The sequence below is a fragment of the Terribium retamae genome, assembly GCF_022347545.1.
Taxonomy (GTDB): domain Bacteria; phylum Pseudomonadota; class Alphaproteobacteria; order Rhizobiales; family Rhizobiaceae; genus Mesorhizobium; species Mesorhizobium retamae.
Window position 1 is genome coordinate 1 of sequence record NZ_JAKREW010000034.1, and the last position, 56499, is coordinate 56499.

Consider the following 56499-nt stretch of genomic DNA (forward strand, 5'->3'; position numbering starts at 1 on the left):
GCCCCCCCCCCCCCCACCGCCCCCCCCCCCCTCCCCCCCCCCCCGCCCCCCCCCCCCCCCCCGCCGCCCCCGGCCCCCCCCCCCCCCCCCCCCCCCCCCCCGCGCCACCGCAAACAGGACATTGTCGGCACGCAGTTCGTCGATCGACAGGAAATGATTGCTTTCGGCGGGATAGAGCGAAGCACCATACCGTTCGCCATCTTCAAGAAGCGCGACGATTTCCGGCTTGGTAGGATCTTCGAGCGCGATTGCGAATGTCATTCGTTCAAACCTCCGTCACCGTCGTAGCCGCCTACCGCGACAATCCGAGGCGTTTCCAAAACAGCAGCGTTCCGCTCAGGCCTCCATGCGGCTTCAAGGCATAATCGGGGATCTCGCCAGCCAGCGTGAAGTCGAGCCTTTGATACAGGGAACCCGCGCCGCCATCCGTTGCCGTGTCGAGAACCAGAAGCGTGCGATGGTGCTGCACGGCCAGTTGCTCTGCAGCTTGCATCAATTTGGTAGCGATACCCCTGCCGCGATGGCTGCGGCGCGTCATAAGCTTGGCGATCTCGGCGCGGTGGGGTTGATTTTGCGGCAGGCTGAGCAGCAAGGTTACAGTGCCGACGAGGGTCTCGTCCTCAAAGGCTCCCAGGATAATCCTTTCGCCACGCAACGCAGCGGCCAACGATTCCGACCAGAACGCCCTTGCAGCTTCTAACGGAAGCGGATGCATGAAACTGACGGATCCGCCTGCGGCAACCGTCTCGACGAGGATTTCCGCCAGCCTTTCTATTGTTTCAGTGGAACCGGTGAGTGGTCTGATCTCAATTGCGGGCATCTTTGTTTTTCTGATTGGAGTAGAAATTCAGTCGAAATGACTGAAACTGCGGCGCTTGCGCGTGCGTTTGATCTCGTCGATACGGACAGCATCGTCTGCACTGAGATGACGGCCGCGTTCGAGCAGTTCCAGCGTGTACTCCTCATAGGTCAGCCCCACCGCCTCGGCCTTGGCCAATCTGAACAAGGCAATGTCACGCGACTTCGGCTTCCAGGCGGCTTTATGGGCAGCGCGCCAGTGAATGAAGCGATGCGGATCTCCCTTGCCCCAAGCCGGCCCTTCGTAATCGTCGAGCGGCGGGCCACCATTGTGATTTCGCTTCGGCAGGCGCGGCATGATCAAGTCCTGATAAGCACGGTGAGATAGCGGGCGGGTTCTGGTCCCGGCGCATGAAAAACGCAGTCGGCCGGTGCGCCGAGCGCCAGGCAATCACCTGGCTCCAGTTGGTGCACCACCTCCCCTTCGGTGAAATCCAGCCGCCCCTCCATCAGCCAGATTTGTTGGCGAATGAAAGCATAGCTGCTCGCCGGCAAGCTGACGCGCGCGCCAGCAGGGAGTTCGACCTGCACCATTTCCAGCGGCATGTCGGTCTGCGGCGACAGGTGCCGGCGGATATAGCCGGTGCCGGGATCCCGCCATTCCGGCTGGTCGCAGCGACGGGCGACGCTGCCACCCTGCAGTTCGGCGCGAGCGATCAGGCTGGAGAGCGTCAGTTCGAACGCCGTGGCTATGCGTACCAGGATCGGCGCTGTCGGGCTCGTCGAGCCACGTTCGATAGCGCTCAGCATTGCCTTGGACACGCCGGACCGGCCGGCGAGGTCTGCCAGTGACCAGTTCCTCATCGTGCGTTCCGCACGAATGCGGGCCGCTATCCTTGCAGAAAGATCATCCGATATGTCAGACATATGTCCAAGATACCATATGCTCGTTCTTGCGGAAGAGGCTTCTTGCGGATTGTTCAAATTGTCGCGGCGTTTTTAACCGCCTCTATACCATCCACTCACACGCGACCTTAACCGCGATTGCCTAGCATCCGCCTGGATAGAAGGGGTTGTCTTCTTTGATGTTTGTCGAACGCGCAGCTTCCGGTGGCGAGCCGATATCGCAAGAGCGGCGTGATGCCGCCCAAACCGACAAGCGCATCCTCGGCCATGTCGTCCGTTGCGACGGGGCCCGCGCCACGATCAGCGCCTTCGCCGATGGCGAGGAAGGCTTCGTCACCGGCCACTGGTCGGTCGGCAGGATGATCTCGATCAATCTCGGCAGCACGCGTACCGTCGGCCTCGTCTACGCCATCTCCAAGGCCGATCTCGCCTGGAACGACCGCGGACAGAACCCGATCGAGGTCAATATCGAACTGGTTGGAGAAGTACGGGACGGCGCTGAAGCAGGTGCGAAACCTGTATTCGACCGCGGCATTACAACCTACCCGCACATCGGCGCGATCGCTCACCGCATCCGCAGTCGCGATCTCGCAGCCGTTTACGATCTTGCCGGCCGTCGGGCCATCACCGTCGGCGCGCTGTCGCAGGATGACAGCATTTCCGCCAATATCGCCATCGACGACACCTTGTCTCGCCATTTTGCCGTCGTCGGCACCACGGGCGTCGGCAAGTCAACAGCCGTCTCGCTGCTCCTGCGCAAGGCGATCGCCTCCAGATCCGACCTCAGGGTGTTGATCCTCGATCCGCACAACGAATTTGCGGCGTCCTTGCGGGACCAATGCGTGAAGGTCGACGCAACAACTCTCGACCTGCCCTTCTGGATGTTCAAGCTGGAAGAATTCGCTGAAGTGATCTTCCGCGGACGCGAGGCGCCGCCGGAAGAGATCGACCTGCTGCGCGATTTGATCCCTGTTGCCAAGAACCTTTACCGCAACTCGGGCGGCATCAGCTATGTGCGCCGCGGCGTCGACACCATGACTGCCGATACACCGGTGCCCTACCGCATCGCCGATCTTATAAAACAGATCGACGAACGCATGGGTTTGCTCGAAAGCAAGGCCGAGAGGCCGATATTGAAGTCGCTGCGCATCCGCATCGAATCGGCAGCCGCGGACCCTCGCTACCGCTTCATGTTCAACTCGCGCCTGATCGATGACACCATCCACGAGACGATCGGCAACATCTTCCGCGTTCCGCATCACGGTCGCCCGGTGACGTGCTTCGAGATGGCCGGCCTGCCGTCCGAAGTCGTCAACTCGGTCTGCTCGGTTCTCGCCCGCCTGGCCTTCGATCTCGCTCTGTGGAGCGAAGGCAAACTGCGGTTGCTGCTTCTTTGCGAGGAAGCGCACCGCTATATGCCCGCCGATCCGCGCCTGGGCTTCGAACCGACGCGGCATGCCTTGTCGCGCATCGCCAAGGAAGGTCGCAAATATGGCTGCTATCTCGGCGTGGTAACCCAGCGCCCAGGCGAACTCGATCCGACCATCCTGTCGCAATGTTCGACCTTTTTCGCCATGCGCCTCTCGAATGAGCAGGACCAGGCGATCATTCGTTCGGCCATCGCCGATTCCTCCGCGTCGAGCCTCGCATTCCTGTCATCCATGGGGCAACGCGAAGCGATCGCCTTCGGCGAAGGTGTCGCAACCACCATGCGGCTGAAATTCGAGAAGATCGACCGTAGCCTGATCCCCGGCGCAGCCAAGCATGCGATGGAAGCACCCTCGGAGGACAACGCCGATGTGGATCTCGCCGGCATCGTCGAGCGACTGCGCAACGTGCCGAAGCCGCAGCCGGGAATGAATTTCTCGGAGGCCGTCGACACAGCGCGCCAGGCCGGCGATCCAGATTATCGCAAGCCCGCGATCCTGCCGCGGTCACAACCGGATGACGATTTCGACACCCGCTACGGTCTCAAACCCGCAACGTTCGGTTTCCGGCCGCAGAACGACTGAGCCGTCGCAGTTCGCCCCTCGAGACCGATCGATAGTTGGAATCACAGCAGTTTCAGGCGGCGCAAACCCGGTTACGCCCCTGGCGTTTGGCTTCGTAGAGTTGCTTGTCGGCACGACGATAAAACGCCTCGGCCGTTTCCGACGTGTCCCATACGGCCAGTCCGACACTGGTTGTTACCTTAAGCCGCACATTGCCGTTCAAGATCGTCAGGTTGGCGACGCCCTTGCGGATACGCTCGGCGAATTTTCGCAACAACTCCTCATCCATGTTCGGTGCGACGACGGCGAACTCCTCGCCACCAAGCCTCGCCACCACATCGTGATACCGTGTCATGCTCTTCAGACAATCGGCAACCGCACGCAGCACATCGTCACCGACATCGTGACCGTGCGTGTCGTTGATCGACTTGAAATGATCGAGATCGAGGATCATCAATCCAACCGGCTTGCCGATACGACGGAACTCGGCGATGTATTCACGCAAAGCGTCGTCAAAGAAACGCCTGTTCTGCATGCCGGTCAGTCCGTCCGTCAGTGCGGCCTGCTCCAGCGTTACGGAGCGCGCACTGAGCGTTGCCGTCATAGCTCTCAGCTTGCCTTCTTCCCGAACTTGGCCGCGGATCAGGGGATAGATGAAGAGCACCCCAAAGAAGAAGGCCGTAGCCAGAAGCACGCCGACGGCAAACAGCAATGTACCGAGATAACTGATGTTCTGACGAGCTTCAGCAACGTCTTCCATCTGGGCGGCGGTGGATTCCAGCAACCCATAGGCATGCAACGTCACCACGCCCGCGGCAAGGATCACGAAGATGAAGACGAAAAAGGCGTGCTCCGCCTTATGAAATCGCATGCCCGCCAGCCCGTAGTGACATAGGAGCCTTATGGCACGATCAGGATTACGTGGCGGTTAACTTGCACAATCCTTGCGAGTGTAGAGTTAATACTAGAAAGTCTATTCAATTCTCTTTCTGATCGCCGCGAGAGCCACCCCCGCCACGGTTTCATTTGGCAACAATCTCTGCCATTCGGGGCCGAATTGGTTGCGAAACCAGGTGGACTGGCGCTTGGCATACTGCCACGTAGCGATTTTGGCTCGCTCCATCGCTGCTTCGGCATCCATTTCCCCAGCCAGGACCGCCCGCAGCTCACGCACGCCAATCGCTTTCATTGCGGGCAGCGCGGGATCGAGATCCAGCGCAAGGATCTGCTGCACTTCTTCCGACGCGCCTTGTTCGATCATGGCATCGAAGCGTCGATTGATACGCCCTCTGAGTGCTTCGCGATCAGGCTCGATAACGAAGAAGCATGCACTCGCACGGTCGATCAGCGGCGCGCCGCGCTGGCCTTGCCAGGTCAGGATGGAACGGCCGGAAGCGTCCAGGACCTCCAACGCGCGCGCAATGCGCTGGCCGTCGCTCGGCCGCAATTGCATGGCCATCGCCGAATCCCGCAGCATCAGTTCGCGATGCAGTCGCGGCGCCCCGCGCTCGATCAACTCGTGGCGCCAGCGTTCGCGAATGTGCGGCGGAATATCCGGCATCTCCGAGATACCTTCCGCGAGCGCTCTGAAGTAAAGGCCGGTACCGCCTACAAAAATCGGCCGCCGGCCGGCAAAAGCGTTCTTTTCGACCAGCTCGGTGACGTCACGCAGCCATAGTCCAGTCGAATAGGCGGTCGCGGGATGCACGTGACCGTAGAGAAAATGAGGAATGCGAGCCTGGTCCTCAGCCCTGGGCCGTGCGGTCAATACATTCAGGATCGAATAGCCTTGCATGGAATCGGTATTGACGATGACGCCACCGAGGTGCTCGGCGATTTCCAGCGCCAATGCCGACTTGCCGCTGGCAGTCGGGCCGGCTATCAGGATCGCGTCCGTTATGCGGCCCGCTTCCGCCGCCTTTCCCTGGGTCTCCTCCATGTCGCTTGTCGCCACGCTCGTCTCCAGTCCAGCCGGCGCTGTCCTCACACCGGCCCTTGCGAATAAAGCCTCGCAGGCGGTCGGCGCAAGCGCGACGCGCTGGCTGGGCGAAACGATCGCCTGCGATCTTGTTTTGCCAATAGGTATGGAAAGTGCAGACGCAACCGCTGCGTTGCGTGCAGCGCTGGCTTCCGAGCCGATCGATGTCGCCGTCCAGGACGAAGCCGCGCGTCGTAAGAGAATCCTGATCGCCGATATGGATTCCACCATGATCGACCAGGAATGTATCGACGAGTTGGCCGATGAAGTCGGCTTGAAGGAAAAGGTCGCCGCCATAACAGCGCGTTCCATGAACGGGGAGATCGCCTTCGAGCCGGCCTTGCGGGAGCGTGTTGCGCTGCTCAAGGATCTGGACATGGCCGTGGTCGACCGCATCATCGCCAATCGCCTGACACTCGCATCCGGTGGCCGGGCCCTCGTGCAGACGATGCGCAAGGCCGGCGCCCACACTGCGCTCGTCTCCGGCGGTTTCGACGTCTTCACCAATCGCATTGGTGCCATGCTCGGCTTTCACGAGAATCGTGCCAACCGGTTGATCGAAGCAAGTGGGCAATTGACCGGGGAGGTCGTCGAACCGATCCTGGGCCGTGCAGCCAAGGCGGAGGCACTCCAGGAGATTTCTGCGAGGCTTGGCCTCACCCCCGCGGACGCCATCGCTGTCGGCGACGGCGCCAACGACCTCGACATGATCCGGCTTTCTGGCACCGGCGTCGCGCTTCATGCCAAGCCGTCGGTCGCGGCCGAAGCCAAGATCCGTATCGATCATGGCGATCTCACCGCCCTGCTTTATCTGCAGGGTTACCGGCGGGAGGATTTTGTCGAATGAAGCCGATCCGTACGACAAGACTGATCCTGCGCAACTGGGAACATCGCGATCGCGAACTGTTTTTCCGCATCAACAGCGATGAACGCGTGATGGAATTCTTCCCCTTTCGCCGAACCCGCGCCGAGGCGGATGCAAAAATGGGCGAGATGCGCGACAATATCGAGCGTAAGGGCTTCGGCTTCGCGGCAGCCGAGATCGTTGGAACCCGGGAGTGCATAGGCTTCGTCGGCGTAACCGAAACGGACCATCTTCCCTTCCTGCCTGCAGGCACTCTTGAGATCGGCTGGCGCCTGGCGCCGGAATTCTGGGGCCAGGGATATGTTTCTGAAGCGGCCCGTGCCTGGCTGGCGTTCGGCTTCGAAACGCTTGGCCGCGACGAGATCGTTTCCTTCGCGGTTCGCGACAACCGCCGCTCAACGGCGGTGATGGAAAGGATCGGCATGACTGCAGATCCGTCGCGCGATTTCGATCATCCGGCCGTCCCCGAAAGTCATCCGCACCTGCGTCCCCATGTCTTCTACAGGCTTAGCCGCAGGGATTGGGAAGAATCAAAAAGGGCGGCCAATTAGCCGCCCTTTTTGATTCAAGATCAGTGACTTCCGACGGTTTTCGGAATCAATCCATCCGCACGGTCACGAAGCGCAATTCCCCGGTCTTGGAAGCGAGCATCAACAGCGCGTTCTTGCGTCCCTGCTGCTTCAGCGACGCGATACGATCGACAACGTCTTTCGGCGTCGCCACCGACTCCTGTCCGATCTCGGTGATCACCTCGCCTGGCTGGATGCCGCGCTCCGCAGCTGCAGAATCCTTGGCAACCTCTGTAACGACGACACCGGAAACATCGGCGGCGATACCGAACTTGCCACGCGTATCGTCGTTCAATTCGCCGATCGACATACCGAGCACCTTCGCTGCGGCCACCGGCGCAGCCTTGCTGTCCTTGTCGGCTTCGCCCTTGCCCTCGGCATCGGCAAGCTTTTCGCCGTCTTCGAGCCGGCCGAGCGTAACCTTGATCGTCTGCTCCTTGCCCTTGCGGACGATCACCACGTCGACGGCCTTGCCGACGGGGCTCTCGGCGACGACACGCGGCAGGTCGCGCGTTTCCTCGATCTCCTTGCCGTCAAATTTGGTGATGACGTCGCCGGCCTGGATCGTGCCGTTGTCGACCGGGCCGCCCTTGATGACACCCGCCACCAATGCGCCCTTCGGCTCAGACATGCCGAGGCTTTCGGCAATATCCTTGGTCACGGGCTGTATGCGCACGCCGAGCCAACCGCGCCGAGTCTCGCCAAACTGGCGCAACTGGTCGACGACACCGGCAGCAAGCTGTGCGGGGATGGAAAAGCCGATACCGATCGAGCCACCTGACGGTGAGATGATCGCGGTGTTAATGCCGATGACCTCACCGTACATGTTGAACAGCGGTCCGCCCGAATTGCCGCGGTTGATGGCAGCGTCGGTCTGGATGAAGTCGTCATACGGTCCGGAGTTGATGTCGCGGTTGCGCGCCGAGACGATACCCACCGTCACGGTGCCTCCGAGGCCGAACGGATTGCCGATCGCCATCACCCAGTCGCCGATGCGCATCTTGTTGGAATCGCCGAATTTGACTTCGGTCAGCTTGTGGCCTTTGGGGTCCACTTTCAGCACGGCGATGTCGGTCTTGGTGTCGGTGCCAACCAGCTTGGCTTTCAGCGTCACGCCGTCGGAGAAATTCACCTCGATGTCGTCGGCATCGGCAATGACGTGATTGTTGGTGACGACGATGCCTTCCTTGGCATCGACCACAAAACCCGAACCCAGCGATTGCACCTTCTGGGAGCCGCCGCCTTTCTCGCCGCCGCGATCCTTGAAGAAATCATCGAAGAAATCCTGGAAGGGTGAGCCTTCCGGCAGTTGCGGCATCGGCACGGCACCTGGCCCTTCGCTGCCTTTCACCGTCTGGGAGGTCGAGATGTTGACGACGGCGCCGAGCAGCTCTTGAGCAAGATCGGCCACGGAAGCCGGGCCATTCGGCGCAGGTGTCGGTGCTGCCGGGGTTGTCGTGGGCGCCTGCGTTTGGGCGATGGCCGATGGAACGGCAAAAGTACCAAGCATCAGCCCGGCAGTGGCAGCTGCAAGCGCCCTTCGTGCCGCTCGCAGGATGGATTCGGATTTCATCAGGGCCTCCCGGCAAGTCAGCAAGAGTGTTTCAACGACATGTCGCCAGTGTGGAAAGAAATAAGGCACGTTTGCGGCCCTGGCCACCCGGCAACGGATAAATCCCGGACGGAGAGCACTTCGTCAGCCGCGCACCAGCCAGACGATGCCGACGCCAATGGCGATCGCCGCCAGCCCGCCAACCCTCAACATGCTTTCCGGCATGGCAAGAACATCCGCGGCAAGCCGCTTTGCCAATCGCGGAAAGCCGCCATAGACCAACCCCTCAACGACGAGAACAAGGCCCATGGCGGCTAAAAAATCCTGCACGGTCTATTGCGCAGGCTTAGGCATCGCCGGCGCCGCCGCACCGGCCGGATCGCGGAAGTAGCGGAAGAATTCCGAATTCGGCGACAGCAGCATGGTGGTTCCGGTGTTGTCGAGCGCCGTGCCGTAAGCATTCATCGACCGATAGAAATCGAAGAAACCAGGATCGCGATTATAGGCGTTGGCAAAGATGGCACTGCGCTCCGCGTCGCCCTCACCGCGCAGGATCTCCGATTCCTTGTTGGCCTCGGCGACGATTTCGACCACTTCGCGGTCGGCTCGGGCTTTGATGCGCTGCGCGGCTTCATTACCGCGAGCCCTCAGCCGCTCTGCTTCTGCCAGGCGCTCGGCCTTCATGCGGTCGTAGGTCTGCTGCGAGACTTCAGCCGTGAGGTCGGTACGCCGGATACGCACGTCATCGATCACGAGACCGAGCGAGGTGGCATCCGGGCGCAGTTGGTCACGGACTTCACGCATCATGATGCCACGTTCTTCCGAAAGGGCAGCCTCGAAAGCGCGTTGGCCGTAGACCCGGCGCAGTGCCGCATCGAGACGTGTCTTCAGTCGCTGCTCCGCCAGCTCGATCTGACCGGAAACGGCCGAACGGAAAACACGCGGGTTAGAGATGCGGTAGGCTATGAAGGCATCGACTTCATAGAACTTGCCGCCGGAAACCTGGACGCGGATGTTGTCGAGGTCGAAGCGCAGCACACGCTTTTCGACGAGTTGTACGGTATCGGCGTCGAAGAATGGGAACGGTGCTTTGAAGTAGATGCCCGGCTCTGTCTTGACGTCTATGATCTCGCCGAAGCGCAACACGATCGCCTGCTGGCGGGCATTGACGACGAAGACCGACGAATAAAGAAGGAAAAGCAGGACGGCGATAGCGACGATGATCGCGGGAAGACGATTGGCCATTACTGGTTACCTCCCGGGACCTTCGGCTGCAGTGCCGGCAAGGGCAGGTAAGGCAGGACGCCCTGACCATTGCCATTCGGCTCGACGATAACCTTGCTGGAATCCTTCAGCACCCTCTCCATCGTCTCCAAATATATGCGCCGGCGCGTCACGTCGGGCGCCTTGGCGTATTCGTCGTAGATCGAGATGAAGCGTTGCGCTTCACCCTGTGCTTCCTGCACGACCCGGTTCTTGTAGGCAGCAGCGTCTTCGCGAACCTGGGCTGCCTGACCGCGGGCCTGGCCGAGCTTCTGGTTGGAGTACTGGTTTGCCTCTTCGACGAAACGGTCTTCATCCTGCTCGGCGCGCTGCACTTCGTCGAACGCGTCGGCCACTTCGCGCGGCGGGGCGGCATCCTCGATGGACACTGCATTGACGTTCAGACCTGCTTTGTAGCTGTCGAGCGTTGCCTGGATGTTTTCGCGCACCGCAGTCGCAATGCCCTGGCGGTCATCGCGGAAGATGTCTTGTGCCGGACGTCGTCCGACGGCCTCGCGCATCGCGCTTTCAGCCACTTGCCTCAGCATCTCGTCGGGATCGGCTACATCGAACAGGAAAGCGCGCGGATTGGCCACCTGATAGGCCACCGAGAACTGCACGTTGACGATGTTCTGGTCTCCCGACAGCATCAGCCCGGACGTATTGCCGCTGCGAGCGCCGCCGCCGATATTGACCAACTGCTCGGAAATCTTGGCAGTCTCGACCGTTTCGACCGGCCACCAGTGGAAATGCAGGCCGGGCTCTGAAAGCTGTTCCTTCGGCTTGCCGAAGCGCAGTTCCACTGCCACCTCATCCGGCTGAACCGTATAGATGGCTTTGAAAAGCCAGCCGGCGATCAGCACGAGTGCGATCAGAATATAGACCGCAGGGCTGCCGCCACCGCCCGGAATCGCGTTCCGCAAACGGTCCTGGCCGCGGCGGATTATGTCTTCGAGATCGGGCGGCGTGCCCTGAGGACCGCTTGGCCCGCGCGGACCTTGCCCCCATGGACCTTGATTGTTACCGCCGCCACCTCCCCAGGGGCCGCCTCCACCGCCACTTTTGTCGTTCCAGGGCATGAATGTCCTTTCGCTGGGATTCCCTCACGCGCCGGAGCCGGCGCAAAATCCTTGTCGTCCTTCTATAGGGATGCCTCCGCGCGCTTTCAACGCGTCCGCCTTCTAATGCGCTGTTCTTAGCTGCAGTTTGGCCGCGACGCTTTGTCGTGGTTAATGCCTCGGCCCGAAAATCGGATCCGGTTTTCGCAAAGCACCATGCACAGCTTCACGGCGCCCTCGCGCGCTCCAAAGGACATGCACCTTAATCGCGAACCCGCCTTTCATAGACGACATGACGTGTCGGGTGGCTGTCCTTTTCGCCGGCGGGAATGTCTTCGGAACTGACGATGCGCCATGTCTGCGGATCGATCGGTGGGAAAGACGTATCGCCATCGACCGACGCCAGCACATGCGTGACATGCAGTCTGTCGGCCAATGGCAGCGCTTGCGCATAGATCTGCCCCCCGCCAATCACGCAGATCTCGTTCACCCCCGCCATGCACCGCCCCCGGATGCGCGCGAGGGTCAGCCCGTCCTCAAGGGAAGTTACGACTTCTCCCCCTTCAGCATCATAAGCCGGATCGCGGGTAACGATGATGTTCAGCCGGTCGGGCAGCGGACGTTTAGGGAAACTCTCCCAGGTCTTGCGGCCCATCACGATGGGCTTGCCCACCGTATCGGCCTTGAACCGCTTGAGATCGGAGGAAAGCCGCCAGGGCAAACCACCCTCGCGGCCGATCACGCCATTTTCAGCGATTGCGACATGGATCGAGACGAGCATCAGTTGCCGCTTTCGTTTTCGGGCCGATTAAGCAGGAGAATATCGATATCGCGCTCGGGCACGAAATCCTCCGCAGTCATCTCGAAGGTAGTCGGTCCGGTCTTCTTCACGCCGGTGCCGCAAAACGAGACGAGACTCCGTGCGTCGAGCTTGTCCACCGTAAGCTTGAACCTGCCGATGCTTCCGGTCGCCCAGTTGCCGCCGGTGGTGAGTATATAGGCTATGCGGCTCTCATAGAGCTGCGTGCTGCCGGTATTGGCCTTCTGAGCCTTGCGCACCGCCGCCTCTAACGCATCGTCCAGGCAATAGCGACGCTTGTAATTGTCATATTCACCTTGGAACTTGCCATCGTTGAAGAAGGTCAAGCCTGCGGTTGCACCGACACTCGGTTTGTAGCGATGCGAGACATGCACCGGTTTGCCGGCCGGAAAAGCCGCCCGCCACCAGAATGTCGAACGCAGTTGCCAGTAGGGAGAGCGCACGCTCTTCCAGCCCGAGCCGTCATCATATTGGTCCAAGACAATGATGCCGCGAGCCAACCAGTCGTCGGCAACCTGTTGCGGCAGCTTGGCAAGCGCGGCCAAAGCCGTCTTCCCGTAGGGATAGAGCGGCACGCTCTGGGCTTTCAACTCCTCGCTGACATCAACGCCAACGGCAAACGCCTTTTGTTCCAGCTCCGGTTTGACGGCGACGCCATCCACCGTCACCTCGAAACCGAGGAAGTTTTCACTGCCCTCCTCCGGTATGGAAGGCATTTCGTAAGGGCTGGCTTCGATCTCCGGCAATGGGAAGGCGACGATGGTGTTCACATCCTTGTCGGAGGTATTGCGGAAGACATAGTCAACCGTGACCTTGTCGGGCGAAATGAAGAGATCCTCGCTGTCCATCGAAACAGCATCGTTGCGCGACAGGATAAGCCCGCCGGCGCCAAGCTCCGCAGTGGAGTCATTGGCAAGGGCAGGAACTGCGGCAAGCGCCAGGCCAAATGTCAGCGCGATGCGAACCATCGAAGCGATTCCCTTCTGTAGTAGCACCGAGAGCCTACTTGCTGAACAGCCGCCATCAAAGCTTTTCAATCAGCGCCGGTGCCCGTCGCTCCTCACTCTGGACAGGCCTGCGAGGATCGGGCAGGACAGCGCCCATGCGCAAGGTTCTCGTGATCGGCATCGGCGCCGGCAACCCCGAACACATGACGGTCCAGGCCATAAACGGTCTGAACCGCGCCGACGTGCTGTTCATCCCCGACAAAGGCGCCAAAAAGACCGAGCTTGCCGAGCTGCGCCGGGATATCTGCGACCGTTTCGTCACCAACCCGGAATCGCGTCGTGTCGAATTCGACGTTCCGGTGCGGGCCGAGCCGACGTCATCCTATCGCGCGACCGTCGACGACTGGCACGAGGAGATCGCCGGCATCTACGAGCGTCTGGTGCGCGACGAGATCGGAGAGGATGGCTGTGGTGCCTTCCTGATCTGGGGCGATCCCTCGCTCTATGATTCCGCGCTGCGCATTCTCGAGCGCGTCAGCCGGCGCGGTAACATTGCCTTCGAACTGGAAGTCATTCCTGGCATCACCGCGATCCAGGCTCTGGCTGCCGGCCACAAGATGGCGCTGAACCGCATCGGCGATCCGTTCCTGGTGACGACTGGGCGCAGACTGACGGAAGAAGGCCTGCCCGGCAACGCGGGCACCGTGGTGGTGATGCTGGATGGCAAATGCTCCTTCCAGAGTGTCGCCGACAAGGATGCCATCATCCATTGGGGTGCGTATCTCGGCACTGCGGATGAGATCCTGGTCCATGGCCGCCTGGGAGACGTTGAAGACGAAATCGTCACGGTTCGCGAGGCCGCCCGCCAGCGCAAGGGCTGGATCATGGACACTTATCTGTTGAGGAAGCCGGAATAATCTGCCGGCAGACGTCCTCATGCGGCATCGATTTCGGCCTGCAAGGCCTCCATATGCCCCTGCGCCGCGGCGGTGGCAGCGCGCTCGATGGCTCTGTAGCGGCTGACGACGGCAAGTCCTACCGGGGTCAATTGCGCGCCGCCGCCCTTACGGCCACCGGTCTGTGCCGCGACCAGTGGCTTGCCGAAGACACGGTTCATGTCCTCGACCAGGTCCCAGGCATGTTTGTAGGACATTTCCATGCCGCGAGCCGCCGCCGAGATCGAGCCAAAAGCGGCGATCTGTTCCAGGAGTTCTATCTTGCCGGGGCCGATGCGGCCGTCCGGGTCGAGATTGATCCGCAAGCTGAGCGAAGGCATGCTTTCCTCCCGCATCCATGTCCGGATCGCCATTGCTTTTTATCGCAACCGTTATTCCATATGAGAATAGCGCATGACAAGGGGGCGCATCAGGCGTCGAATCGCTCCTTGGGAGCAGTCGCCATATTGGCCTGGTCGAAACTGACGGTCTTGATGACCGCAAACACGTCGCGGCCGACGGCAAGCGACAGCGCGTGCTGCGACTGCCGTGTGATACGCGCCATCACCGTCGCCCCGCTGCAATCGATTCTAACCTCAACGGCGGCCCCTTCTCCCGGCTCGATCGCCGTGATGCGGCCCGCCAGCACGTTGAGCGCGCTCAGGCCGTGCGGACGCTCCGTTGCGATCATGACGTCGCGCGCTCGGACACGCAGTCTCACCGGCTGGCCGGCGACTGCCTGAAGGAAGGGAACGCGGATGTCGCCGGCTGGCGAACCCAGCACAGTCATGCCGAAACGCTCGTCGTGACGCAGCACGCGCGTGTCCAGCACGGCGCCGCCTTCCATGCGTTCTTCGTGGGCGAGCAGATCGAGCCGCTGCATGATCTTGGCTGTCGAGCCAGCAGCTGCAACCTTGCCTTGCGCCATCACCACTACGTCGCTGGCCAACCGCGCCACTTCGGCAATCGAATGGCTGACATAGACGATCGGGATTTTCGTTTCGTCGCGCAGCCGCTCGATATAGGGCAGGATCTCGGCCTTGCGCGCCTCGTCCAACGAGGCCAGCGGCTCGTCCATCAAAAGCAGCCTCGGGCTAGCCAGCAGTGCCCGGCCGATCGCAACACGCTGTTTTTCTCCGCCGGAAAGCTTGGCTGGCCGGCGGTCGAGCAGATGGCCAATGCCCAGCAACTCGACCACTGCGCCGATATCGCCGTAGCGTTCAGCCGCCGGCGTAAACCAGCGGCCATAGCGCAGATTGGCCGCCACGCTTAGATGAGGGAACAGCCGTGCATCCTGGAACACCATGCCGATGCGCCGCTTGTGCCTCGGCACGAAGACGCTGTCTCTGGTATCGACCAGCACACGCCCGTCAACGGCGATGCGTCCTCGCTCCGGCCGGATCAACCCCGCTATCGCGTTGATCAGTGAAGTCTTGCCGGAACCGGAAGGACCGAAAAGCGCCGTCAGGCGGCCCGAACTCTCAAAAGCGGCCTCAAGCGAAAAGCCACCTTGCCGGTGACCGATATCGACCGCGACACTCATTCGATGTCCATTCGCCGACCGACTCGGCGCGCCAATACCTCGGAGGCGATCAGAGCAGTCATCGAGATGACAATGCTGATGAGTGTCAGCCTCAACGCACCTTCGTCACCGCCCGGCACCTGCGTGAATGTGTAGATCGCCGAAGGCAGCGTTTGGGTCTCGTTCGGAATGTTGGAAACGAAGGTGATGGTCGCACCAAACTCACCCATCGCCTTGGCGAAAGAGAGAATGGCGCCAGCAATCATGCCGGGCAGGATCAGCGGCAAGGTGATGGTCGCGAAGACCCAGAAAGGATTGGCGCCCAGCGTACCGGCCGCCGCTTCCAGCCTGCGATCCACCGTTTCGATGGAAAGCCGGATCGCCCGCACCATCAGCGGAAATCCCATCACGCCGCATGCCAGAGCTGCCCCCGTCCACCGGAACGAAAAGACGAGACCGAAATAATCGGCAAAAAAGGCGCCGGCCGGTCCGCGCCGGCCGAAGGCGAGCAGCAGCAGATAGCCCGTTACCACCGGCGGCAGGATCAGAGGCAAGTGCACGATGCCATTGAGCAACGTCTTGCCCCAGAATCTGCCACGCGCCAGAAGCAATGCCACTGCGATGCCGATCGGCAGGCTGACCAGCATCGCGACCGTGGCGACCTTGATGGACAGCCGGACCGCGTTCCATTCGTCAGGGCTGAGGTCCAGCAGCCAGTTCATGCTCCCCTATCATGTCTCATGGGCAATGCTCACTGGGTCGGCGCGAGCAGCGTGAACCCCTGCGCCTTGAAAAGCTCGCTTGCCTTAGCAGAGCGCAGGCACTTCAGGAAAGCCGGCGTATCCTTGTCCTTGGATTCCGCCGTCTGGGCAACCGGATAGACGATGGGAGGATGCGTCTCTTCCGGGAATACACCGATGACCTTGACGCCTTTCTCGGCATTGGCGTCGGTCTGGTAGACGATGCCGGCTGCAGCTTCGCCGGTAGCAACCAGCTTGAGTGCTGCGCGGACGTTCTCGGCCTGCGCCACCTTGCCTTCGACGGAAGACCACGCGCCAAGCGATTCCAGCGCGGCCTTCCCGTATTTGCCGGCTGGAACCGCCTTGAAGTCCCCCATGGCAAGCTTGCTGTCCCCAATCACCTTGGCGAGGTCGAAACCTTTCTCGACCTTGACTTCAGCCTTGGAATCCGCCGGCGCCACCAGCACGATCCGGTTGCCGAGCAGTTTCACCTCGCTGTCAGGCTTGGTCAGCTTCTTGTCGGAAAGATATTTCATCCAGTCGAGGTCGGCCGAGATGAAGACATCAGCCGGCGCCCCCTCCTCGATCTGCTTGGCCAGTGCCGAGCTTGCCGCGTAGGAGATCTTGGCAGCCTCGCCGACATCCGGCTCGCAGGCCTTGTTGACCTCATCGAGTGCGTTCTTGAGGCTGGCAGCAGCAAATACAACGATCTGTCCGTCCGCGCGCGCCGCCGGCGCTGCGAGCGCGGTCGCTATCCCGCCCATGGCAAACGCCGCGATCAAACTCTTGAGGACCATCAAACCTCTCCCTGATTCACCAAGACATCCAGCCATAGGCTCACGATCGATATATTCACACGAATATAACAAAGGGAAGTGTTTTCACGAAAACCGTGGTATGCGTCCGTGATGAAGCCATAAGCCGCGCGCCAAGGCCGCGCCAACGGTCCAGCTGCCGCATAGAGATCTTTGCGCTTTGCCAGGAGGCGCTTGCCGGTATCGAACAGTCCGAGCGTTTGGAGATGCTCTACTGGCTGCATCTGTCGCGCCGCGACTTTGTCCGGCAGAACCCGGCCAACGACGGGTCGGCACTTGGTACTTTCGCATTGCGCGCGCCGGTCAGGCCAAACCTGATCGGCATTTCTATCGCCACGCTGATCGGCATCGAAGGCACAACCGTGCTGGTGCGAGGTTTCGATTGCCTCGACGGCACACCACCGCTTGATCTGAAGCCGGACCGCACGCTGTTCACGCCGATCGCCCCCGCAACAACCGGGCGGCTTTGAAGTGGATTGAAATCAGATTTTAAACGCCGCGATCCGACTGGCGGCCGGGATCACACGGCAATCGGTGCCTTGATCGTCGCATCGGCGATATAGTTTTCGAGGCGGAAATCCTCGAAGCGGAAGGCAAAGAGGTCCTTCACTTCCGGATTGATCCACATCGTCGGCAACGCCTTCGGCTGGCGGCGAAGCTGCTCGCGCGCCTGTTCGAAATGGTTCGAATAGATATGCGCGTCTCCCAGCGTGTGTACGAAGTCGCCGGGCTTCAACCCTGTCACCTGCGCCACCATCATGGTCAGAAGCGCGTAAGAGGCAATATTGAACGGCACGCCGAGGAAGATATCCGCCGAACGCTGATAGAGCTGGCAGGACAGCCGTCCGTCAGAAACATAGAACTGGAACAGGCAATGGCAGGGCGGCAACGCCATCTGTTCCACTTCAGCGGGGTTCCATGCCGAGACGATAAGCCGGCGCGAATAGGGATTGCAGCGAATCTCCCGCAGCAGGTTTTCGATCTGGTCGATCGTGCCGCCATTCGCATCCGGCCAGGAACGCCACTGCTTCCCGTAGACGGGGCCGAGATCGCCATTGGCATCGGCCCATTCGTCCCAGATGCTGACGCCGTTATCGTTGAGATACCGGATGTTGGTGTCGCCGGCCAGGAACCACAACAGTTCGTGGATGATCGATTTCAGATGCAGCTTCTTGGTGGTCAGCACCGGGAAGCCCTGCCCAAGATCGTAGCGCATCTGATAGCCGAATACCGAGCGCGTGCCGGTGCCGGTGCGGTCGCCCCGGTCGGTCCCGTTTTCTAGAACGTGGCTGAGCAGGTCGAGATATTGGCGCATCGCTATCGCCCTGATTCGCGGTATTGGCGTTGAACGCCATCATACCCGCTCAAAGCTTGCCAGGCTATTGCCCAGACAGACCAAACCACAGCATTCCGGCGCGCGAGCGCGCCGGAAGCATTCTCAAATCGTGCGGAAAGCTGGTGAACTCAGAGCGAGCCGAGCTTACCGAGATCCTTGGCGACCAGATAATAGAAGGTCACACGGCTCTTGGTGTTATCTGCGCTCATCGCCTGGCAGGTCTTTTCGATCGCGGCGTCGGCCTTGGCGGCGTCGGTGACGCCGAGCTTCTTGGCTGCCCAGCTGTCGCGTACGCGCTTCAATTCTTCGGGATCGGTGCAGGACACCAGCGAGGAGTCGCGGTTCCTGAGCGCGATGCCCAGGTGTTTCACGATCTTGTCGACGGCATCGGCGTTAGCGCCGGCGTCATACTTCTTCACGTCTGCAAGATAGTCGCTCATCAGGAATTCCCCTCATCGGAGCCATGTCTGTCCGGTGAGACAACGACCGGCCAGAACCGGATTCTCCACACCGGTGCAAACCTTCGGTTGCACTTCGCCGCAAGTCAAGCCTTGCCGGCAAGGTTTGGCATGGCATCGCTCTGGAATGCTTGCCTTTTTACGCAACGGAAGGGCGTTAGAACAGAAAAACGGCCCGGCAATTTGCCGGGCCGTTTCATGTTCCTAATCACATTACGTGCCGAAGCAGCAGACCATCAGAACGGCGAATCCGGGAAATAGAAATTCTTGGCATTCTCCGGCGTGATCAGCGTCGCATCCAGGATGTAGTTGCCGCTCACCGGCACCTGGTCGATCAAGCCCGCCGCCGTCAGCTCCATGGCGGTGCCGACCATGGCCGGCGGGTAGAGCACGTCGACCGGGATCATCTTGTCGCCGTCCATGACCTTCTTGATCATGTCCTTTGAACCGGCGCCGGCCACGACATATTGGATATCTGTGCGTTTAGCCTGCTCGATTGCCTGCAGCACGCCAACCGCCATATCGTCATCCTGGCACCACACCACGTCGATCTTCGGATATTTGGTCAGATAGTCCTGCATGACCTTGAAGGCGTCGTCGCGGTTCCAGTTGCCGAACTGACGATCGAGAACCTTGACCTTCGAACCGGCGATACCCTTGTCGAAGCCATCCTGGCGCTGCTGGTCGATCGGGATCGGCAGACCACGAATGATGACGACCTCTGCTTCCGGCGTCTTTTCGGCAATGTATTTGCCCGCCACCTCGCCGAGCGCCGGATTATTGCCGGCGACATAAAGGTCACGCACCGAATTGTCGTTGTTGGACGGCGCGCGATCCACAAGAGCCACGAACTTGCCCTTGTCCTTGACCTCCTTGATGGCGTTGACCAGCGGATCCGGGTCGGACGGCAGGATCACAAGCGCGTCGATGCCCTGTGTCTCGAGGTCCTGCACGGCGTTCGCCTGACTGGCGGCGTCGGGGGACGTCTTGACGATGACGTTCAGTCCCGGATGCTCCTCCATCAGCTTCTTGGCGACACGCTCGGCATGGAACACAACGCCGGCGGTCCAGCCGTGGTCGGCCGCCGGAATTGAGACGCCGATCGTCTTCTTGTCCTGTGCCTGGGCAACGCTCATCAGCGCCACCATGGCAATCGCTGCCGCTCCGATTAGTCGTTTTCGCATTCTTTCCTCCCTATGCTTACAGGTCTGATCAATCAGTGGCCGGGCGACCCGAGGACCCGGCCCCGTTTCACGATTTCCTCACCAGCGAACGTTGGACGAGCATGGCGATGATGATGATCGCCCCCTGGATGGCCCCAAGCAGGTACTCGCTGACGAAGTTCGAAAGCAGCATGATGTTGCCGACGATCTCGAGGATGAAGGCACCGCAGACAGTACCCCATATGCGCCCCACTCCGCCGCGCAGCGCCGTGCCGCCAACTACCACGGCTGTGATCGCCTGCAGTTCCCACATCAGGCCGGTGGTCGCCGAGGTCGAACCCAGCCGGGGGATGTAGATCAGACATGCCACAGCGACGCACAAGCCCTGGATCACGTAGGTGAGCGTGCGCACCCGGCTGACCGGGATGCCGGAATAGTGCGCCACATCCTCGTTGGAGCCGACCGCGACGACATGGCGGCCATAACGCGTGCGATAGAGCACGAAAGCGCCGATGGCAGCGGTGATGACGATCACATAGATCGGGAACGGCACACCGAAGATTTCCCCGAAATAGACCGGCCTGTAGAGCGATTGCACATCCGGGTTGCGCAGGGTGATGGCGCCGCCTTGCGACAGCCAGGTGGTCAAGCCGCGATAGATACCCATCGTGCCGAGCGTCGCGATGAACGGCTCGATGCGCCCGACAGTGGTGATCAAACCATTGGCCAGGCCGCAGGCGGCACCAATGGCAATGGCGAGCAGTGCCGCCGCCACGATCGTCATCGTCGGATCGCTGACCGCGCCACTGTTCATGAACAGGATGGTGAGGCTCGCCACGAAGGCCACCATGGAACCCACCGACAAATCGAGGCCGCCCGCAGAAATGACGAAGGTTGCACCCACCGCGATGATCGCGATAAAAGCGCTGCGGGTCAGCACATTGAGCAGATTGTCGACGCTGATGAAGTTCGGATTGGCGAAGGCGCCGAGTACGAGCAGCAGTGCCAATGCCACAAAGGGCGCCACTGCCCGCAGGTCCACGTCCTTCCAGGATCGCTTCGCCTTCGCCGTTGCTGCTGCTGTCTCAGTCATTCTTCTCCCGCCCGATGCTTGCCGCGCAAAGATGCGCTGCGGTTTTGCGATACGGCATGCGCGACATCAAAAGACCCTATGAGCAAGGCGCGTATCTGAAAGTTCGCGACGCGCATCAGGCGGCCTCTCCCGTTTGCACGCCGGTTGCCAGCACGACGATCTCGTTTTCATTCATGTGGTCGCCAGCCACCTCGCCGACGATATGGCCAGTCCGCATCACCAGGATGCGGTCACACAGACCGATCAGTTCCGGCATTTCGGACGAGACGACGATGATCGACCGGCCTTCGGCGGCCAGCCCCGCGATGAACTTGTAGATCTGTTCCTTTGTGCCGATGTCGATGCCGCGCGTCGGTTCATCGATGATGATGATCGACGGATCGAGCATCATCATCTTGGCAAGCAAAAGTTTCTGCTGGTTGCCGCCCGACAGTTGCCCGGCCAGCAGGTCCTTCCTGCCCGTGCGGATGTCGAATTCGGCAATCGCCTTGTCGAGTGCCTCGCGCTCACGGGTGCGATCCACCTGCCCCCAGCGTACGAAACGACCGAGTGAGGCAAGTGTCAGATTGACCTTGAGATCCTTGGCAAGCAACAGGCCCTTGCCCTTGCGATCCTCCGAGAGGTAAGCGATGCCGGCCTTCATGCTGTCATGCACGTTGGTGAAGCTCACCGGCTTGCCGGCAAGGCGCACCGTACCGCGCCCCGGTCGCAAGCCGACCATGCCTTCCATCAGTTCGGTGCGACCGGCACCGACGAGCCCGGCAAAGCCCAGTATCTCGCCCTTGCGCAACTGGAACGAAGCGTGCTCGGCATAACCCGGCACCGACATGTCCTCCACCTCAAGCACGACCTCACGCGTGCCAGCAGCAGCCCGGTCTGGATAAAGCTTTGCCACATCGCGCCCAACCATCAGCCTGGCCATGTCGACCGGTTCGACGTCCTTGGCGTCCCGCGTTGTGACCAGGCGCCCGTCGCGCAACACGGTTACCTTGTCGGCGATGAGCTTCACCTCCGGCAGACGGTGGGAAATATAGAGGACGGCAGTCCCCTTGGCGCGGATATCAGTGATGACCTTGAGCAGCGCTTCCGTTTCCACGGGCGTGAGCGAAGCTGTCGGTTCGTCGAAGATGACAAGCCGGTGCGGCACCAGCAGCGAGCGCGCGATCTGCACCAGTTGACGCTGCGCGATCGACAAACGCCCGACAGTCACGGTCGGATCGATGTCGCCGCCGAGTTCACGGATCGCTTTTCGGGCGCCCTCGTTCATTGCTTTGTCGTCGACGACCAGGCCCTTGGCGATTTCTCGTCCCAGATACACGTTCTGGGCAACGGTCAGGTCAGGCGCGAGCAGGATCTCCTGATGCACGAGAACGATGCCGCGATGCTCGGCATCCACCGGCCCCGAAAAGACCACCGGCTGTCCGTCGATCCTGATCTCGCCGTCCGTCGGTTGCAAATGGCCGGACAAGATCTTCATCAGTGTCGACTTGCCTGCGCCGTTCTCGCCGATGATGGCATGCACCTGGCCAGCCTCAACGGTCAGATCGATGCCTTTCAACACCTGTACCGGGCCAAACGACTTCGAGAGCCCCGCAACCTTCAGCAACGGAGCGGCATTCTCGGCTGGTGCGGCTGACGGTGCCTGGCTCATCCCACCTTCGTCCAAACGTTGCCGCTTTTTGATGAGGCGACGGCAGCTTCGATAAATTGCATGCCTTTAAGACCGTCCTCTACGGTCGGGTAGATGACGTCGGCATCCGCGCTCCCGCCCTCGCGGGCCGCCCGAATGGCGCGTGCCGCTTCGGCGTAGATCGTGGCGAAACCTTCCAGATATCCCTCCGGATGACCGCCCGGAACACGCGTCACACGGGCGGCTTCCGGCCACGCGCCATTGCCGCCGCGGGTGAAAAGCTGCTTCGGCTGGCCGAACCGCGTGAACCACAGGTAATTCGGGTCGGCCTGAACCCATTCGAAGCCGCCCTTGGTGCCGTAAACGCGCAACTTGAGCCCGTTCTCGTGGCCGACGGCGACCTGGCTCGCCCACAGCATGCCGCGTGCACCGCCTTTGTAGCGGAGCAGGATCTGGACGTCGTCGTCGAGCAGCCGGCCAGGCACGAATGCCGTCAGCTGCGCCAGGAGCTCATCGGTCTCCAGGCCGGTGACAAAAGCAGCGAGATTGTAGGCGTGGGTGCCGATGTCGCCGATCGCACCGCCCGCGCCGGAGCGTTTGGGATCGGTGCGCCACTCCGCCTGTTTGGACCCCGAGAGTTCGGCGCGTTCGGTCAGCCAGTCCTGCGGATACTCCACCTGCACCAGCCGGATGTCGCCCAATTCACCCGCGGCAACCATGGCGCGCGCCTGCCGGATCATCGGATAGCCGGTATAGTTGTGGGTGAGCACGAAGACCTTGCCGGTCTCCTTCACCAAGTCGACCAATTCCTGCGCTTCGCCCACGGTAGTAGTGATCGGCTTGTCGCAGATGACATGAATACCAGCTTGCAGGAATGCTTTTGCGGCCGGCGCATGCATGTGATTGGGCGTGACGATCGAAACAGCCTCGATCCCATCCGGCCGGGCGGCTTCCGCCCTGGCCATCTCCTCGAACGAGCCGTAGGCACGATCGGCCGCAATGCCGAGGTCGAGCGCCGAAGCTTTCGCGCGTGCCGGATCGGATGAAAGTGCGCCGGCAACCAGATCGAACTGATCGTCGATGCGGGCCGCGATGCGGTGCACCGCGCCGATGAAGGCGCCTTGCCCGCCACCGACCATGCCCAGCCGGATGCGGCCGGCCTGCGTTTCCTGCTTGCTGCCTTCAATCGCCATGGTCAGCTCCTGTCCAGCCCGAGCATCTTGCGGTTCGCGGCATCGTCGGTGCCCGCACCGGCAAAGTCGTCGAAGGCGTGTTCGGTCACGCGGATGATGTGATGCTTGATGAATTCCGCGCCCTCGCGTGCACCGTCCTCCGGGTGCTTCAGCGCGCATTCCCATTCGAGCACGGCCCAGGAATCGAAATCATAGGCGGTAAGCTTGGAGAAAATGCCGCCGAAATCGACCTGGCCATCGCCGAGTGAGCGGAAGCGCCCGGCGCGGTCGACCCAGCTCTGGAAGCCGCCATAGACGCCTTGACGCCCGGTTGGATTGAACTCGGCATCCTTCACATGGAAGGCCTTGATGCGCTCGTGATAGATGTCGATGTAGTCGAGATAGTCGAGCTGCTGCAGTACGAAATGCGAGGGATCGTAGAGCAGGTTGGCCCTGGCATGGTTGTTCACTCGCTCCAGGAACATCTCGTAGCTTACGCCGTCATGCAGATCCTCGCCCGGATGAATCTCGTAACACAGGTCGACGCCATGCTCGTCGGCATAATCGAGCAACGGCTTCCAGCGTCTTGCCAATTCGTCGAAGGCAGCTTCGACCAGGCCCGCCGGACGCTGCGGCCAGGGATAGACGTAGGGCCAGGCAAGCGCGCCCGAGAACGTCGCGTGTGCCTTAAGCCCGAGATGCTCCGAAGCGCGGATCGCACGTTTGACCTGATCAACCGCCCACTCGGTGCGAGCGCCTGGATTGCCGCGAACTTCGGGCGCGGCGAAACCATCGAAGGCAGCATCATAGGCCGGATGGACTGCCACGAGCTGGCCCTGCAGATGCGTGGAAAGCTCGGTGATCTCCAGACCGTGGCTTGCGGCCACGCCTTTCACCTCGTCGGCATATCCCTTGGAATCCGATGCTTTCTTCAGGTCGAACAGGCGTGCGTCCCAGGTCGGAATCTGCACCCCCTTGTAGCCCAGGGAAGCCGCCCATTTGCAGATGGCGTCAAACGAGTTGAACGGCGCGGCATCCCCGGCGAACTGCGCTAGGAAAATGGCCGGCCCCTTGATGGTCTTCATCGAACTCCTCCCAATTCAGGCAACCGCATGTTGGCTGCGCTTACACATAGCGGTTGACGATATTCTCCAGATATTCCTGCCGGCCAGAACGTGGTTCCGGTTCGATGCCGTCCCGGACAACCTTGGCGGCAAGATCCTCGAGGGTCGTTTCGCCTGAAAGCACGCTTTTTGCCTCGGCACCTGTCCAGCCAGCGTAGCGCGCCTCGAGCGGGTCGGACAACGCCTTGTCCTCGATCATGCGCGCCGCGGCCTTCAAGCCACGCGCACAGCAGTCAATGCCTCCGATATGGGCGACCAGCAGATCCTGCGGGTCGAGTGACTGGCGGCGCAACTTGGCATCGAAATTGGTGCCGCCCGTGGTGAATCCGCCGGCCTTCAACACCTGGTAATAGGCGAGCGCCATCTCCGGCACATTGTTGGGGAACTGGTCGGTGTCCCAGCCCGACTGGTAATCGTTGCGGTTCATGTCGATGGAACCGAAGATGCCCAGCGCGTCGGCAAGTGCCAGTTCGTGCTCGAAGGAGTGACCGGCCAGGATGGCGTGCCCTTGTTCGATATTGACCTTGACCTCCTTCTCCAAGCCGAAGTCCTTCAGGAAACCATAGACGGTCGCGACATCGTAGTCATACTGGTGCTTGGTCGGTTCCTGCGGCTTCGGCTCGATCAGGATCGTGCCGCTAAAGCCAATCTTGTGCTTGTAGTCGACAACCATCGACAGGAAGCGGCCGGCCTGTTCGCGCTCGCGCTTGAGATCCGTGTTGAGCAGGGTCTCGTAACCCTCGCGACCACCCCACAACACGTAGTTGTCGCCGCTAAGCCGCTTGGTAACGTCGACGCATTTCTTGACGGTGGCGGCGGCGTAATAGAACACTTCCGGATCCGGATTGGTGGCCGCACCCGCCATATAGCGGCGGTGTGAGAACAGGTTGGCCGTACCCCAGAGCAGCTTGACCCCTGTCTCCTGCTGCTTCGCTGCAAAGACATCGGCGATTGCGTCAAGGCGCGCTGCACTCTCGGCAAAGTTCTTGCCTTCCGGTCGCACATCCGCATCATGGAAGCAGTAGTAAGGCACGCCGAGTATCGAGAACATCTCGAAGGCAACGTCGGCTTTCAGCCTGGCTGCCTCCATCGTATCGCCGAACCAGGGACGTTCGAAGGTCTGGCCACCGAAAGGGTCGCCGCCGGGCCAAGCGAAAGAATGCCAATATGCCACGGCGAAGCGCAGATGGTCTTCCATGCGCTTGCCCAGGACGACCTCGTCCTTGTTGTAGAAACGATAGGCGAGTGGATTGGTCGAATCCGGCCCCTCATATCTCACCTTACCGATATCGCCGAAAAACCCTGTGCTCACGCTATAAACTCCTCATAGGTCGTATGCCCTCGTCTCGCGAACTGTGGGAGACAGCTGCGCTCGCGTCTGGGCTCATGGCAGATTGTCCCGGACATAAATTTCGATCCGGATGGCTTCCTGATTGGCGATGACGGGCGTGTCGTCGATCCTGGCCTTCAAAAGCCGGATCGCACTGCGCACCTCATGGCCGGCGTCCTGATTGATGACCGCGTCGAAGACACCGTCGCGAAGCGCCTGCTTCGAATGCTCGGTGAGCTCGTGTGCAACCACCGTGATCTCGCGATACTCGGCCTTCGACGTCAGAACGTCGATGACGCCGCGATTGCCGGCGCCGATGCTGTAGAGACCGACGATATCGCGCTCACGGTCGAGAAGCTCAGCCAGCAACGCACGGGTCACCGCAGCATCATCCCGACCTTCGAGCACGGGCAGGCATTCCAGCCCTGGAAATTCTTCCCCGATCGCCTGCTCGAAGGCGGCGCGGCGCTCCGCGTGATCCTTCACCAGCATCGAGCCGGCGACCAGCGCCACCTTGCCGAAGCGCCGCCCGGAAAAGCGACCGATCAGGCTGGCCGCAGTTCGACCGGCGGCGATATTGTCAATGCCAACGTAGTGATCGCGATAGGGATCGGAGACATCGGAAACGAGGGTGACGACCGGGATGCCGGCCTCCCTCAACCGCGTCAAAGCCTGGCGCACGCGTTGGGATTCGGTAGCAACCAAGGCGACACCCGACACTTGCGCGACATCGATATTCTCCAGTGCCGTGGCCAGGGCATCGGCATCGAAAGTCTTCACCTTGCGGATGTCGAGATGAGTGCGGTCGAGCAAGGCATGGAGTTTTGCCTGGCCGAGTTCCTTTTCCAGCCCCAGCATGAAGCTGTTCGAGCCCTCGGGGACAATGAAGAGCAGGTTATAGACGCGCTGCTTGGCGAGGTTCGCCGCCGAGATATCGCGCACATAACCGAGCTTCATGATAGCGGCATTGACGCGCGCCACGGTCTCTGCACGCACGCCGGACCGTCTGTTGAGCACACGGTCTACGGTTGCCAAGCTGACACCCGCCTCGCCGGCTACATCATGAACTGTTGGACGCATTCCTCACTCCCGGCGCCGACCTAGCATGGAGTTTTGAGGTACGTAAAGCAGAATCTGATGTACGTATCTCATGATCGCTCACTTGCGAGTTGGCAGCGCCGGCAGGTGTTCTGTGCAAGGCTCTGTTTTCGTTGATCCTGCTATTGAAACCCAGCGGGCCCGTCCGTATATTGGGAACGTCCTGGCAACAGGACTATGGTGCTAAACCGACTGTGCAATAGGCGATCCGGACGCGGTTTCGATACCGCCACCTCCACCATAAACCGTCCTCGGCGCGACGGCTTATGATGGGGGTGAAATGGGTTCGACGGGCGTTGAAAGACAGATTGCTGTACCCGGCATTGTACCACCGTTATCGGGCTAAACTTATAGTTGCCAACGACAACTATGCGGAAGCTCGTCTCGCTGCTTAATGCGGCGCGAACGCTTCAAATCAAGCCCTAGCGGTTCGCACCTCTAGGCGGGGTCCGGAGGCACCTGGCAACAGAAGCCTCCACTTCTCCCTACATCTGTAAGCTTCGCTCCGATCGGCATCTCGAATGCCCGATGGCCGTGACGACGCGCAATTCCTCCCAAAACCTCAGCTGACAGCCCATCTGGGCTCGTTGAACCCCAACCATGGAAGGTCACGCCATGCAAAACCATACCGACCGATTCTTCGTGCTGACCGGTGGCCCGGGATCGGGTAAGACCACGCTCATCGAGGCACTGGCTGCACGGGGCTACGCTACCGCGCCCGAAGCAGGCCGTAACATTATCCGGGATCAGGTAACGATCGGTGGTTCGGCCTTGCCATGGCGCGACAAGACCTTGTTCGCGGAACTGATGCTGGCCTGGGAATTGCGCTCACATCACACCGTGTCCCAACTGGCAGGTCCGGTTTTCTTCGACCGCGGCGTGCTGGACACGCTCGCCTATCTCCGGCTGAGCGGCCTGCCGGTACCAGCACATATGGAGAAAGCAACCGAGCATTTCCGCTACAACCGTCGCGTTTTCATCGCTCCGCCGTGGCCGGAGATCTTCTCCCAGGATGCAGAGCGCAAGCAGGATCTTGACGAAGCTGAACGCACGTTCGAAGCCTTGGCCGACACCTACCCGCGCTATGGCTACGAGTTGATCACGCTTCCACGCGCGTCGGTCAAAGAACGACTAACCCTCATCCTCGAAGAGCTTGATGGATAGCGTCCGACAAGGAAGATGCGAGCCCGGCCTCGCCTCCGAGAACAATCGCGAGCCCAACTCATACGCCGAACGGAAAGGGGGGGGGGGGGGCCGCCCCCCCCCCCGGCGGGGGGGGTGGAGTAGAGGAGGCCGCGCGGGGGGCGGGGGCGGCGCCCCCCGCCCGCGCCCCCCCGCGCCCCCCCCCCCCCCCCCCCCCCCCACCCCCCCCCCCCCCCCCCCCGGCGGCCCCCCCCCCCCCCCCCCCCCTTTCCGTTCTGGAACTCTATTCCGCCGGCGCTTCGATCGGCTGACGGACGCGGCCGAGCGTGATCTGGGTCAGCGCAAAGGCAATCACGGCCGCGAGTGTTATGCCTGCAACCATGGGCAGCGGCGTCCCGTCGAAGAACAGTCCGGCGACACCCATCGCCACCGCGCCGATTGCAAAATGCAACGTACCCATCAGCGCTGAAGCAGTGCCGGCAATCGTGCCATGCTCTTCCATGGCCAGCACCGAAGTGGTCGGGATAACGAGGCCCAGGAAGCCGTAGCCCACGAACAACAGGCTCGCCATCACGTCCAGCCGATCGACACCGGAGGCCATGATCGCCAGCAACACCACCATCGCGGTGGCGTAACCGACCACGGCCACCTTCACGACCCGCTTCAATCCGAAGCGGTCGGCGAGAAGGCCAGTCATCTGCGACATGCCTATGAAAGCCACCGCATTGATCGAGAAGAACACGCTGTAGAGCGACGGTGAAAGACCATAGTGGTCGATCAGAATGAAAGACGAGCTCGCCAGATAGACGAAGAAGGACGCAATGCCGAAACCGCCAATTGCCGTGAGGCCAAGGAAGTTGCGGTCATTGAGAAGAAACCAGTAGCCCTTCAGCGCCGAGCCGAAGGAGGAACCGACGCGATCCTCGACCGGCCGCGTCTCCTTCTGCGCCGTGGCCAGAAGCACGATGGCAATCACCGCGGCTGCTGTCAGCACCCAGAAGACGGCACGCCAGCCAAGGGTTTCGATGATCAGGCTGCCGGAAAGCGGTGCCAAGATCGGCGAGACGGAGAACACCAGCATCAGCAGCGACATCAGCTTGGCAGCCTCATTGCCGGTGTGCATGTCGCGCACGACAGCCCGCGGAATGGCCATACCCGCGCTGGCGCCGAGGCCCTGCAGGAAACGGAATGCGATAAGCCACTCGATATTCGGTGCCATTGCAGAGCCGACGCCGCCGATGATGAAGAGGGCAAGGCCGACATAAAGTGGCGGCTTGCGGCCAAACATGTCCGACAACGGGCCGACCACGATCTGCCCGAAACCCATCGACAGAAAGAAGATCAAGAGGCTCATCTGCACAGCCGATGTGCTGGCGTTGAGATCAGCGCCGATCGAGGGCAGCGCCGGCAGATACATGTCGACAGCAAAAGCACCGACAGCAGACATAAGGCCGAGCAGCACCGCGGTGCGGAGAAAATGCGCGTTCATGATATGGCTCTTTCAAATTCGGTTACTGCCGCGATGCGGCGTCTAACCTAAGGACGTTCCATCCCCCGCGATGCCGACACGCGGAGGCGCCGCATCTTTAAATCTTATAGTCCAGAAAATTAGACATCCTTGTCCAAATTGTCAATCACTGCTAAATAGATTTCTATGAGCCAAACGATTGCTGCTGACAATTTCCCGCCGCGCGGCCACGAAGCCAAAAGAGTCGCGATCGTAGATGCTGCCATGTCGGTTTTCTGCCGCGAAGGTTTTGCCGGCGCCAATATCGACCTGATTGCTGCGGAAGCGGGCGTCTCGCGTCAAACCGTGTACAATCACCACGGTGACAAGGAAAAGCTGTTTGTGGCGGTCGTGCGCGAGCTCACCGAACGCTGCAATGCCGGTATTTTCGCCACCCTCGCGACCTTCCCCGACCAACCCAAGGATCTTGAGGCGGATCTGGTCGCCTATGCCGTTCGCATGAATCGCAACTGCATCTGCAGTCGTGACGGCAAATTCCTGCGCAAGCTGATCCAGACCGAGGGCGAGCGCTACCCTGAATTGTTTGCGGAATGGCGAGAGAATGGTCCGGGGACCACCCTTCCGGCACTTGCCGCACGCTTTGCACGTCTCGCCTTCGCCGGCCATCTTGCCATCGATGATCCAGACGTGACCGCTCGGCAGTTCGTCGGCCTGATCAATGCCGAATTACAGATCGAATTCATGATGGGCATCCAGCCGAGCCAGGAGGAAGTCCTGCAGTCGGCGACCAATGGGGTACGAACCTTCCTGAAGGCCTATGGCGCCCGGCAACCGGCTTCCCGTCTGCGCGAGACGTCGCTGGCTTGAGCCCGACGTCGCGAAAGCGTCACCTAAAGACGGCTTTGGTGTTGGCCACGGTGCCTGCGCCCTCTATATGCGGTTTACGAGCCCGCCAAGCTTGATTACAGCTATGCGGACGATTCAATGGAACCGCCCAGGCATATGGCCGACGACCACATTCGCTACGACATCCTGGCCCAGGAAGCTTTGCGCGGCGTCATGCGCAAAGTTCTGGCCGAAGTCGCGCGCACCGGCCTTCCGGGTAATCATCATTTCTTCATCACCTTCCTGACCGGCGCGCCCGGCGTCCGCATCTCTTCGCGCTTGCGCGAACGCTATCCCGAGCAGATGACCATCGTCATCCAATTTCAATACTGGGACCTCAAGGTTACGGAAGCCGGCTTCGAAGTCGGCCTGTCTTTTTCCGACATCCCGGAAAAGCTGGAAATCCCTTTCTCCGCCGTGCGCGGCTTCTACGATCCATCGGTGAATTTCGAACTCGAATTCGACGTCCGGACCGAGACTGCCGATGAGGAGGAAGACAAGCCGGCGCCGGAACCCGTCGCACTTGCTCCCGAAAAGAAATCCGAGTCGAAAAAGAAAGCGGCCGCCGAACCGGAGAAGCCTGCGGTCGATGAGTCAGCCTCCGGCAAGGGCGCCGAAGTCGTCTCGCTCGACGCCTTCCGCAAGAAGTAATCCGCCCGATGGCCGAGGTCGTAAATCTCCGCCAGTTCAAGAAGGGCAAGGCACGCGAGCAGCGCGCCGCGACGGCCGATCAGAACCGTGCGTTGCACGGTCGCAGCAAGAGCGAAAAGCAGCGCGATAAGATGCTGGCTGAAAAAGCCGAACGCCGTATCGAAGGCCACCGCCGCGAGACGGCTTCTGACAGCTCACACAAGAACTAAGAGCGCGTGAGCCTCGTCGAGAAACGCTCCGTCACGATTCGCGGTCACCGCACGTCCTACTCGCTCGAAAAACCATTTTCAGACGAACTTGCCGCTATAGCCGAAAGCCGAGGACTCACCGTCGCGGCCCTCGTGGCCGAGATAGACGAGCGGCGTCCACGCGAGGCCAACCTGTCATCGGCGCTTCGGCTTTACGTGTTGGAGTGGGTGAAGCGGGAAGCAGGCCAAATCACACGATAAGCGTGCTTCATCATCCGATGCGTTTGGCCATCATGACTTCATCGATTTCCTTGCCTTCATGGATCAATCCAGCCGGCAGACGGCCGATCTTGGCAAAGCCTTCGCGTGCATAAAAGCGCTGTGCTGCAGGGTTCTCCGTGCTGACGGTGAGTTCCAGCTGCAGGATGCCGGCGTCAAGCGCATGTTCAGTCAGCCGATCCAGCAATGCCTTGGCGGTACCTGCACCGCGTTCGCTCGCTCGCACATAGACCATGACGATCGTGGCACGATGGTGCGATTTCGCCGATTGTTCACGCAACAGGCCCATCAAGCCGACCGGCTCATCCTCGCGAAAGGCAATGAAAACAGCGCCGTTCGTGACACGCCCCAGCCAGTCTTCGTCCGATAAAGCTTCCCAATCTTCGACGCGGCTCGCAAAAGCAGCCGGCTCCAGGCGCAGCGCCTCCAGCCGTATGTGTTTGAAGGCACCAACGTCGTCGGGGCCAGCCAATCGCACCTTTGCAATGTCCATGCTTTGCCCTTTCGGCTGTCAAGCGCATGCCAACTGTGATCCGAAGGACGACCTCGGTGCGGTTTGTCTATTGCAACGTTTTCAGGAAATCCTGAATCGAAAAGGGCTCAAGCTTGCGCGCCGGCGCGCTTGGTGCAGCAGGTGATGGCGGTGCTGACTGGCGTTCGGCATCCAGCTTCGCCTTTTCCTCCTGTGCCGCGCGGATCGCCGCTTCGGCCTTGCGCCGCTCTGCCTCGGCAGCTTCCGCAATCGCCTTTTCCGCGCGTTCTCTCTCTTCGGCCTCAACCTTGGCTTTTGCTTCGGCCGCGGCCTTCGCTTCGGCTTCCGCCCTCAGCCGTGCCTCTTCCTCGGCTCTTTGTTTTTCCTGCTCGATGCGGCGCCTTTCTTCCTCCGCACGGTCCCGTTCTTCCTGCAGAGCAGCGTAGTATCGCGCTTCGCGCCTCAACCGTTGCTTTTCCAGAAGCACCGCTTGCATGGCCTCTACCCGCTGCTGCTCTTTTTCCAGCGCACGCTGGGTGAGGAACTGCGCCAGCGGCGCGCTGTCGAAAGTGCGTATCGGGGACTCGATCGGTCCATCGACGCTATAATTCAGCGCCGGCTCCGAGCCGACCAGCGCTTCGTCACCCGCCTTATAGGCGACGGTACCCCGTGCAGAGACTGTGCCGGCGACAAGATCGGCGGAAACATCCGCCGACAAGGAAGACGTCGGCGTCTCAAAGCTTACCGGAGGCGCGCGCAGCACCCCGCCAGCCAATGTAAAGGCGATGTCGGCGTCGCGCACGAAGAAGGCCCCCTGCCCCGCGATCTCAGGCGCGAATGCTGCGGTTCGCGGTGCATCGATATCGCGGCCGATGGCATCCGCCTTGGCAAGCAGCATCGGCAACGCGTCAGCGTTGAGATTGGTGACGGTGACGCCCTTGAGCGAAGCGGTTCCCGAACCAGCGAGCGAAGCCACCATTGCGTCGATCGACTTGCCGCTCGTGGTCACGCTGGCGCTAAACGTACCCACACCCGAAAGACCGGAAGCAGGCAGGAGCTTCAAAAGATCCACGCCGGTCAGCGTCGCCTGTCCGCTGAGCAGACCGGTGCCCTCATTGTTCTTCAGATCGAACAGCCCGGTGATTTCACCGCCAAACAGCTTCGCCTTCAGCTTGGAAATGGCAAGCCCTTCATCCTCGAGTTTCAGCGACAGCATCGCATCGTCCGCCGCGATCAACGGACCAGCGAACAATTTCACCACGGCCAGTTCCAGATCGGCTGTCAGTTGCTGGGCCGGCTTGGCGGCAAACGGCATCTTCGGCCAATTGGTGCCGTCACCGGCCAGCGCTTCGTTACCGAACAACATTGCTGCAACCGGTTCGAGGTCGAGCGTGTTCAGCGCCAGCTGCCCGCTCAGATGCGGCTTGGCGGCATCGAATTCAGCCGTCACCTCCCCAGACAGGGATGTGCCTGCAGCACTTCCCTTGAGCCCTGACAGCGCAATCCGTCCCTGGCTGTAATTTGCTTCAGCCGCAAGCGCGACCGGAGCTCCCATGCCCATACCCGGAACCGCGACACCGGTCGTCATCAGCCAGGGTTCGATATCAGCAGCATCGAGCGCCACTTTGCCCTTGGCCGCAAGCCCTTGCGGCGTGTCGGTGACGGTTCCATCGAAGCGCGCCCGCAGATCGGGGCCCCAGAGATTGAAGGCTGTCGCGGCACCTTCGGCAAGAGTACCTCTCGCCGTCACATCGGTCGTCGCTTCGCCGACCATACCCAGCGGCAGCGCCGGCAGGCCATAAAGCGCCAGAAGCGCTGCGGCATCCGGGTTCTTGGCATCGAAAGTCAGCGAGAACGGAGCCTTCGATACGTCGCCAGGCTGGCCATGAGCCGACAATGAAACAGACATTGCCGATCCGCCGACAGCACCTTTGCCGGACAACGCCAATCCCGTGGTGCCGTCTCCATTCTCGGCCGCGCTCATCACCACGTCGAGGCGCGTATCCTTGTAAAGCCCTGGATAAGCCTTGCCGCGCTCGGACAAGGCCGCAAAAAGCCGATTGCCGGGGAAACGGGCGGCGGCGGCATCGACAAGTGGTGCCAGATCCGGCGCTAGGAGCGAAGCGTCGAGGCTACCGGTTGGCCCCTTGGGAAAATCCTTCATTCGGCCGGTGGCGCTGACCGATGCGCCCGCGAGCCCGCCGATCGACAGTTTGTCGATTTCCAGCATGCCGGCCCGCAACCGCAAAGCAGTGTCCAGCTTCTCGGCCGAAAAGCCCCAGGCATCGACTGGACCAGCCTTGATCTTGGCGTCCAGGTCGGCATCGGCGAAGCGGTTTGCCCCCTTGTCCGACACAAAGAGCGAAGCAAAGGCGGTCAGCCCCTCCACGTCGAGCGCCCCGCCCTCCAGCCTTGTCACGACGGCCGGCTTGCCGTCCGCAGGCTGGCTCGCGTCGAGGCTGCCGCGGAAGCTCGCCTTACCCAGCACCAGTTCGAGGTCGTCGAATTTCTGCCGGGCATCGGTCAGATCGACCTGCGCGCGGAAGCCTGCCGCCGGAAGACGCCGGATCGCTTCATCCACGTCCCGGGACAGCCAGGCGGCAAAGCCCGACGGCTGTGCAATGGCGAGCAGCAGCGAACCGGTAAAGCGCACCTTGCCCTCGATATCGAGCCGTCCGTCTGCCTCCAGCGTCGTGCGGCCGGGTAAGGTCGCAGCCAGCGATTTTACCGTCCAACCGCCCGCTGCGGGTTCCGCGGAAATCGCGATGTCGCGAATGGTCGTGTCGCCTGCTACCACGGCCGGCAGTTTCACCTCGACGGAACCCGGCATCGTGGGCTTGGGCAGCGCCAGAAGCACTCGCTCAAGCGCCGCGACGCGCTTCGGCAGCGCTGCCGTTCCGCTCGTGCCGGGTGTTTCCTCGAATTGAACCTGCGCGCCACTCGCCTCGATGGCAAAACGCGGGTCGGCTCCAAGGTCGATCGAAGCCTTGCCGTCAGCACCATAGGGGTTGTCGAGAGGCCCCGTCTCGATACGGAATTCGTCAACGGCCAGCCTGCGGTGATCGAGCTGGAACCTGCCGTTCAACCGATAAGTGGGGGCCGCCTTGGCACCTGGGCCTGAAGATCCGTCAATCGCCTTCGCCGTTGCCCCCTGCAGGGGTGCATTGTCGCCCAGGAGTCGAAACTGACCTGAATAAAGCGCTCGTCCGTTGTCGACACCGGCATTGCCGTCGGCCTCGACCGACAGCGGATATCCATTGGGATCGGCCTTGATCCGAAGCGCGATCTTCCCGGCTCCATCGGCCTTGCCGGTTGTCACCGAAAGACGCGTCGTGATGCTATCGGCCTTCAACGAACCCTCAGCACGCCATGGCCCTGCCAGCGATTTCGCCGACACTGTCGCGTTGATGTCGGACAGCACGGTGACACGGCCGCTGGCCTCCTGGCGCAGTTCCACCACCCCGTCGGTCACAGTCAGCTTCTCGATCGCCACCTGGGCCGGATCGAAGGGGGAGGACGACCTGACCGCCCAATTCATCTTGCCGTCGGCGGCAATGTCGATCGCTGCTTTCGGCTTCACCAGCCGCATATCGAAAATCAGCACCTCGCCGCGCAGGAACGGGGCAAGTTCGGCATCCATCGAGAAGGTCTCGACGGTCATCGCAGGTTCGCCACCTTCACCACCGGCGACCGAAACGTCGGTGAACGTCACAGACGGAAACGGCAGAAGCCGTGCGGTTGCACTACCCTTAACCGTTACTTTGCGCCCCAGAATGGTACTTGCTTCCCGTTCGAAGTCGGCACGATAACCGGTCCAATCGATGAACGGGGGCACAACCAGCGCCGCGAGCAGCGCCAGCACCAACAGACCACCGAAAATCACGAACAGGCGGGCGAGCATTACCCTGAAACCGTTGGGTTGAGATGTGCCCGCAATCTAGCGGCAATACTGCGTTGATAAAGTGGCATCTCTCAATCCGTTACATTTGTCGGTGCATTCGTGAATTCCGTCGATCGAAAATTGCCAGAATCCGATAGGGATAGTCGCCTTTGATACCATTCTGCGGCACCCTGTGCGGCAGAGGCGTTTCATAAAATGAGCACGTACGAAAGAGACCGCACTGTGATCAAAATTGCCGCCGCCTCACTGATTGGTCTTGCAGCTCTGTTGGGTGTTTCCACCCTACCGGCCAATGCCGGACGCACGGTGACATGCTCCTCCGATGATGACCAGTACAACGAATGCCAGGCCGATTTCCGTTCCGCCGTCATTGTGCGGCAGAAGTCGAACAGCCCCTGTATCCGCAATCGCACCTGGGGCTACGACCGCGGCTCCGGTACCATCTGGGTCGATCGTGGTTGCCGCGCCGTTTTCGGCGAAGGTTCGCCCGGCCGCCGCGCGGTGCGCCGCTACTACGACGATCCGTTCGGTCCGCCGATAGCCGAGCCTCGCCGCTATGACCCATACTACGATCGCCGCTACCGTGACCGCAGCGACGATTGCTTCTACAACGGCGACTGCTGATCCGAATTGAAAGGAAGCGGAACGGCTCTGTCGTTTCGCGGCCTTTCGCAGCTACGCCGGCAATATCTTCCCTGGATTCATGATGTTGTCGGGATCGAGCGCGCGCTTGATCTGACGCATCAGTTCAACACCATGGCCATGCTCGGCCTTGAGGAACCCGACCTTGCCCTGGCCGATGCCATGCTCGCCGGTGCAGGTGCCTTCCATGGCTATTGCGCGCATGTTGAGTCGAGCGACGAACCGCTCGACCAGCGCCACCTCGCCGGCGTCCTCTGGATCCATCAGTGCCAGTACGTGAAAATTGCCGTCGCCGGCATGGCCGACGATCGGCGCGATCAGCCCCATTTCGGCGATGTCCGCTTCGGTCGCCGCCACGCATTCCGCCAGCCGCGAGATCGGCACGCAGACATCCGTCGACAGCCCCTTGGCGCCGGGACGGAGCGTCAGCGACGCCCAGTAGGCATCATGACGCGCTTTCCAGAGTTTGCTGCGCTCCTCGGCGACCGATGTCCAAAGGAACGGCCCACCGCCGTTCTCTTCCGCAATCATGCCGAAGGTCTCGGCCTGTTCGGCTACGCCGGCATCACTGCCGTGAAATTCCAGGAAAAGACACGGGCTCTCGGGATAGTCCAGCTTGGAATAGGTTTTCATAGCTCGCATCTGCAACGCATTGACCAATTCGATGCGAGCGACCGGAATACCCATCTGGATGGTCTGGATCACCGCTTGGGATGCTGCCTCCAGCGTTGGGAACGGGCAGACGCCCCCCGAGATCGCCTGCGGAATGCCCTGCAGCTTGAGCGTCAGCTCGGTGATGATCCCAAGTGTGCCCTCCGACCCGACCAGAAGCCGAGTGAGATCATAGCCAGCCGAACTTTTCCTGGCCCGCTGGCCGGTCGTCACGGTTTCGCCATCCGCCATGACCGCCGTTAGCGACAAAACATTCTCGCGCATCGTACCGTACCGCACGGCATTGGTGCCCGATGCGCGCGTCGCCGCCATGCCGCCGAGAGTGGCATTGGCACCGGGATCAATCGGAAAAAACAGACCGGTATCGCGCAGATGCTGGTTGAGCTGTTCGCGTGTCACGCCGGGTTCCACCCGGCAATCGAGGTCTTCGGCATTCACCGCCAGGATCCGGCTCATGCGCGAAAGATCGACGGAGATGCCGCCGCCCGGAGCATTGACGTGACCCTCCAGCGATGTGCCGACGCCGAAGGCGATGACCGGAACGCGATGTGCGGCACAGGCTCGCACCACCGATCGCACTTCTTCGGTCGTCTCGCAGAAGGCGACACCATCGGGCGCCTGGGTGGGGATATAGGTGGTGGTGTGGGCGTGCTGTTCGCGGATCGCCTGCCCGGTCTGGAATCGTTCGCCGAGCTGCTGTTTCAGAATTCCGAGGACGGCTGCGATGCCGTCCTCATTGCGTTCGACCGTCACGAGGTCGCTTAGAGCCATGCTTTCCTCCGCGATTGGACCATCGCGGCCCTTGTTCTCGAATTACAGCTGCTTAAAGCATGTTGCGCAAAAGTGTGCAGCGGTTTTGCGATTACGACATGCGCGAACAAAGATCTGCTTACTTGCTTTGCCTGGTAGATCGAATCCGACATTGGATCCACAGCACGCCTTAATTGCATTGTCCGGTAGTGCCAGAGGAAACACCGCAATGACCATCCCCGCCCCTTTTGTCTCGCGCGTCATGGAAATCGAAAAGGACTGGATCGACTACAACGGTCATCTCAACATGGCCTATTACAACGTGCTGTTCGATCGCTGCTCGGACGATGCTTTCGAGCTGATGGGCATGGGGCCGAACTATGCACGCGACCGCAAGCTCACCATCTACACGGCCGAAGTGCATGTCTGCTACGTGCAGGAACTGCATCTCGACCACAAGGTGATCTCAACCTTCCAGCTTCTCGACCATGACGAGAAGCGGCTGCGCGTCTACCAGGAAATCCGCCATGTCGATGGCTGGCTGGCGGCGACATCGGAATCGCTTTCCCTGCACGTCGACATGGCTGGACCCAAGGTCGCTCCTTTCCCACCGGATGTGCTGGCCAAGGTGGAAGCCATGCGCACTGCCCATGCGGGCCTGCCCATGCCGGAACGCGCCGGCCGTTCGATCGGCATCCGCCGTAAAGCCGGTTGAGTCGACGCGTTAACCTTAATCAATACTGAACGGGGAGAACCCATTTGAAGCCGTTGAGCGAATCGGCGGCACACCGGAGAACGTTGCCTCAGGGGTGGACAGGAAGCCTTGGAGAAGGCCGGCGGAAATCTGGTCAAACTGCGCATGAAAATAGATATCGAGGCTCTCTCGGAAAAACTGGCTGCCGATCCACGCATCAGCGACTACGACTTCTGGCGCTCGCTGAAGAACCTCAACAATGAAATCTTCCAGATCGCCAACTCGAACGAGCCGATCCCCTTCGATATGCTGCGCTGGCGTGCAGTCATAAAGCAGGCGCGGTCCAAGCGCGGCCCCCACCTGACAACGTAAGCGGGTTCAGGCCAGGTCGCGTAAGCCGATAATGTCTCGGATTTTGACCGATCGCGCAGCCTGTGCCGCGCAATCGATCACGCAAGCGCCAATGTCGACAAAAGCGCGAGCAGGAACGAAGCCGCCACCATGGCGGCATAGGCACGCGGCAGGTCGAACAGGATCATATGGCCGGCGATCCACGCGGTACCGGCTGCGCCCAGCGCATAGAGGAAACCATTGCGATGGCCATAGACCAGATTGGCAGCCATCAGGCCGCCGATGATGAGCGCACCGAACACAACGATCACGGCAATGGCTGCCTTGTCGAAATTGTCGTCCACCGTGGTTGGGGGTCCTTTGGGTTCGAACGGTTCTTGCATGGCCTCGCCTTAAGTGGTTGGCGCGGACAGACTTAACCGACCGCACCAAAGGAGCAAAGACTAAACTCGTCTGCCACGACGATAACAAGGCACCAGTGTGGATTTCAGGAAACGCCGGCGGAAAATATTCGCGGCCGGCACCGCCCCCACCGGCTCAACCGCCTTCGACGATCTCCATGAAGCGGATGCGATTGCCGAACGGATCGATCACCTCGACCTCCAGCCTGTCCTCCACCGTTTCAAGGCCTGGTTTCATGTAGCGATAGTTCTTCCCCGCCAGTTCGCGCTGGAGAGCCTCAATTCCGTTCATATAGACGACCATGTTGCCGCCCGGGCTGGCATCGCCCGAGTGTTCGGACAGATGCAGCCTGAGGCCAGCCCGCGACACTTGGGTATAGAGCGGAAAATTGTCGCCGTAGCGGTGCTCCCAATCGATGCCGAAGCCGAGAAAGCCGAGGTAGAACTCATGCGCCTTGACCACGTCGAAGATGCGCACGATCGGCACTGCCTGCTCGAAGGCAATTTCGTTGCCAGCCTTGGCAGCAGATCCCCTACTCTCGCCGCGTTCGATCCGGGCGGACAGCATGTTCCACGTCTCAAGTCCGAATTGCCGTGCGACGATCTCCAGCGCTTCGGACTGGGAAATCTCGATGTTCTTGTCGGCAAGCGCTTCGCGCATGGCTTTTGCCATGGCCTTGGCATCCAGGAATGTACGCATGCTCTGCGATCCTTCTCATTGGGACGAAAAGCCTCACCGGGGTCCGCATTGCCGGTGCCTTCATCCCAGGGACAAGGACCAGACCGAATCATCGCGACGCATTCGCCATACCTTTTGGAGGCGCGGACTGCCGGCTGCGTCGAGCCGTAATTGGACGCTATCGATGTCGCACCACATCGTCAACAATGGCCAAAGCCACCGAATCCTGGAACAGTGTGTGAACATTGCTGGCCTTTCTCGCCCGAATCACTACATTCGGAGACGAAATGGCCGGCGATCATGACATGCCCTTCTTCGACGAGGACGACGCTCCGCGTTTCGACGCCGCGCGCGCTCCGATGCAGCAAGGCGCTCCATCCGGCATCGCCGCCCGCGCCATGGCAGCGCGCCAGGGCCACAACAATCCGCCGGAATATCTGAAAGGGCTCAACCCCGAGCAGCGGCAGGCAGTTGAAACCACCGAAGGACCAGTGCTGGTTCTTGCCGGCGCCGGCACCGGCAAGACACGCGTGCTGACGACCCGCATCGCTCATATCCTGGCCACCGGCCGAGCCTTCCCGAGCCAGATCCTTGCCGTCACCTTCACCAACAAGGCGGCGCGCGAGATGAAGCAGCGCATCGGCATCCTGGTCGGTGAGGCGATCGAGGGCATGCCGTGGCTTGGCACTTTCCATTCCATCGGCGTCAAACTGTTGCGCCGCCATGCCGAACTCGCCGGCTTGCGTTCGGATTTCACCATCCTCGACACCGACGATGTCACCCGCCTCATCAAACAGCTGATCCAGGCCGAAGGGCTGGACGACAAGCGCTGGGCGCCGCGCACCTTCGCGCAGATGGTCGACACCTGGAAGAACAAAGGCCTCGCGCCCGAAGAGATCCCGGAGGGGGATGCGCGCGCCTTCGCCAATGGCCGCGGCCGCGAACTCTACCGCGCCTATCAGGAGCGGTTGACCACGCTGAATGCCTGCGACTTCGGCGACCTGCTGCTGCATCCGATCCGCATTTTCCGCAAGCATCACGATGTACTGGCCGAATATCATCGCAAATTCAAATACATACTGGTCGACGAGTACCAAGACACGAACACCGCGCAATACATGTGGTTGCGGCTCCTGGCCCAGCGGCCGAAAGGCGGAAACGCCACGACCGAAGGTCGCGAGCCCGATCGGGCGACCGAGCCATCGCGAGGCCCCCGCGGGGCGCTCGCGCCGTCAGGCGCGGAACAGCGCGTGAGCGAAAACAAGGTCAATATCTGCTGCGTCGGCGACGACGATCAGTCGATCTATGGCTGGCGCGGCGCGGAGGTGGACAACATCCTGCGCTTCGAGAAGGATTTCCCGGGCGCCACGGTCATCCGCCTGGAGCGCAATTATCGCTCCACCGCCCATATCCTGGGTGCCGCTGCCCATCTCATCGCCCACAATGAAGGCCGCCTCGGCAAGACGCTTTTCACCGACAGGCCGGATCCCGAAGACCCCAGGGTCAATGTGCACGCCGCGTGGGATTCGGACGAGGAAGCGCGCGCGGTGGGCGAGGCCATTGAAGCGTACCAGCGTAATCGTCACCAATTGAACGACATGGCGATCCTGGTGCGCGCTTCATTCCAGATGCGCTCCTTCGAAGACCGTTTCATCGAGATCGGCCTGAACTATCGTGTCATCGGGGGCCCTCGCTTCTACGAGCGCCAGGAAATCCGCGACGCCATGGCCTTCCTGCGCGTCGTCGCCAATTCCGGCGATGACCTCGCTTTCGAGCGCATCGTCAATGTGCCGAAGCGAGGGTTGGGCGACGCCACCATCCGCCAGATCCACGACACCGCCCGCGCACTCGGCGTGCCGATGCTGGAGGCTTCCACACGCCTTGCCGAAAGCGACGAGCTGAAACCAAAGCCGCGCGCAGCGCTGCGCGAAGTTGCCGCCAACTTTGCGCGCTGGCAAAGCCTGCTCGATTCCACGCCGCATACCGAACTCGCCGAGATGATCCTCGAGGAGAGCGGCTACACGGACATGTGGAAGAACGATCGCTCGGCGGAAGCGCCGGGGCGGCTGGAAAACCTCAAGGAGCTGATCCGCTCCATGGAGGAGTATGAGTCGCTGCGCGCCTTCCTCGAACATGTCGCACTGGTGATGGATGCCGAGCAGAACGAAGGCCTCGATGCCGTCTCCATCATGACGCTGCATTCGGCCAAGGGGCTGGAATTCGAAACCGTGTTCCTACCGGGCTGGGAGGAAGGCCTTTTCCCCCATCAGCGCGCACTGGACGAAGGCGGCCGCTCGGGCCTGGAAGAAGAGCGGCGGCTTGCCTATGTCGGCGTCACGCGCGCCAAGAAGAATCTGCACATCTGGTTCGTCTCCAACCGCCGCATTCACGGGTTATGGCAATCGACCATCCCCTCGCGTTTTCTCGATGAATTGCCGGAAGCGCATGTCGAGGTCCAGGAAGGCGGCGGCTCCAGCTATGGCGGCTATGGCAATCCTTATGGTGGCGGCGCTTTCGCTTCCGGCAGAGGCGGTTTCTCGGCCGGGCGCCAAAATCCATATGGTGCTTCCCGCTTCGACAACCTCGGCTCTCCGTCCGGCGGGCGAGCGGCGCGCGGCGATCAAGGCGGATCCTTCTCCAACAGCTACGCCACGCCCGGCTGGCAGCGGGCGCAGCAAAACCGTACCGAGGCGACCGACCGCAACTGGGGCACGCGCAGCGGCCACCAGGTCGAGCGCATCGGTTATGGCGAAGTCGATTCCGGCTACGGCGCCGGCCGCACCTCGGTGAAGGGCCGCACCATCGAGGGAGAGCTGGTGGCGAAGTCGGTGGCGGACGCACCGTCGGCCTTCAAGGTTGGCGACCGCGTGTTCCATCAGAAATTCGGCAACGGCAACATCGCGGCGGTCGACGGCAACAAGCTGACCATCGATTTCGACCGCGCGGGCCAGAAGAAGGTGCTGGACGGCTTCGTGACGGCGGTTTGAGAGCTCACGCTCCACCACCTGCAGGCTGTTGCGATGGCCAAACGCGGCGGCGATCCCGCACAATGCCGTGGCCATCGGCGCAGGGCGCGAAGCGAATTGAACCACCGTGCAGCCGCCACCAGCACCTGTCCTGTGGACGGACTCTGCGAAAAGGTAAACACGCCCTGCCCTTTCCCCTGCGTCATTTTTTCCCGATCAAAAGCCGAAAATTCTTGCCAGCGAACGATTTTGCCGCTTTCTTGCCTTTTTAGGAGGGTTTTTCGCGGCGGGCTCCAATCCAATGAGGGGCGATACAGGGATTGGTTAACCATCTTTGTCCATCCTTTGAGATAATCGGCAAAGGACCGCCACGCGTGACCGGTATTCCGGCGAGCGAATGGGTAAGGCGGTTTCCGCGTATTGCGCCGATTGAAGGAAGTTCGGTCGGCATGGCGTTCGTGCGTGAAAAGCTCCGGGGCGATAGTCCCTCTGGTCTCAAGACAATGCTGGCCCGTTCCGCACGGATGGCAGGTTGGGTGACCATCCCCACGGTGGGCGCCGTGTTGGCGCTGTGGTCGCTGGCCACGGTCGCTGGCGCCTATTCCACCGCAACCTCGATCCGCGCCAATGCGCATTTCCTGCCGGCGCGCGTCAATGTGGCGAAAGTCGACGCGCAATCGATGGAGGCTGCTTCCAAGCTCAAGCAGGCTTTGGTTGCACACGAATGGGCCAAGCGCCGGCAACAGGCTGCAGCGGCCGAAGCTGCCGATAAGAGCGAAAGGCTCACAGCGGCAGAAGTGCAGCAGCCGTCCCCGTTGGACGAGCGTTTCGCGCACGCATTCGCAACACCGGACGCCGACCGGTTCGGCCCAGACCTGGCTGAACCGGAACGGGCCGCACGCGTTGCGCTGGCCCTATCCGCCCCATCCACCATGAAGCTCGGTTTCGCCGATACTGCCCCCTCATCGGGTTCTGCCGTGCGTGAGGTCCTGGTGGCGAGCCTTGTTCTGCCCGACCAGGAAGACGATACCGACGACGAGGAACAGATCGCGCTCGCAGACACCGGCGAAGTGATCGAAGGCTCCGATTTCGCCGCCGTTCCAGAAAACGTGCCGCTGCCAGCCTATCGCCCGCGCGCCGAGGAAGGCACAAAGCCCGAAACGCGCCGCCGCGCCGAAGCCGAGCCGGAGAACGATGACCAGCCGGTGCGCAAACCAGCGAAACGCCTTGGCCAGCCTTCGCAGCCGATACTTGCCTATGCACGCCCCGACAACCCATCCGAACGCGGCGGCCTGGGGACCGTATTCCGCAACCTCTTCTCCTCGCCCGGCGGCTCCGGCGTCAGAGCGGGCGGCGGCACCGCCGTTTATGACATCAACGCAGCCACCGTCACCATGCCTGACGGCACCAAGCTGGAGGCCCATTCTGGCATCGGTGCAATGGCCGACGACGCCCGTTACGTGAACCAGAAGATGCGCGGACCGACGCCCCCTGACACCTATAAGCTGTCGATGCGCGAATCCCTGTTCCACGGCGTCGAGGCGATCCGCCTCACCCCGGTCAGCGGTAAAGTCAAACATGGCCGCAACGGTCTACTCGCACATTCCTACCTGCTGCGCGGCGGACGCGCGGAATCGCATGGCTGCGTTGCCTTCAAGGATTACAAGCGCTTCCTGACCGCCTTCAAGCAAGGCAAGATCAAGCATCTTGTCGTCGTTGGCGGTAGTGGCGGCGGCGCGCGACCCAAGGCGACCACGGTGGCCGACAACGGCCGCGGCGCCTGAAAGCAGAATCGGCAAGCGTATAGCCAATGCGTATTGGCCAGCCGGCCGACTGTAATGTGAGCCGAAATGAACCTAGGCTCGCATCGCCTTCAGTTTTTCTGCGACGATAGCCGCAAGGTCCGCATAACGCTCCTCCAGCCGTTCGGCCGCGATGATCACCGGGAAATCGTGGCCGAACTTCTCTAAAGCCTGCTTGAGTTTTTCCGCGAATTCCGCCTGCTTGTCGAGCGCGGCAAACAGGGTCCTCACCTGTTCTTCGCTGATGTCGGGATGGGCAAGCATGTCCGGAACCTCGCGCTCCATGCGTTCGCCGGTTGCCGTTTCCTGCTTCAAAATTTCCAGCCAGTCAGTCACAAAAAGAGCCTGCCATATTTTTCGTTCCTCCTTTTAGCGGGTTTGGGGTGGATGCGCCAACCATCGGCCCAGAACCTTCACGTCTTGGGATCTGATTTTGCAGATGATCATGCTTGCAATGCCGCCTCGAACAGAATCTCAAGGGAGTTGGGTGACCGCCAGGCGCGCGGCGGATTTCTTGTTTCTACCGCCGGCGCAGTGCTCGGCCTGACGACTAACGCGGCCGGCTGGCATGTCGGGCTGCTAGGCTTCCCAGCGGTCGAGAAAGGCCTCGATCTCCAGTGCCTGCATGTCGGGGATGGCCCTGGCGAGCTTTTCCGCCGTCCAGTCCCACCAGGCAAGCGCCTCTATGCGTGCGGCAACATTCTCGGGAAATCGCCGGCGCAGCGGTTTGGCAGGGTTTCCTGCAACAATCATATAGGCGGGCACGTCCCGGCTCACCACCGCATTGGCACCGATCACCGCCCCATTGCCAACGGTCACTGCCGGCAGGATGACCGCGCCATGGCCAATCCACACGTCATGGCCGATGGTGACAGATTTCAAGCGCCGGCGTTCGCGGAAATCGCCATCCACGCCGAGCCAGCGGAAATACTCGTTCGGCCGGTAACTGACCTTGTGGGTGGTCAGCCGCTCCATCGGATGTTCAAGCGCATTGATGCGCGTATTGGCCGCAATGGAGCAGAATTTGCCGATCGTCGTGTAGATCGCCTCGGCATGGCGCTCGAAATAGGAGAAGTCGCCGACCGTCACCTCGCGAAGCACGACACGCTCGCCGATGGCTGCATAACGACCGAGCCGGCACGACTTCAGCTCCGCAGTCGGATGAATGCGGGGCTCCGGGTCCTTGGGCACGAGGTCTTCGGTGGGGCTCATGGGGCGGCTTTACGCGCCACCTGCGCTCCCGGCAAGCCGTTCTATTGCGGCTTGCCGTTCTTCCAGGTGACGCTCTGCCCGTAGAGCGGCACAGTCGAGATCGCCATCTTGGCTGACCCGTCCTGCACCTGGCGTGAATGCGAGAGGTAGATCAGCGTGTCATTGGCCTTGTCGTAGATGCGGTTCACCACCTGCTTCTTCCAGATCAGGCTGATACCCTGCTTGAACACTTCTTCGCCGCCCTTGCCCAGATCGATATCGGCGATGCTGATCGGCCCGGTCTGCTGGCAGGAAATCGCTGAGTCAGACGGATCCTCGAACCAGTTGCCTTTCTGCAGCCGGTCGATGACACCGCGGTCGAAATAGGAGACGTGACAGGTCACGCCTTCGACTTTCGGATCCTTGATCGCCTCCACGACGATGTCGTTGCCGAGCCAATCGACACCCACCTTGCCGACCTGCTGTGCCAGCGCCACCCCGGCGACACCCGCAAAACAGGCAACAAGTGCCCCACCAATCAGTTTTCGTCCGGTCCGAGAGAACAAGAAACCCTCCTTGCGCTGGCGCGATTGTCCGGCTTCAGTTGGGACTGAGAGAGCCGTCTTGCAAGCTTTTTAGACGACGGGTTGCGGCAATGACGCACTTTGCGCTCATTCGGGCAAGGCGATAAGGTCCGGCCGAACATGGCCTCGCCGCTCGGTGATATACAAAGACCAGGTAGGCGACCCCGGAAAATGACACTGTCGGATCGTCCTCATGATGCGCTCAATCCTCGTCGGTATCCTCGTGCTCATGGCCGCTGGTATCGGGTGGCTGACTTTCGATTGGTATCGCGGCCATTATGGCGGCCAGCCTTTCGGGGCACCTTTCGCGCTTACCGACCAGAACGGCAAGCCTATTACTGAAGCCGCATTCCGCGGCCAACCGAGCGCCGTGTTCTTCGGTTTCACCCATTGCCCGGAAGTCTGTCCGACCACACTTGCCGAAATGGCCGGTTGGCTGGACAAGCTGGGCGACGAGGGTAAGGACATCAAGGCCTATTTTGTCTCGGTCGACCCTGAGCGCGACACGCCGGACGTCATGAAGAGCTACGTCAGCAACTTCTCCGACCGCATCATCGGCATAACCGGCGAACCCGACAAGGTACGCGCCATGGCCAAGTCCTTCGGCATTTATTTCAAACGGGTCGACACCGGTGACGGTGAATACAATATGGACCACACTGCTTCCGTGCTGATGCTCAATCGCAAGGGCGACTTTTTTGGCACCATCGCCTATGAGGAAAATCCGGAAACCGCACTTGCCAAATTGAAACGACTGGCCAAAGACGGCTGATCAGCTTTTCAACGCGGACACGCCGCAAGACAGGTGCCCATGGGCCAGACGCGCCTTTATCTCACCGCCTCCAAGGCCGAGGCCGACCGTATCTTCGCAGCTCTCGAAATGGCGTTCGAGGAAGACGGCCTGCCGCTTGCGGTATTGGAACTCGACGAAGAACGCGATTTGCATGAAGTCTCGCTTTATGCCGATGGCGACATCGGGCCTGTCGAGGCTCAGCTGAAGGCCGAACTGGCTACGCTGGGTCTCGCCAGGTCGGTCGAACGTGAGGTGTTGCCCGACGTCGACTGGGTGGCCCGTTCGCTGGAAGGGCTGAAGCCGGTGCGCGCCGGCCGCTTCCTCGTGCACGGCGCGCATGACCGGCAGAAGCGCCATGCCGGCGACATCGCCATCGAGATCGAAGCAGGTCTGGCGTTCGGCACCGGCCACCATGGCACTACCGCCGGATGTCTCGCCATGTTGGAGCGTGTCGCCATTCGCGAGAAGCCGCGCAACGCACTGGATCTCGGCACCGGCAGCGCCGTGCTGGCCATCGCCCTTGCCCGGCTCGCCCACATCCCGGTGCTGGCAACCGACATCGATCCGGTCGCCGTTGACGTCGCGGCCGCCAATGCTCGCTTGAACCATGTCGCCGGGTTGGTCGAGACGGTCACAGCGCCCGGTTTCCACCACCCCGTCTTTGGTTCCCGTGCGCCCTTCGACCTCATCGTCGCCAACATCTTGGCCAAGCCGCTGATGAAGCTGGCACCGGAAATGGCGAAGTATTTGGCACCTGGTGGCTCGATTGTGCTTTCCGGCATCTTGGACCGTCAGCGCGACGCCGTTGTGGCGGCCTATGTCGGCCAGCAGTTTCGCCACGTTCGCACCACCCACCGCGAGGGGTGGGTGACGATTCATATGAAGCGTTGAGCCAACGGCCGTCTTCATGAGTTGGACCACATGGCGCGCCGATTGTCAGGCGCCTGCCACGCGGCTACGGTCCGGCCACGCAATCGAACAATCACAGGTTTGCAACGATGTTCCAGACTTTCGACCCCGCTGGCGATCCCACGGTGGGCAAACCGCACGTCGCCAAGCTTCGCCAATGGTTGAACGAAAATGGTCTCGACGGTTTTGTCGTGCCGCGCGCCGACGAACATCAGGGCGAATACGTTCCAGAGCGCGCGGCACGGCTGCGCTGGCTGACGGGCTTCAGTGGTTCGGCCGGTGTTGCCATCGTGCTGCGCGACCGCGCTTTCATCTTCGTCGATGGCCGCTATACGCTGCAGGTGCGTGCCGAAGTCGATCTCGATATCTTCACGATCGAAAGCCTGATCGACAATCCGCCAGCTTCCTGGATTCCGGAAAATCTCGGCAGGGGCGCGCGCCTCGGTTTCGATCCTTGGCTGCATACCGTCGGCGAAGTGAAGGCGCTGAAAGCGGCCGCAGCCAAGTCGGGCGCGGAACTGGTGCCGGTGACGGAAAATCCGATCGACGTCATCTGGGATGACCAGCCGGACGCGCCGATCGCGCCGGTGGAACTGCACCCACAGGCCTTCGCCGGCGAACTCGCCAAGGACAAGTTGGCGCGGCTTGCCTCCGCTGTCGAGAAAGAAGGGGCAACCCATGCGGTTCTGACCGATCCTTCGTCGATTGCCTGGGCCTTCAACATTCGTGGCGGTGACGTACCGCACACACCGCTGGCACTCGGCTTCGCCATTCTGGCGACGGACGGCAAACATCAGCTGTTCATGGACAACCGCAAGTTCTCGCGCACGGTTGCTGCCTATCTCACCCAACTCTGCGACCCACATGAGCCTGCAGCGTTCGAATCAGCAATCGTTGCCCTGGCGAAGAACGGCGCCAAGATCGCGCTCGATCCGGTGCTGGCTGCCGATAAGTTGCGCATGCTGGTAGAAGACAATGGCGGCACGGTCGTTTCCGCGGCTGACCCTGCCCGCATCCCGCGCGCAACCAAGAACCAGGCCGAGATCGCCGGCAGCCGCGCCGCGCATCGCCGCGATGGCGCTGCGGTGGCCAAGCTCCTGTGCTGGCTCGATCGTCAGCAGCCAGGTACGGTCGACGAAATCACCGTCGTCAAGCAACTGGAACAGGTGCGCCGCCAGACAGGCGAAGACACGCAGATGCCGCTGCGGGACGTCTCCTTCGCCACCATTTCCGGCGCAGGTCCCAACGGCGCCATCATGCACTACCGCGTTTCGACGGAAACCAACCGCAAGCTTGCCAAGGACGAATTGTTCCTGCTCGATTCCGGCGCGCAATATCAGGATGGCACCACCGACATCACCCGGACGGTTCCGGTCGGCAAGCCTACGGAGGAAATGCGCGAGCGCTTCACCTTGGTTCTGAAAGGCATGATCGACATTTCGATGCTGCGCTTCCCGGCAGGCACGCGCGGCTCGGAGATCGATGCGATCGCGCGCATGGCGCTATGGCGACACGGCTGCGACTTTGCACATGGCACCGGTCACGGTGTCGGCTCCTACCTCGCCGTGCACGAAGGGCCGCAGCGCATCGCCCGCACCGGCACGGAAAAGCTCCTCGCGGGCATGATGCTGTCCAATGAGCCGGGCTACTATAAGGAAGGCCATTACGGCATTCGCATCGAGAACTTGGTCATCGTCACACCTGCGGAAGAGATCGAAGGCGGCGACATCGCCATGCATGGCTTCGAGACGCTCACTCTTGTGCCGATCGATCGCCGGCTGATCCGAGCCGATCTTCTGACAAAGGCCGAACTCGAATGGTTGGACGCTTATCACGCCCGCGTGCTCTCGGAGATCGGACCTATGGTCGACGGAGAGACCTTGGTCTGGCTGGAGAAAGCGACCGCACCTCTGTGAAGCCCCTGTCTGCTGCAAGCAGGGGGTGCGCTAAGCGATGAATTGCCGTGCCAGGATCAGCACGGCAGCGCCCGCCAGGAACATCGAGAGCAGCCCGCCACGTAGCGAGACCGCGCCCGCTACGATAAGTGCGGCCCATTCGGCAGGTCCGGCACTCAGCACCGCCGGCGCCACCAATGTCGTCAGCACCGCTGCAGGCACCGCATTCAACCCTGCCTCGACCCGCGGATGCACACGCTCGAAGCGCGAAATGACGAGATGACCACCGACGCGGGTAAGATAGGTGGCGACGGCAGCCGCGATGATGACCCAGAACGTCGTGCTCACGGCCGCTCCTCGGCTTCTGCGCCCGGCCTGGCACCGAAACCGCTGTGATGTGGCGGCAGAATGACGGCAAGCAGAACGCCCGCGACTGCACCGATCGAGACATGCCAGGGTGAACCGACCGTCTTGTAGGCGATGATCGATGCAATGGCGCTTACCGCCACCACCGGCAACCATAGGGGTCGCTTACGAAAGCCCATGACCAGGCCGAAGAAATAGATCGGCAACAGGAAATCGATGCCGAGTGAATGAGTGTTACTGATCAGCTTGCCGAAATACGCACCGAGCGCCGTTTCCACCACCCAGAACACATAAACCGGTAGACCGAGCCCCAGATACCAGATGAAACTGACTGGCTGCCCATTCTCCGCCCGACGCTCGGAAATGGCATATTGCGGATCGGTGAGGATAAAGTAGCCAAGCATCTGCTGTAAGACTGGCCATTGCGCGAAACGCCGACCGATACCAGCCGAATAGAGTACGTGACGGAAGTTCACGGCGAAGATGGAAAGTACGATCAGCCAAGGTGCGACATGCTGGCCGAACAGTTCGATGCCAACCATTTGACTGGCGCCGCCATAGACCGCAGCGCTCATCAAGGTTGCTTCAAACACCGAAAAACCGTTGTCGACCGCTAGCGCACCGAACAACAAGGCGAATGGCGCGGAGGCCACCACAACCGGGGTGCTGAGCCGCGCGCCGTCCCAGAACTCGCTTGCCCTGGATCTTTCAGCGATTGCTTCCGACGACATCGGCCACTCCCTTGGAAGCGAGACATGTAGGTAGCTGGTTGTCGGAAGTCACACCAATTCGCTTGAGCCAAACGATCAGCGAAAATGATGCTTCGGCCGGGCTTCAGCCCTGAGAGAGCGGTACAACCGTTCCCTGGATCGCCCTCCCCCAGTCAAGCAGCGGCCGGGCTTGCGCGGCAAAATCGACCAGAATGTCGGCCAGCGCCGGCGTATGTATGACAGCTGGATCGATGTCTCGCCGCACGACAAAATGCCGATTGCGGATCGCTGCGGCCAGGTCTGTTTCGGTAACATGCTCAAAACCACGCGGCATGCGCTTCATGGCGCCTTGCGTCCCGAGTTCCAGCTTGCTCTTCCTCAAAACAGCAACCAGCTTGCGGAACTGCTCTGGTTTCGTCTCGATCGAACGTCGCATGGCCTGCAGCATCGCCGCCTCCGGCTGCCACCATGCAACCGCGGCAAAACAGGCATCGAGACCGAGGTAGAAGAAGAAGACGCCCTGCTCCATCTTGGTGCCGTCCGGCGACAGGATCGCGGACACATGGTTGGTATAGGGCCGCTTGTCCTTTGAGAAACGCACGTCGCGATTGATGCGGAACAGCGATTTCTTGCGGTCGCCACGCAGGCCCAGCCCTGCTGCGCCAAAACGCTCCGAAAGCGTCTCGACCAGATTGCCGAGTGGTTCACGCAATTCACTTTCGAACAGTTCGCGGTTTTCCTGGAACCACTCACGGCTCTGATGAAAATCCAGCGCCTTCAGGAACGGAATGGCTTTCTGGCCGAAGCCGGCGAATGTCTCAGTCATCACCCGCTCCGTCCGACCCTCTCGAACCAGGCGTCTTCATCGATGACCTCGATGCCGAGGTCCGTTGCGAGCTTGAGTTTCGAACCTGCGCCGGGTCCGGCAACGACAAGGTCGGTTTTGGCCGAAACCGACCCCGCGACCTTCGCACCCAGCCGTTCGGCCATTGCCTTGGCCTCCGATCGCGACATCTTTTCCAGAGAGCCGGTGAACACGACGGTCTTTCCCGCGACCTGGCTGTCGGCAGACACATTGACGATATAGGGCTTCGGGTGGACCTGCTGCAGCAATGCGTCCAACACGTCGTCATTGCGCTCATTGCCGAAGAAGTCGCAAAGAGCGCCGATCACCGTATCGCCAATGCCGTTGATGGACGGGAAAACGGTGTGGGGGTCGTCCGCCTTGGACGCCTCCTTGCCGACGCGGATGAATTCTTCGGCCGTCGAAAATGTCTTTGAAAGTGCCGCGGCCGTCGTTTCGCCGATATGACGGATGCCGAGCGCGAAGATGAAACGGTCGAGCTCAGGCTCGCGGCGCGCATCGATCGCATCGAAAAGCTTCTCGAGCCCCTCATAGGTACGCTCTTCGGCTGTCAGCACCTTCTTGCGCGCGGTGCCCTTGGCCGCTTCGCGCGCCTGTGCCTGTGCCTCGCGCCGTTCGAACAGGGCCTGCTGCACTTCGGTGCGCCGGTCCTTCAGCCTGAAAATATCTGCGGCTGTCTTCAGAAGCCCGGCATTGAAAAACAGATCGATGTTTTCGGCTCCGAGGCCTTCGATGTCCATCGCGCCACGCGACACGAAATGACGGAGCCTCTCGACTGCTTGCGCCGGACAGATCAGTTCACCCGTGCAGCGCCTGCGCGAATCTTCCTTGCCGGTTTTCTCATTGACTTCGCGCGTTGCTGCCGAGCCACAGACCGGACAGGTGTGCGGAAATTCATAAGGAACGGCATCCGCGGGCCGCTTGTCGGCAACAACGCTGACGATCTGCGGGATGACATCCCCTGCCCGTTGTATCACAACGGTATCGCCGATACGGATGTCGTTGCCCTCGCGGATCGGCTCGCCGTTGCTGTCGAAGCCTTTGATGTAGTCTTCATTGTGCAACGTCACATTGACGACCGTAACGCCGCCTACCGTCACTGGGTCGAGGCGGGCGACTGGCGCCAAAGTTCCCGTGCGGCCGACCTGGATGTCGATCTTGCGGACAATCGTCGTCGCTTGCTCGGCCGGAAACTTGTGCGCGATCGCCCAGCGCGGCTCACCGGTGACGAAGCCCCAGCGCCGCTGCAGTTCAAGCTGATCGACTTTATAGACGACCCCGTCGATGTCGTAGCCGAGCGAAGAACGCTGTGCCTCGATCAGCCTATACTGTGCGATGAGGTCATCAACCGATTTGGCACGCACCATCAGCGGGCTGATCTTGAACCCCCAATCGGCGAATTTCTGCACCGCTTCATATTGCGTCGGAGCCGGATCCTCGGAGGTGTAGCCCCATGCATAGGCAAAGAATTTCAGGTTGCGGGTGGCAGTGACCGACGGATCCTTCTGGCGCAGCGATCCCGCTGCCGTGTTGCGCGGGTTGACATAATCCTGGCCGCCCGCGGCAGCGGACCGCTCCTTCAATGCCTGGAATTCGGCATAAGTCATATAGACTTCGCCGCGGATTTCGATGACTTCGGGCCAGCCAGAGCCCTTCAGCTTGTGCGGGATATCGGCAATTGTCTTCAGATTGGCGGTGATGTCCTCGCCCACTGCGCCGTCACCACGTGTGGCACCCTGGACAAAGACACCGTTTTCGTAACGAAGCGAAGCCGAAAGCCCATCGATCTTGGGTTCCGCCGTAAAGGCGATATCGAAATCCTTGTCCCGCTCGAAGAAACGCTTGGCGCGCTCCAGGAAGTCGACGACATCTTGATCCGTATAGGCTTTGGCGAGGCTGAGCATCGGCACGGCATGACGGACCTTGGCAAAGCCCTCCGCTGGCGCCGCACCGACCGAGCCGGTCGGGCTATCTGCCCGTATCAGGTCAGGAAAAGCCTCCTCGATCGCCGCGTTGCGGCGGCGCAACGCATCATAGTCGGCATCCGAGATGACCGGCGCATCCTCGCCGTGATAGTGGCGATCGTGTTCTTTGATCTCGGCGGCAAGGCGCTCGAGTTCTACAGCTGCTTCCTCTGCGCTCAGGGCTTCGACAGGTTTGTTCTGTTCAGGCATGCGCGACAATTTCCCCCAATGCGGGACCTGGGACGTTTCCGTTGTTCTGGACAAACCGGAAACGCACCAACTCTGTTTTTCTACGCAATCCCGGGCGCAACCGCCTGCACTTGTGCTGGAATTGCTCTGAAGTCTTCTGCAAATTCCCTCGAAAAGTAAACCGCTTCCGCTGCTCCGGGCGGTCACTCCCGACAGCTCACGACGCGACCGTATTTTCGCGCAGCAGCCTCTCGGCGGCAGCCCTCGCCTCGTCTGTGATGCTGGCGCCAGCCAGCATGCGGGCGATCTCTTCCTGTCGTGCGCCGCGATCCATCTCGGCAATGCGAGTGGCAACACGATCCGTGCCGGATTTCGAGATCAGGAAATGCGTTGCCGCGCGTGCCGCGACCTGCGGCGCATGGGTGACGGACAGAACCTGCACACGCTTGGACAGCCTGGCCAGCCTTTGGCCGATCGCATCGGCCACGGCGCCACCCACTCCGGTGTCGATCTCGTCGAAAACCAGCGTCGGGGCTGAGCCACGATCGGCCAACGCCACCTTCAACGCCAGAAGGAATCGCGAAAGCTCGCCACCGGAAGCAACCTTCATCATCGGCCCAGGCCGGGTGCCCGGATTGGTGCGCACCCAGAACTCAATCTGGTCGATGCCCTCTTCCAGCCGGTTGGCGGGCTCACTCGCAATCTCGACGATGAATTCGGCCCGCTCCAGCTTCAGTGCCGGGAGTTCAGCCATGACGGCCTTGGCGAGCCCGGTAGCCACAGCATGACGAAGACCCGACAGCTCAGCGGCAAGCTGGTCATAAGCTTCGCGTGCCGCGGCCGCCTGCTTTTCCAGCGCTGCAAGCTTTTCCTCGCCCGCGTCCAGATCGGCGAGGTCGGCGGACATCGTGTCACGCAACTGCGCGAGATTGTCGACGACCACATTGTGCTTGCGTGCTGCCGCACGCAGCGCAAACAGCCGCTCCTCGGCCTTTTCCAGCCGCTGTGGATCATATTCGGTTGCGCGCAATGCCGCCTCCACGCCCGACTGGGCAGCGTCGAGCGATATCATTGCCTCATCCAGCGACTTGACCACGTCTTCCAGCAGGCCCGGCGCTTCCCCGGCTTTGCGCTGCAAACGCCTCAGCAGGCTGGCGAGTTGCGGCAGGGGCGAGGCTGGACCGGACAAAACATCTTGGGCATCGTGGATTTCGGCGGCGATCTTTTCAGCCCGCATCATGACCGAGCGCAATTCGGCCAGTTCTGTTTCTTCGCCAGGTTGCGGATCAAGCTTGGCAAGTTCCGCCACGGAAGCACGCAGATAATCGGCTTCTCGCGCAGCTGCTTCTACCTTGGCACGGTGACGCGCCAGGTCCTGCTCGGCTTGCCGCCAGTACCGCCAGGCTTCGCCGGTGCTGTGGACGGCCCCGAGATGACCGCCGAACGCGTCCAGCAGATCACGGTGCGCGCCAGGATCGACCAAGGCGCGATCATCATGCTGGCCATGAATCTCTACCAGCGCACGGCCGATATCGCGCATCAGCGTGACGGATGATGGTTGGTCGTTGACGAAGACACGCGTTCGCCCATCCGCCGTTTGCAACCGGCGCAGGATTATGTCGCCATCATCTTCGATGGCGTTCTCGGCCAGGATTTCACGTGCTGGATGATTACGCGGAACGTCGAACACCGCCGTCACCTGCCCCTGCGCCGCACCATGTCGTACCAGGGAGGCATCACCGCGCGCTCCAAGGGCCAGTGACAGCGCGTCAAGCAAGATGGACTTGCCGGCACCCGTCTCTCCGGTCAAAACGGAGAGACCCGGCGCGAAATCGATATCGAGCCGTTCGATCAGGACAATATCGCGAATCGATAGCCTGGAGAGCATCGGCGCTCTATAGCATCAAGGATGGCCGTGCGCGCCCC

At 61.2% G+C, this 56499-nt stretch carries 57 protein-coding genes and 1 other RNA gene; 20 read left to right on the forward strand and 38 right to left on the reverse strand.

Translation table 11 applies throughout. The annotated features are described in order from the left end of the window. Positions 1-288 (forward strand): hypothetical protein (locus L4923_RS23895; RefSeq protein ID WP_239369610.1); only part of this gene is annotated, 288 nt, incomplete at its 5' end. A gap of 4 nt (positions 289-292) precedes the next feature. Here L4923_RS23895 and L4923_RS23900 read toward each other — a convergent pair. The 3 genes from L4923_RS23900 to L4923_RS23910 are packed head-to-tail and all read right to left on the reverse strand — an operon-like array spanning position 293 to position 1725. Continuing rightward, a complete protein-coding gene (locus L4923_RS23900; RefSeq protein ID WP_239369611.1) occupies positions 293-820 on the reverse strand; it encodes a GNAT family N-acetyltransferase in 528 nt (175 codons plus the stop codon). Between the two features lie 27 nt (positions 821-847). After that, positions 848-1156, reverse strand: coding sequence for a hypothetical protein (locus L4923_RS23905; RefSeq protein ID WP_239369612.1), 309 nt, complete (start codon positions 1154-1156; stop codon positions 848-850). Between the two features lie 2 nt (positions 1157-1158). Next, a complete protein-coding gene (locus L4923_RS23910; RefSeq protein ID WP_239369613.1) occupies positions 1159-1725 on the reverse strand; it encodes a helix-turn-helix domain-containing protein in 567 nt (188 codons plus the stop codon). A 158-nt stretch (positions 1726-1883) separates the two neighbouring features. On the opposite strand from L4923_RS23910, the gene L4923_RS23915 reads away from it, so the two are divergent. Further along, the gene (locus tag L4923_RS23915) at positions 1884-3716 is read left to right on the forward strand and encodes an ATP-binding protein (RefSeq protein WP_239369614.1); all 1833 of its coding nucleotides are present in this window, start codon (positions 1884-1886) and stop codon (positions 3714-3716) included. 52 nt (positions 3717-3768) lie between these two features. Here L4923_RS23915 and L4923_RS23920 read toward each other — a convergent pair whose 3' ends face one another. Next, a complete protein-coding gene (locus L4923_RS23920; RefSeq protein WP_239369615.1) occupies positions 3769-4566 on the reverse strand; it encodes a GGDEF domain-containing protein in 798 nt (265 codons plus the stop codon). A 102-nt stretch (positions 4567-4668) separates the two neighbouring features. After that, positions 4669-5634, reverse strand: coding sequence for a tRNA (adenosine(37)-N6)-dimethylallyltransferase MiaA (miaA, locus tag L4923_RS23925; protein ID WP_239369665.1), 966 nt, complete (start codon positions 5632-5634; stop codon positions 4669-4671). On the opposite strand from miaA, the gene serB reads away from it, so the two are divergent. Together serB and L4923_RS23935 are read left to right on the forward strand one after the other, a co-directional pair. Further along, the gene (serB, locus tag L4923_RS23930) at positions 5633-6520 is read left to right on the forward strand and encodes a phosphoserine phosphatase SerB (protein WP_239369616.1); all 888 of its coding nucleotides are present in this window, start codon (positions 5633-5635) and stop codon (positions 6518-6520) included. The genes miaA and serB overlap by 2 nt on opposite strands. Continuing rightward, complete coding sequence (locus tag L4923_RS23935) at positions 6517-7089, forward strand: GNAT family N-acetyltransferase (protein WP_239369617.1); 573 nt, start codon at positions 6517-6519, stop codon at positions 7087-7089. The genes serB and L4923_RS23935 overlap by 4 nt, the downstream gene beginning before the upstream one ends. Positions 7090-7135: 46 nt before the next feature. Here the strand turns inward: L4923_RS23935 and L4923_RS23940 are convergent, their stop codons facing one another. The 6 genes from L4923_RS23940 to L4923_RS23965 all read right to left on the reverse strand — a co-directional run bounded on the left by L4923_RS23940 (position 7136) and on the right by L4923_RS23965 (position 12768). Then, positions 7136-8680 (reverse strand): DegQ family serine endoprotease, encoded by a 1545-nt coding sequence (locus L4923_RS23940; RefSeq protein ID WP_239369618.1) that lies wholly within the window; start codon positions 8678-8680, stop codon positions 7136-7138. Positions 8681-8803: 123 nt separating this feature from the next. Beyond that, positions 8804-8989 (reverse strand): DUF2065 domain-containing protein, encoded by a 186-nt coding sequence (locus L4923_RS23945; protein WP_239369619.1) that lies wholly within the window; start codon positions 8987-8989, stop codon positions 8804-8806. A 3-nt stretch (positions 8990-8992) separates the two neighbouring features. Beyond that, entirely contained in the window at positions 8993-9904 is a 912-nt protein-coding gene (hflC, locus tag L4923_RS23950; protein WP_239369620.1) for a protease modulator HflC, read from the reverse strand. Further along, positions 9904-11001 (reverse strand): FtsH protease activity modulator HflK, encoded by a 1098-nt coding sequence (hflK, locus tag L4923_RS23955; RefSeq protein ID WP_239369621.1) that lies wholly within the window; start codon positions 10999-11001, stop codon positions 9904-9906. The genes hflC and hflK overlap by 1 nt, the downstream gene beginning before the upstream one ends. Before the next feature lie 241 nt (positions 11002-11242). Further along, complete coding sequence (locus L4923_RS23960; protein WP_239369622.1) at positions 11243-11761, reverse strand: dihydrofolate reductase; 519 nt, start codon at positions 11759-11761, stop codon at positions 11243-11245. After that, positions 11761-12768 carry a DUF4424 domain-containing protein gene (locus L4923_RS23965; protein ID WP_239369623.1) on the reverse strand — a complete coding sequence of 336 codons (1008 nt, stop codon included), beginning with the start codon at positions 12766-12768 and terminating at the stop codon, positions 11761-11763. Before L4923_RS23965 ends, L4923_RS23960 begins: the two co-directional genes overlap by 1 nt. A 134-nt stretch (positions 12769-12902) precedes the next feature. Between L4923_RS23965 and cobF the strand changes: the two genes are divergently transcribed. Further along, on the forward strand, positions 12903-13664 hold the full coding sequence (gene cobF, locus L4923_RS23970) for a precorrin-6A synthase (deacetylating) (protein WP_239369624.1): 762 nt from the start codon (positions 12903-12905) through the stop codon (positions 13662-13664). 17 nt (positions 13665-13681) lie between these two features. Here cobF and L4923_RS23975 read toward each other — a convergent pair whose 3' ends face one another. From L4923_RS23975 to modA, 4 genes are all read right to left on the reverse strand, one after another. Next, on the reverse strand, positions 13682-14023 hold the full coding sequence (locus tag L4923_RS23975; protein WP_239369625.1) for a winged helix-turn-helix domain-containing protein: 342 nt from the start codon (positions 14021-14023) through the stop codon (positions 13682-13684). 89 nt (positions 14024-14112) lie between these two features. Next, positions 14113-15225, reverse strand: coding sequence for a molybdenum ABC transporter ATP-binding protein (modC, locus tag L4923_RS23980; protein ID WP_239369626.1), 1113 nt, complete (start codon positions 15223-15225; stop codon positions 14113-14115). Beyond that, entirely contained in the window at positions 15222-15926 is a 705-nt protein-coding gene (gene modB, locus L4923_RS23985; protein ID WP_239369627.1) for a molybdate ABC transporter permease subunit, read from the reverse strand. The genes modC and modB overlap by 4 nt, the downstream gene beginning before the upstream one ends. A 29-nt stretch (positions 15927-15955) precedes the next feature. Next, positions 15956-16741 carry a molybdate ABC transporter substrate-binding protein gene (gene modA / locus L4923_RS23990; RefSeq protein ID WP_239369628.1) on the reverse strand — a complete coding sequence of 262 codons (786 nt, stop codon included), beginning with the start codon at positions 16739-16741 and terminating at the stop codon, positions 15956-15958. Between the two features lie 95 nt (positions 16742-16836). Here modA and L4923_RS23995 point away from each other — a divergent pair, with 95 nt between their 5' ends. Beyond that, positions 16837-17229, forward strand: coding sequence for an SAM-dependent methyltransferase (locus L4923_RS23995; protein ID WP_425531001.1), 393 nt, complete (start codon positions 16837-16839; stop codon positions 17227-17229). A gap of 50 nt (positions 17230-17279) precedes the next feature. On the opposite strand, the gene L4923_RS24000 is transcribed toward L4923_RS23995, so the two are convergent. From L4923_RS24000 to L4923_RS24040, 9 genes are all read right to left on the reverse strand, one after another. Further along, on the reverse strand, positions 17280-18074 hold the full coding sequence (locus L4923_RS24000; protein ID WP_239369629.1) for a thymidylate synthase: 795 nt from the start codon (positions 18072-18074) through the stop codon (positions 17280-17282). Between the two features lie 149 nt (positions 18075-18223). Further along, a complete protein-coding gene (locus L4923_RS24005) occupies positions 18224-18535 on the reverse strand; it encodes a DUF2853 family protein (protein WP_239369630.1) in 312 nt (103 codons plus the stop codon). A 254-nt stretch (positions 18536-18789) separates the two neighbouring features. Continuing rightward, positions 18790-19737, reverse strand: a complete 948-nt coding sequence (locus L4923_RS24010; RefSeq protein WP_239369631.1) for a substrate-binding domain-containing protein — start codon at positions 19735-19737, stop codon at positions 18790-18792. A 67-nt stretch (positions 19738-19804) separates the two neighbouring features. Continuing rightward, positions 19805-20809: an ABC transporter permease gene (locus tag L4923_RS24015; RefSeq protein WP_239369632.1), complete on the reverse strand. Its 1005-nt coding sequence runs from the start codon at positions 20807-20809 to the stop codon at positions 19805-19807. A 115-nt stretch (positions 20810-20924) separates the two neighbouring features. Then, positions 20925-22460: a sugar ABC transporter ATP-binding protein gene (locus L4923_RS24020; RefSeq protein WP_239369633.1), complete on the reverse strand. Its 1536-nt coding sequence runs from the start codon at positions 22458-22460 to the stop codon at positions 20925-20927. Then, positions 22457-23632, reverse strand: coding sequence for a Gfo/Idh/MocA family protein (locus tag L4923_RS24025; protein WP_239369634.1), 1176 nt, complete (start codon positions 23630-23632; stop codon positions 22457-22459). The genes L4923_RS24020 and L4923_RS24025 overlap by 4 nt, the downstream gene beginning before the upstream one ends. 2 nt (positions 23633-23634) lie before the next feature. Further along, on the reverse strand, positions 23635-24696 hold the full coding sequence (locus L4923_RS24030; protein ID WP_239369635.1) for a sugar phosphate isomerase/epimerase family protein: 1062 nt from the start codon (positions 24694-24696) through the stop codon (positions 23635-23637). Positions 24697-24736: 40 nt separating this feature from the next. Continuing rightward, entirely contained in the window at positions 24737-26047 is a 1311-nt protein-coding gene (gene xylA / locus L4923_RS24035) for a xylose isomerase (protein WP_239369636.1), read from the reverse strand. A 72-nt stretch (positions 26048-26119) separates the two neighbouring features. Next, on the reverse strand, positions 26120-27145 hold the full coding sequence (locus L4923_RS24040) for a LacI family DNA-binding transcriptional regulator (protein ID WP_239369637.1): 1026 nt from the start codon (positions 27143-27145) through the stop codon (positions 26120-26122). Between the two features lie 139 nt (positions 27146-27284). On the opposite strand from L4923_RS24040, the gene ssrA reads away from it, so the two are divergent. Next, positions 27285-27643, forward strand: a transfer-messenger RNA (tmRNA) gene (gene ssrA / locus L4923_RS24045). Positions 27644-27778: 135 nt separating this feature from the next. Continuing rightward, positions 27779-28327, forward strand: a complete 549-nt coding sequence (locus L4923_RS24050) for an AAA family ATPase (RefSeq protein ID WP_239369638.1) — start codon at positions 27779-27781, stop codon at positions 28325-28327. Between the two features lie 262 nt (positions 28328-28589). Here L4923_RS24050 and L4923_RS24055 read toward each other — a convergent pair whose 3' ends face one another. Beyond that, entirely contained in the window at positions 28590-29795 is a 1206-nt protein-coding gene (locus tag L4923_RS24055; RefSeq protein WP_239369639.1) for a multidrug effflux MFS transporter, read from the reverse strand. Positions 29796-29960: 165 nt separating this feature from the next. On the opposite strand from L4923_RS24055, the gene L4923_RS24060 reads away from it, so the two are divergent. The 4 genes from L4923_RS24060 (at position 29961) to L4923_RS24075 (ending at position 31759) form a co-directional block, all read left to right on the forward strand. Further along, positions 29961-30641, forward strand: coding sequence for a TetR/AcrR family transcriptional regulator (locus L4923_RS24060; RefSeq protein ID WP_239369640.1), 681 nt, complete (start codon positions 29961-29963; stop codon positions 30639-30641). A gap of 135 nt (positions 30642-30776) precedes the next feature. Next, positions 30777-31310: an SspB family protein gene (locus L4923_RS24065; protein WP_239369666.1), complete on the forward strand. Its 534-nt coding sequence runs from the start codon at positions 30777-30779 to the stop codon at positions 31308-31310. Between the two features lie 8 nt (positions 31311-31318). Then, complete coding sequence (locus L4923_RS24070; RefSeq protein ID WP_239369641.1) at positions 31319-31519, forward strand: DUF4169 family protein; 201 nt, start codon at positions 31319-31321, stop codon at positions 31517-31519. Positions 31520-31525: 6 nt separating this feature from the next. Continuing rightward, the gene (locus L4923_RS24075) at positions 31526-31759 is read left to right on the forward strand and encodes a ribbon-helix-helix domain-containing protein (RefSeq protein ID WP_239369642.1); all 234 of its coding nucleotides are present in this window, start codon (positions 31526-31528) and stop codon (positions 31757-31759) included. Between the two features lie 10 nt (positions 31760-31769). Here L4923_RS24075 and L4923_RS24080 read toward each other — a convergent pair whose 3' ends face one another. After that, positions 31770-32270: a GNAT family N-acetyltransferase gene (locus L4923_RS24080; RefSeq protein WP_239369643.1), complete on the reverse strand. Its 501-nt coding sequence runs from the start codon at positions 32268-32270 to the stop codon at positions 31770-31772. A gap of 67 nt (positions 32271-32337) precedes the next feature. After that, on the reverse strand, positions 32338-36150 hold the full coding sequence (locus L4923_RS24085) for an AsmA family protein (protein WP_239369644.1): 3813 nt from the start codon (positions 36148-36150) through the stop codon (positions 32338-32340). 195 nt (positions 36151-36345) lie between these two features. Between L4923_RS24085 and L4923_RS24090 the strand changes: the two genes are divergently transcribed. Beyond that, on the forward strand, positions 36346-36774 hold the full coding sequence (locus L4923_RS24090; RefSeq protein ID WP_239369645.1) for a DUF3011 domain-containing protein: 429 nt from the start codon (positions 36346-36348) through the stop codon (positions 36772-36774). A 51-nt stretch (positions 36775-36825) separates the two neighbouring features. Here L4923_RS24090 and L4923_RS24095 read toward each other — a convergent pair whose 3' ends face one another. Beyond that, positions 36826-38235, reverse strand: a complete 1410-nt coding sequence (locus L4923_RS24095) for an FAD-binding oxidoreductase (RefSeq protein WP_239369646.1) — start codon at positions 38233-38235, stop codon at positions 36826-36828. Between the two features lie 208 nt (positions 38236-38443). Between L4923_RS24095 and L4923_RS24100 the strand changes: the two genes are divergently transcribed. Together L4923_RS24100 and L4923_RS24105 are read left to right on the forward strand one after the other, a co-directional pair. Then, positions 38444-38929: a thioesterase family protein gene (locus L4923_RS24100; protein WP_239369647.1), complete on the forward strand. Its 486-nt coding sequence runs from the start codon at positions 38444-38446 to the stop codon at positions 38927-38929. Positions 38930-39073: 144 nt separating this feature from the next. After that, positions 39074-39280 carry a hypothetical protein gene (locus L4923_RS24105; protein ID WP_343304038.1) on the forward strand — a complete coding sequence of 69 codons (207 nt, stop codon included), beginning with the start codon at positions 39074-39076 and terminating at the stop codon, positions 39278-39280. A gap of 77 nt (positions 39281-39357) precedes the next feature. On the opposite strand, the gene L4923_RS24110 is transcribed toward L4923_RS24105, so the two are convergent. Together L4923_RS24110 and L4923_RS24115 are read right to left on the reverse strand one after the other, a co-directional pair. Beyond that, the gene (locus L4923_RS24110) at positions 39358-39642 is read right to left on the reverse strand and encodes a hypothetical protein (RefSeq protein ID WP_239369649.1); all 285 of its coding nucleotides are present in this window, start codon (positions 39640-39642) and stop codon (positions 39358-39360) included. Positions 39643-39796: 154 nt separating this feature from the next. Next, the gene (locus L4923_RS24115; protein ID WP_239369650.1) at positions 39797-40360 is read right to left on the reverse strand and encodes a glyoxalase superfamily protein; all 564 of its coding nucleotides are present in this window, start codon (positions 40358-40360) and stop codon (positions 39797-39799) included. 266 nt (positions 40361-40626) lie between these two features. On the opposite strand from L4923_RS24115, the gene L4923_RS24120 reads away from it, so the two are divergent. Both L4923_RS24120 and L4923_RS24125 read left to right on the forward strand, forming a co-directional pair. Beyond that, positions 40627-43326 (forward strand): ATP-dependent helicase, encoded by a 2700-nt coding sequence (locus tag L4923_RS24120; RefSeq protein WP_239369651.1) that lies wholly within the window; start codon positions 40627-40629, stop codon positions 43324-43326. Between the two features lie 353 nt (positions 43327-43679). Further along, entirely contained in the window at positions 43680-45089 is a 1410-nt protein-coding gene (locus tag L4923_RS24125; protein WP_239369652.1) for a tlde1 domain-containing protein, read from the forward strand. Between the two features lie 72 nt (positions 45090-45161). Here L4923_RS24125 and L4923_RS24130 read toward each other — a convergent pair whose 3' ends face one another. The 3 genes from L4923_RS24130 to L4923_RS24140 form a co-directional block, all read right to left on the reverse strand. After that, positions 45162-45443: a hypothetical protein gene (locus tag L4923_RS24130; protein ID WP_239369653.1), complete on the reverse strand. Its 282-nt coding sequence runs from the start codon at positions 45441-45443 to the stop codon at positions 45162-45164. Positions 45444-45686: 243 nt separating this feature from the next. After that, entirely contained in the window at positions 45687-46319 is a 633-nt protein-coding gene (locus tag L4923_RS24135) for a DapH/DapD/GlmU-related protein (protein ID WP_239369654.1), read from the reverse strand. A gap of 41 nt (positions 46320-46360) precedes the next feature. Beyond that, the gene (locus L4923_RS24140) at positions 46361-46864 is read right to left on the reverse strand and encodes a CreA family protein (protein WP_425531002.1); all 504 of its coding nucleotides are present in this window, start codon (positions 46862-46864) and stop codon (positions 46361-46363) included. 211 nt (positions 46865-47075) lie between these two features. Here L4923_RS24140 and L4923_RS24145 point away from each other — a divergent pair, with 211 nt between their 5' ends. From L4923_RS24145 to L4923_RS24155, 3 genes are all read left to right on the forward strand, one after another. Further along, positions 47076-47654, forward strand: a complete 579-nt coding sequence (locus L4923_RS24145) for an SCO family protein (protein WP_239369655.1) — start codon at positions 47076-47078, stop codon at positions 47652-47654. A 39-nt stretch (positions 47655-47693) separates the two neighbouring features. Further along, complete coding sequence (locus L4923_RS24150; RefSeq protein WP_239369656.1) at positions 47694-48566, forward strand: 50S ribosomal protein L11 methyltransferase; 873 nt, start codon at positions 47694-47696, stop codon at positions 48564-48566. A gap of 107 nt (positions 48567-48673) precedes the next feature. Next, complete coding sequence (locus tag L4923_RS24155) at positions 48674-50500, forward strand: aminopeptidase P family protein (protein ID WP_239369657.1); 1827 nt, start codon at positions 48674-48676, stop codon at positions 50498-50500. Between the two features lie 30 nt (positions 50501-50530). Here the strand turns inward: L4923_RS24155 and L4923_RS24160 are convergent, their stop codons facing one another. The 5 genes from L4923_RS24160 to recN all read right to left on the reverse strand — a co-directional run bounded on the left by L4923_RS24160 (position 50531) and on the right by recN (position 56461). Continuing rightward, entirely contained in the window at positions 50531-50827 is a 297-nt protein-coding gene (locus L4923_RS24160) for an AzlD family protein (RefSeq protein ID WP_239369658.1), read from the reverse strand. Continuing rightward, a complete protein-coding gene (locus L4923_RS24165; protein WP_239369659.1) occupies positions 50824-51576 on the reverse strand; it encodes an AzlC family ABC transporter permease in 753 nt (250 codons plus the stop codon). Before L4923_RS24165 ends, L4923_RS24160 begins: the two co-directional genes overlap by 4 nt. A 103-nt stretch (positions 51577-51679) precedes the next feature. After that, the gene (locus L4923_RS24170; protein WP_239369660.1) at positions 51680-52381 is read right to left on the reverse strand and encodes a DUF2461 domain-containing protein; all 702 of its coding nucleotides are present in this window, start codon (positions 52379-52381) and stop codon (positions 51680-51682) included. Beyond that, positions 52381-54594, reverse strand: coding sequence for an NAD-dependent DNA ligase LigA (gene ligA / locus L4923_RS24175; protein ID WP_239369661.1), 2214 nt, complete (start codon positions 54592-54594; stop codon positions 52381-52383). Before ligA ends, L4923_RS24170 begins: the two co-directional genes overlap by 1 nt. Before the next feature lie 196 nt (positions 54595-54790). Further along, complete coding sequence (recN, locus tag L4923_RS24180; protein WP_239369662.1) at positions 54791-56461, reverse strand: DNA repair protein RecN; 1671 nt, start codon at positions 56459-56461, stop codon at positions 54791-54793. Positions 56462-56499 lie beyond the last annotated feature (38 nt).

Coding starts and splice junctions, on each gene's coding strand:
- L4923_RS23900 (WP_239369611.1), bottom strand. CDS start 820: ATGCCCGCAATTGAGATCAGACCACTCACCGGTTCCACTGAAACAATA.
- L4923_RS23905 (WP_239369612.1), bottom strand. CDS start 1,156: ATGCCGCGCCTGCCGAAGCGAAATCACAATGGTGGCCCGCCGCTCGAC.
- L4923_RS23910 (WP_239369613.1), bottom strand. CDS start 1,725: ATGTCTGACATATCGGATGATCTTTCTGCAAGGATAGCGGCCCGCATT.
- L4923_RS23915 (WP_239369614.1), top strand. CDS start 1,884: ATGTTTGTCGAACGCGCAGCTTCCGGTGGCGAGCCGATATCGCAAGAG.
- L4923_RS23920 (WP_239369615.1), bottom strand. CDS start 4,566: ATGCGATTTCATAAGGCGGAGCACGCCTTTTTCGTCTTCATCTTCGTG.
- serB (WP_239369616.1), top strand. CDS start 5,633: ATGTCGCTTGTCGCCACGCTCGTCTCCAGTCCAGCCGGCGCTGTCCTC.
- miaA (WP_239369665.1), bottom strand. CDS start 5,634: ATGGAGGAGACCCAGGGAAAGGCGGCGGAAGCGGGCCGCATAACGGAC.
- L4923_RS23935 (WP_239369617.1), top strand. CDS start 6,517: ATGAAGCCGATCCGTACGACAAGACTGATCCTGCGCAACTGGGAACAT.
- L4923_RS23940 (WP_239369618.1), bottom strand. CDS start 8,680: ATGAAATCCGAATCCATCCTGCGAGCGGCACGAAGGGCGCTTGCAGCT.
- hflC (WP_239369620.1), bottom strand. CDS start 9,904: ATGGCCAATCGTCTTCCCGCGATCATCGTCGCTATCGCCGTCCTGCTT.
- hflK (WP_239369621.1), bottom strand. CDS start 11,001: ATGCCCTGGAACGACAAAAGTGGCGGTGGAGGCGGCCCCTGGGGAGGT.
- L4923_RS23960 (WP_239369622.1), bottom strand. CDS start 11,761: ATGCTCGTCTCGATCCATGTCGCAATCGCTGAAAATGGCGTGATCGGC.
- L4923_RS23965 (WP_239369623.1), bottom strand. CDS start 12,768: ATGGTTCGCATCGCGCTGACATTTGGCCTGGCGCTTGCCGCAGTTCCT.
- cobF (WP_239369624.1), top strand. CDS start 12,903: ATGCGCAAGGTTCTCGTGATCGGCATCGGCGCCGGCAACCCCGAACAC.
- L4923_RS23975 (WP_239369625.1), bottom strand. CDS start 14,023: ATGCCTTCGCTCAGCTTGCGGATCAATCTCGACCCGGACGGCCGCATC.
- modC (WP_239369626.1), bottom strand. CDS start 15,225: ATGAGTGTCGCGGTCGATATCGGTCACCGGCAAGGTGGCTTTTCGCTT.
- modB (WP_239369627.1), bottom strand. CDS start 15,926: ATGAACTGGCTGCTGGACCTCAGCCCTGACGAATGGAACGCGGTCCGG.
- modA (WP_239369628.1), bottom strand. CDS start 16,741: ATGGTCCTCAAGAGTTTGATCGCGGCGTTTGCCATGGGCGGGATAGCG.
- L4923_RS24000 (WP_239369629.1), bottom strand. CDS start 18,074: ATGCGCCAATATCTCGACCTGCTCAGCCACGTTCTAGAAAACGGGACC.
- L4923_RS24005 (WP_239369630.1), bottom strand. CDS start 18,535: ATGAGCGACTATCTTGCAGACGTGAAGAAGTATGACGCCGGCGCTAAC.
- L4923_RS24010 (WP_239369631.1), bottom strand. CDS start 19,737: ATGCGAAAACGACTAATCGGAGCGGCAGCGATTGCCATGGTGGCGCTG.
- L4923_RS24015 (WP_239369632.1), bottom strand. CDS start 20,809: ATGACTGAGACAGCAGCAGCAACGGCGAAGGCGAAGCGATCCTGGAAG.
- L4923_RS24020 (WP_239369633.1), bottom strand. CDS start 22,460: ATGAGCCAGGCACCGTCAGCCGCACCAGCCGAGAATGCCGCTCCGTTG.
- L4923_RS24025 (WP_239369634.1), bottom strand. CDS start 23,632: ATGGCGATTGAAGGCAGCAAGCAGGAAACGCAGGCCGGCCGCATCCGG.
- L4923_RS24030 (WP_239369635.1), bottom strand. CDS start 24,696: ATGAAGACCATCAAGGGGCCGGCCATTTTCCTAGCGCAGTTCGCCGGG.
- L4923_RS24040 (WP_239369637.1), bottom strand. CDS start 27,145: ATGCGTCCAACAGTTCATGATGTAGCCGGCGAGGCGGGTGTCAGCTTG.
- L4923_RS24050 (WP_239369638.1), top strand. CDS start 27,779: ATGCAAAACCATACCGACCGATTCTTCGTGCTGACCGGTGGCCCGGGA.
- L4923_RS24055 (WP_239369639.1), bottom strand. CDS start 29,795: ATGAACGCGCATTTTCTCCGCACCGCGGTGCTGCTCGGCCTTATGTCT.
- L4923_RS24060 (WP_239369640.1), top strand. CDS start 29,961: ATGAGCCAAACGATTGCTGCTGACAATTTCCCGCCGCGCGGCCACGAA.
- L4923_RS24065 (WP_239369666.1), top strand. CDS start 30,777: ATGGCCGACGACCACATTCGCTACGACATCCTGGCCCAGGAAGCTTTG.
- L4923_RS24070 (WP_239369641.1), top strand. CDS start 31,319: ATGGCCGAGGTCGTAAATCTCCGCCAGTTCAAGAAGGGCAAGGCACGC.
- L4923_RS24080 (WP_239369643.1), bottom strand. CDS start 32,270: ATGGACATTGCAAAGGTGCGATTGGCTGGCCCCGACGACGTTGGTGCC.
- L4923_RS24085 (WP_239369644.1), bottom strand. CDS start 36,150: ATGCTCGCCCGCCTGTTCGTGATTTTCGGTGGTCTGTTGGTGCTGGCG.
- L4923_RS24090 (WP_239369645.1), top strand. CDS start 36,346: ATGAGCACGTACGAAAGAGACCGCACTGTGATCAAAATTGCCGCCGCC.
- L4923_RS24095 (WP_239369646.1), bottom strand. CDS start 38,235: ATGGCTCTAAGCGACCTCGTGACGGTCGAACGCAATGAGGACGGCATC.
- L4923_RS24100 (WP_239369647.1), top strand. CDS start 38,444: ATGACCATCCCCGCCCCTTTTGTCTCGCGCGTCATGGAAATCGAAAAG.
- L4923_RS24105 (WP_343304038.1), top strand. CDS start 39,074: ATGAAAATAGATATCGAGGCTCTCTCGGAAAAACTGGCTGCCGATCCA.
- L4923_RS24110 (WP_239369649.1), bottom strand. CDS start 39,642: ATGCAAGAACCGTTCGAACCCAAAGGACCCCCAACCACGGTGGACGAC.
- L4923_RS24115 (WP_239369650.1), bottom strand. CDS start 40,360: ATGCGTACATTCCTGGATGCCAAGGCCATGGCAAAAGCCATGCGCGAA.
- L4923_RS24120 (WP_239369651.1), top strand. CDS start 40,627: ATGGCCGGCGATCATGACATGCCCTTCTTCGACGAGGACGACGCTCCG.
- L4923_RS24135 (WP_239369654.1), bottom strand. CDS start 46,319: ATGAGCCCCACCGAAGACCTCGTGCCCAAGGACCCGGAGCCCCGCATT.
- L4923_RS24145 (WP_239369655.1), top strand. CDS start 47,076: ATGATGCGCTCAATCCTCGTCGGTATCCTCGTGCTCATGGCCGCTGGT.
- L4923_RS24150 (WP_239369656.1), top strand. CDS start 47,694: ATGGGCCAGACGCGCCTTTATCTCACCGCCTCCAAGGCCGAGGCCGAC.
- L4923_RS24155 (WP_239369657.1), top strand. CDS start 48,674: ATGTTCCAGACTTTCGACCCCGCTGGCGATCCCACGGTGGGCAAACCG.
- L4923_RS24165 (WP_239369659.1), bottom strand. CDS start 51,576: ATGTCGTCGGAAGCAATCGCTGAAAGATCCAGGGCAAGCGAGTTCTGG.
- L4923_RS24170 (WP_239369660.1), bottom strand. CDS start 52,381: ATGACTGAGACATTCGCCGGCTTCGGCCAGAAAGCCATTCCGTTCCTG.
- ligA (WP_239369661.1), bottom strand. CDS start 54,594: ATGCCTGAACAGAACAAACCTGTCGAAGCCCTGAGCGCAGAGGAAGCA.
- recN (WP_239369662.1), bottom strand. CDS start 56,461: ATGCTCTCCAGGCTATCGATTCGCGATATTGTCCTGATCGAACGGCTC.